We start from the raw sequence: 56,753 nt of genomic DNA on the forward strand, positions 1-56,753 counted from the left end.
CAAGAAATCCGTCGCGCTGTCGGGCGTGACCGCCGGCAACACCGCGCTGTGCACCGTCGGCCGCACCGGCAACGACCTGCACTACCGCGGCTACGACATCCTCGANATCGCCGAGACCTGCGAATTCGAGGAAATCGCCCACCTGCTGGTGCACGGCAAGCTGCCGACCAAATCCGAGCTGGCCGCCTACAAGGCCAAGCTCAAGAGCCTGCGCGGCCTGCCCGCCAACGTCAAGGCGGCGCTCGAATGGGTGCCCGCCAGCGCGCACCCGATGGACGTGATGCGCACCGGCGTGTCGGTGCTGGGCACGGTGCTGCCGGAGAAGGAAGACCACAACACCCCGGGCGCGCGCGATATCGCCGACCGCCTGATGGCCAGCCTGGGCTCGATGCTGCTGTACTGGTACCACTACAGCCACAACGGCCGCCGCATCGAGGTGGAAACCGACGACGACTCGATCGGCGGCCACTTCCTGCACCTGCTGCACGGCGAGAAGCCGTCGGCGCTGTGGGAGCGCGCCATGAACACCTCGCTCAACCTGTACGCCGAGCACGAGTTCAACGCCTCGACCTTCACCGCGCGCGTGATCGCCGGCACCGGTTCCGACATGTACTCGTCGATCGCCGGCGCGATCGGCGCGCTGCGCGGCCCCAAGCACGGCGGCGCCAACGAGGTCGCGTTCGAGATCCAGAAGCGCTACGACAACCCGGACGAGGCCCAGGCCGACATCACCCGCCGCGTCGAGAACAAGGAAGTCGTGATCGGCTTCGGCCACCCGGTGTACACCACCGGCGACCCGCGCAACCAGGTGATCAAGGAAGTGGCGAAGAAGCTGTCGAAGGACGCCGGCTCGATGAAGATGTTCGACATTGCCGAGCGGCTGGAAACCGTGATGTGGGACATCAAGAAGATGTTCCCCAACCTGGACTGGTTCAGTGCGGTCAGCTACCACATGATGGGCGTGCCCACCGCGATGTTCACGCCGCTGTTCGTGATCTCGCGCACCTCGGGCTGGGCCGCGCACATCATCGAGCAGCGCATCGACAACAAGATCATCCGCCCCAGCGCCAACTACACCGGGCCGGAGAACCTGAAGTTCGTGCCGATCAAGGATCGCAAGTAAGACCGGCTGCCGGATTGCCCCGCGTCGGGTTGCATTGAATCCGAGCCTGTGGGCAAAGGGGTAGCTGGTCGCTGACACAGGGCCACTACCCCTTTTTCATACCTATATCGATTTCCCTACACCATGAATTCTGCAAACCGCAAACCGCTACCGGGCACCAAGCTGGATTACTTCGACGCGCGCGCCGCCGTCGAGGCGATCCAGCCGGGTGCCTACGACAAGCTGCCGTACACGTCGCGCGTGCTGGCAGAAAACCTGGTGCGCCGCTGCGATCCCGCCACGCTGACGGATTCGCTGAAGCAGCTGATCGAGCGCAAGCGCGACCTCGACTTCCCGTGGTTCCCGGCGCGCGTGGTGTGCCACGACATCCTCGGCCAGACCGCGCTGGTGGACCTGGCCGGCCTGCGCGACGCCATTGCCGACCAGGGCGGCGACCCCGCCAAGGTCAACCCGGTGGTGCCGGTGCAGCTGATCGTCGACCACTCGCTGGCAGTGGAATGCGGCGGCTTCGATCCCGATGCCTTCGCCAAGAACCGCGCCATCGAAGACCGCCGCAACGAAGACCGTTTCCATTTCATCGACTGGACCAAGAAGGCGTTCAAGAACGTCGACGTGATCCCGCCGGGCAACGGCATCATGCACCAGATCAACCTGGAGAAGATGTCGCCGGTGATCCACGCTGACAATGGCGTGGCCTACCCGGATACCTGCGTCGGCACCGACAGCCACACCCCGCACGTCGATGCGCTGGGCGTGATCGCCATCGGCGTGGGTGGCCTGGAGGCCGAGAACGTGATGCTCGGCCGCGCCTCGTGGATGCGGCTGCCGGATATCGTCGGCGTCGAGCTGACCGGCAAGCGCCAGCCCGGCATCACCGCCACCGACATCGTGCTGGCCCTGACCGAATTCCTGCGCAAGGAAAAAGTGGTCGGCGCGTACCTGGAATTCCGCGGCGAAGGCGCGTCGAGCCTGACGCTCGGCGACCGCGCCACCATCTCCAACATGGCGCCGGAATATGGTGCCACCGCGGCGATGTTCTTCATCGACGAGCAGACCATCGAATACCTGCGCCTGACCGGCCGCACGGACGAGCAGCTCAAGCTGGTCGAGACCTATGCGAAGACCGCCGGCCTGTGGGCGGATTCGCTGCAGAACGCCGAATACGAGCGTGTGCTGAAGTTCGACCTGTCGAGCGTGGTGCGCAACATGGCCGGCCCGTCGAACCCGCACAAGCGCCTGCCGACTTCAGCGCTGGCCGAGCGCGGCATCGCCGTGGACCTGGACAAGGCCCGCGCGCAGGAAGCCGAAGGCCTGATGCCCGATGGCGCGGTGATCATCGCCGCCATCACCAGCTGCACCAACACCAGCAACCCGCGCAACGTGATCGCCGCCGCGCTGCTGGCGCGCAACGCCAACGCGCGCGGCCTGACGCGCAAGCCGTGGGTCAAGTCATCGCTGGCGCCTGGCTCCAAGGCGGTCGAGCTGTACCTCGAAGAAGCCAAGCTGCTGCCCGAGCTGGAAAAGCTCGGCTTCGGCATCGTCGCCTTCGCCTGCACCACCTGCAACGGCATGTCGGGCGCGCTCGACCCGAAGATCCAGCAGGAGATCATCGACCGCGACCTGTACGCCACCGCGGTACTGTCCGGCAACCGCAACTTCGACGGCCGCATCCACCCGTACGCCAAGCAGGCCTTCCTGGCGTCGCCGCCGCTGGTGGTGGCCTACGCCATCGCCGGCACCATCCGCTTCGATATCGAAAAGGATGTGCTGGGCACCGACCAGGACGGCAAGCCGGTCTACCTGAAAGACATCTGGCCGAGCGACGAGGAGATCGACGCCATCGTCAAACAGAGCGTCAAGCCCGAGCAGTTCCGCAAGGTCTACGAGCCGATGTTCGCGCTGACCGCCGACACCGGCGAGAGCGCCGCGCCGCTGTACGACTGGCGTCCGCAGAGCACCTATATCCGCCGCCCGCCGTACTGGGAAGGCGCGCTGGCGGGCGAGCGCACGCTGCAGGGCCTGCGGCCGCTGGCGGTGCTGGGCGACAACATTACCACCGACCACCTGTCGCCGTCCAACGCGATCCTGCTGGACAGCGCGGCCGGCGAGTACCTGGCCAGGATGGGCCTGCCGGAAGAGGACTTCAACTCGTACGCGACGCACCGCGGCGACCACCTGACCGCGCAGCGCGCCACCTTCGCCAACCCGACGCTGATCAATGAAATGGCGGTGGTCGACGGCCAGGTCAGGAAGGGTTCGCTGGCGCGCATCGAGCCGGAAGGCAAGGTGGTGCGCATGTGGGAAGCGATCGAGACCTACATGGAGCGCAAGCAGCCGCTGATCATCATCGCCGGCGCGGACTATGGCCAGGGCTCGTCGCGCGACTGGGCCGCCAAGGGCGTGCGCCTGGCCGGCGTCGAAGCGATCGTCGCCGAAGGTTTCGAGCGCATCCACCGCACCAACCTGATCGGCATGGGCGTGCTGCCGCTGGAGTTCAAGCCGGGCGTGAACCGCCTGACGCTGGGGCTGGACGGCACCGAAACCTATGACGTGATCGGCGAGCGCCAGCCGCGCGCGACGCTGACGCTGGTGGTGCATCGCAAGAACGGCGAGCGCGTGGAAGTGCCGGTGACGTGTCGTCTCGACAGCGACGAGGAAGTGTCGATCTACGAGGCCGGCGGTGTGCTGCAGCGGTTTGCGCAGGACTTCCTGGAGTCGAGCAAGGCGGCGGCGTAAGCTCGGGCTGCTGCCGAAGCCGGTGGCGTACTTCCCTCTTCCGCTTGCGGGAGAGGGAAGCAAACAAGCGCCGGGCTCTGCTTCCCCGCAAATTGATTCCTAAGCGGTCACCAGGCCCACAGGCCTAACCACGACATTCATTCCCATGGCCCACGTACCCCAGATCAAGATCCCCGCCACCTACATCCGTGGCGGCACCAGCAAGGGCGTGTTCTTCCGCCTGCAAGACCTGCCCGAGCGCGCCCGGGTGCCCGGCCCCGCGCGCGACGCGCTGTTGCTGCGCGTGATCGGCAGCCCCGATCCCTATGGCAAGCAGATCGACGGCATGGGCGCGGCCACCTCCAGCACCAGCAAGACCGTGATCCTGTCGAAGAGCACGCGTCCGGACCACGATGTCGACTACCTGTTCGGCCAGGTCTCGATCGACCAGCCCTTTGTCGACTGGAGCGGCAACTGCGGCAACCTGTCGGCCGCGGTCGGCCCGTTCGCGATCAGCGCCGGCCTGGTCGACCCGGCCCGCATCCCGCACAACGGCGTGGCCGTGGTGCGCATCTGGCAGGCCAATATCGGCAAGACCATCATTGGCCACGTGCCCATCACCAATGGCGAAGTGCAGGAAACCGGCGACTTCGAGCTCGACGGCGTAACCTTTCCGGCCGCCGAAGTGCAGCTCGAGTTCATGGATCCCGCGGCCGAGGAAGAAGGCGCAGGCGGTGCGATGTTCCCGACCGGCAACGTGGTCGACGACCTGGAAGTGCCGGGCATCGGCACGCTCAAGGCCACCATGATCAACGCCGGCATCCCGACCATCTTCGTCAACGCGGAGAGCATCGGCTACACCGGCACCGAGCTGCAGGACGCGATCAACAGCGACACCAGGGCGCTGGCGATGTTCGAGACCATCCGCGCCCACGGCGCGCTGCGCATGGGGCTGATCAAGGACATCGACGAGGCGGCCCGGCGCCAGCACACGCCCAAGGTCGCGTTCGTGGCCAGGCCGGTGGACTACACCGCCTCCAGCGGCAAGCAGGTGGCCGCGGCCGACGTGGACCTGCTGGTGCGCGCGCTGTCGATGGGCAAGCTGCACCACGCCATGATGGGCACGGCCGCGGTGGCCATTGGCACCGCGGCGGCCATCCCCGGCACGCTGGTCAACCTGGCCGCCGGCGGCGGCGAGCGCAACGCGGTCCGGTTCGGGCATCCGTCCGGCACGCTGCGCGTCGGCGCCGAAGCGCAGCGGGTCGACGGTGAATGGGTGGTCAAAAAGGCCATCATGAGCCGCAGCGCGCGCGTGCTGATGGAAGGCTGGGTGCGCGTGCCGGGCGACGCGTTCTGAGCCGGGTGCAAGCGGAAAGGCCGGTGCCGGCGAGGTCCGGCCGGCCCGGCGAAGTATGCGCCTGACGTTATGGCGAAGGCAGTTTTATGCCGAATCGGCATAACCCTTGCACTGCTCTTCCACCGCGAATTTCTCCTCACGTATAGTCTCTGCCGCTGCCTGAGCCGGAGGCCTGCATCACAGGTCCCGGCACCGGCAGCCACCGACTGAACACGGACGGCACCATCCCACCCATAAGGTATGTCGTGCCGCTTCCAGTACGGGCCACACGTTCGTATAGATACCCGAGGAGAACCATGAAACATTCCGCCCGCGTCACCACGCTGGCCGCTGCCCTGCTGTCGGCGAGCCTGATCACCGGCGCTGCCCACGCCCAGCTCGCGCCCGCGGCGCAGCCTGCCGCCGCCGCTGCCACGGCCCCGGCCGAAGCGCGCAAGGCCAACATCGTCATCATCGGCACCGGCGGCACCATTGCCGGCGCCGGCGCGGCGGCGACCAACACCGCCGCCTACCAGTCCGCCGTGGTCCCGGTCGACAAGATCATCGCCTCGGTGCCGGAGATCTCCAAGGTCGCCAACGTCAAGGGCGAGCAGATCTTCCAGATCGGCTCGGAAAGCTTCAACAACGAACGCCTGCTCAAGCTGGCCAAGCGCGTGTCGGAACTGCTCAAGCAGCCTGACGTCGACGGCATCGTGATCACGCACGGCACCGACACCATCGAGGAAACGGCCTACTTCCTCAACCTGACGCTGAAGAGCGACAAGCCGGTGGTGGTGGTCGGCTCGATGCGCCCCGGCACCGCGCTGGGCGCCGATGGCGCGCTGAACCTCTACGACGCCGTGCTGGTCGCCTCCAACCCCGCTTCCAAGGGCAAGGGCACGCTCGCGGTGCTGAACGACGAGATCCACACCGGCCGCGACGTTTCCAAGACCAACACCTTCAAGACCGAGACCTTCCGCTCGCCGTTCGGCCCGCTCGGCTACGTGGTCGAAGGCCGCACCCTGTTCTACCGCCTGCCGGCGCGTCCGCACACGCTGCAGACGCAGTGGGACATCGACAAGATCGACAAGCTGCCCGAGGTGGCCGTGGTCTATGCCTACGGCAACGCCAACCCGGCCGCGGTCGACGCCGCGGTGAAGAGCGGCGCCAAGGCCATCATCTACGCCGCCACCGGCAACGGCAGCGTCGGCGACTACATGGTCGAGCCGCTCAAGGCCGCGCGCGCCAAGGGCGTGCACATCGTGCGCGCGTCGCGCACCGGCAGCGGCGTGGTGGTGCGCAACGCCGAGCAGCCGGACGACAAGTACGACTGGATCGTCACCGACGACCAGCTGCCGCAGAAGGCGCGCATCCTGATGGCGCTGGCGCTGACGCAGACCAACGACACCAAGGCGCTGCAGCAGGTGTTCTGGAAGTACTGACCCAGGGCAGCACCGATGCGCGCGCCGCGCAGGGTTCACCCGGCGGCGCGCGCCCCCGCCGTCATCGGCCGGGCCACTGCGCCCCATGCTTCATAGCCTCCGCTAGGCCGTGCACACCATGCTGTTGACCGGTCGCGCCAGTGCAACTGGCGCGCGTGGGGGTGAAAGCGAAAGCTTGGCGGTTAATTGCGTTAATAGAAGCGTACAGCGCGCGCCGGCGCTCCTTCAGAACATGGCGCTGCTCATCAGGGCCCTGGCGACCAGCACGCCCTCGTCCGGCGCTTGCGCGTACACCGAGACATCCGTCACCACCTGCCGGCGGCCCCGTCGGGCCACCGACGCCACCGCCCGCAGCGCGGCCCCTTGTGCCGGCGCCAGGTACTGGATCGACAGCGAACCGGTGGCGCCGCCTTTCACCTCGTCGGCATTGGCGCCCGACGCCGCCGCGGCCGCGCCGGCGATATCGATCAGCGTCGCAATGACACCGCCGTGGACGATGCTGCCGTGGGTCACGTTGGTCGGCAGGAATGGCATCTCCAGCTCGACATGGTCCGGTGCCAGGCTGGCCAGCCGCACGCCGAGGGCGCGCGCGACGGGAGAACCCAGCAGCACGTTGTCGACCATGGCGCGCATGCGCGGGTCGACGCCGGCGGGACGGCGGTCGTGGGAAAGAGGCACGGCGGCGATGATCTGGGGCATGGCTGCACTCCGGTGAAGGTTCGAGGCTTGAGGCAGCGTAACGGCGGCGGCCTCGCGGCTCAATGACCTCCGAGGTAATCCCGGCCCCGCGGCACGGCCTTGGCGGGCCGCGCCTGCGCACCCGATATAATGGGCGGCCGTTTCACGCTCCACCTTGCCGCCACCATGCCGTCACCTCTCGAATCCGCCCCGCTGCGCCCCCAACCGGACCACGGCACCACGGATTCCACGCTGTCCGAGCGCCCGGACAGCCCCTGCATCGGCATCTGCTCGACCCTGTTCGACGAGGTGTGCCAGGGCTGCGGCCGCACCGCGGCCGAGGTCAGCAACTGGGTCTTTTTCAGCGACGAGGAAAAACAGCAGGTGTGGGAACGCATCACGCGCGAAGGCACCGGCAAGCGTTTCCGCCAGGGCTGAGGCGCCCTCACCCGCAGCCGGTCATTCGCCGGACAGGCGCCGCTCCATCGCTTCGACTTCGCGCCGCTCCAGCCGCTGCCGCGCCAGCTTGCGCCAGTTCTCGGCCAGCGGTGCCAGCGCCGCCATTGCTTCCAGCGCGGCATAGTCGAGCCGGTCGACATACAGCAGTTGCAGCAGACGGTGCAGCGACCAGCCGGGACAGGGCCGCGCCACCAGTTCCAGCATATCGCCCACGGCCACGTCGCCGGTTTCCAGCACGCGGTAGTACCAGCCCGTGCGCAGGCTCTGCTGCACGGCGCGCGACATGCCCGCATAGCCGAAGCGGTGATTGAGCTTCCAGCACGGCTGGCGCGCCTGCGACACCTCGACCAGCGCCGTGCCCAGGCGGAACTGGTCGCCGATGCAGACGTCTGCCTCGGTCAGGCCCGTGGTGCTCAGGTTCTCGCCGAAGGCGCCAGGCGAGTCGAGGACGCCGTCGGCCGGCGCCCCCTGTTCCCGCAGAGCCAGGCGCCACGCCGGGTAGTGGTCGAAGGCATAGTGGTGCAGCGCCTTTTCCGGGCCTCCGTGGTGGCGCGGATCGCCCTGCCCGTCTCCCTCGAGCCCGGTCGCGGTCACGCGCAGGCGCGCGCGCGTTGTGGCCTTGGCAATGCCGCTGGGTACGCCCTTGGGTCCGAACGGGCGCACGGCGCCGGTCAGCACCGCAGCGACCGGCACGCGCAGCATGGATGACGGCTGGCTCATAGTCCGGCCTGCTCCAGCCAGCGCGCGAACATGCGTTCTCCCGCCGCCGCCACGGTAGCGCCGACTTGCGCGGTGCGCGCGCGGATAGTGCGCGGATCGATGCCGGCCTTGCCCAGTTCGACGGTATGGCCGATCAGCCAGGCCTCGATATCACGCGGCATGACCTCGGGGTGGAACTGCAGTGCCAGCACCTGGTCGCCGATGGCATAGGCCTGGTTCGGTACCGCCGAGGTCGAGGCCAGCAGCTGCGCGCCGGCGGGCAGGTCGAAGGTGTCGCCGTGCCAGTGCAGGACTTCCCATTGGGCCGCGGCCAGTTCGGCCAGCGCCGCATCGTGTCCGGCCGGCGTCGGCGCGATGGGCGCCCAGCCGATCTCGCGCGGGCCGGGGTAGACCCTGGCGCCGGCGGCGCGCGCGATCAGCTGCGCGCCCAGGCAAATACCGATGATCTTGCCGCCAGCCGCCAGGCGCTGGCGGATCAGCGCGATTTCCGCCTCCAGCCACGGATAGGCGTCGGTCTCGTAGACGCCGATGGGGCCACCGAGCACCAGCAGCAGGTCGGCCGGCTCGCTGGCGATGGGGCCAAGGTCGTCGACGCCGGCCTGGAACACCCGCAGCGTGTGCCCGCGCGCGCGCAGGGCGTTGCCGATCACGCCCGCGTGCTCGAAGGCGACGTGCTGGATCACATGGGTGGTACGCGTTGTCATCAGGGGCTCCTGCCGGGAGTGAGGGAGAGAAAGGCCCTCATGTTAGCGCCTGTCGCCAACTCCCGGCGGACGACCCAGGCATGACCTCGCCAGTTTGAGAACCTTCCCGGCGCGGCATGCCATGGGCCGCGCTATTTTGTCGCAGGCGCCAGCACCAGGGCGTCCGCCGCGCCGGGCGTGCCCTGGGCCGCCGCCGGCGGCATGGTGATGTATTCCACTGCCGCCCACTTGCCGGTCCAGTTGCGGTAGCGCGGCAGCAGCGCATTGCCGGACTGCCCGGTGGAGTCCATGAAGCGCGACGCCGCCAGGTCGGACAGGTCGTAGAGCGCACGCACGCTGGCCGCATGGGTGTTTTCGAACGGCGCCTTGTCGTCGCGCAGGTTGTGCCGGCCGACGTTGACGGTGTAGGTGTCGCCGCCGGTCGGCACGCGCAGGTTGAACAGCGGCGCCAGGTAGCCGACCTTGCCGAACGGCCGGTGCTCCAGCCGTGCCGCGTGCGCCTCGCCCCAGCGCCAGCGCGCGGGGTCGTCGCCATAGCGGCGCGACAGGTCCGCCACGGCCTGGGTCCAGGCGTCGGCCACGGCATCGTCGCAGCTCTCGGCCGGGCTGGTATGGGGGCGGTCGCACCAGAACGCGCCCAGCTGGCGCGGATCGCGCAGGATGTTCAGCATGGGCTGCTGCACGTTGCGCTGGTCCCACAGGCGCACGAAGATTGCCTCGCCGGTTTTCTCCTCGAACAGCCGGCGCGACAGCTCGCGCAGCCATGCGGTGACCACCAGCGGCTCGGCGCGCGCGGGATCCATGGTGCCGTCCCACTGGCGCAATGCCTGCAGCAAGGCGCGTTCGCGCGCCGGGCGCGCGGCGTCGTTGCTGACCGGCGCGGCCAGCAGCAGCGGCAGAACATCGCGCACCGCCAGCGAGACCACGTCCTTCTGGATCGCGGCAAAGCTGTCGAAGGTATGCTTGGGCGTGGCCGCCAGCAGCGTGCGGATGCGGTCGAAGCGATACGGCACCGTCCACTCGCTGGTGATGAAGTACGGATAGTCGGGCGCGACGATGCGCTGGTTGGCCGTCACGATCACGCCCCCGGCGGGGTTGTACTGGTGCGGCAGCGCCTCGAACGGGATAAAGCCGGTCCAGTCGTAGCGCGCGTCCCAGCCCGGCGCCGGGGCCAGTCCCTTGAGGTCGTTGTCGGCGCGGCGCAGCGGCACGCGGCCGGGCGCGTAGAAGCCGATGTTGCCGTCGACGTCGGCATAGACGATGTTCTGCTGCGGCGAGTGGAAATCGCGCAGCGCGGCGGTGAAGCTGTTCCAGTCGCGCGCCTGGTTCAGCCGCAGCCCGGCGAGGAAGGTACGATCATCCGGGCGCAGCGCGGTCCACTGGAACGCCACCACGTATTGCGCGCCGAGCGGCGCCGCGGCGCTGGCAAGCGACTCGGCCACGTCGGAAATCACCGGGCCGTGGCGCGTGCTGCGGACCTTCAGCGTCACGTCGGCGGCGCCCTTGACGCGGATGGTCTCGGTGCGGGTCTCGAACGCGGCCCAGCCCTGCGGCGTCTGGTACTGGGTGTCGTTGCCCGGACGCACGCGCTCGAGATACAGGTCCTGCACGTCCGGCGCGGTATTGGTCAGCCCCCAAGCGATGCGGTCGTTGTGGCCCAGCACCACCAGCGGCATGCCGGGCAGCGTGGCGCCGGCCACCTCCAGCCCGGGCGCGCTCAGGCGCGCGAAGTACCACAGCGCCGGCGCCTGCAGCCCCAGGTGCGGGTCGTTGGCCAGCATCGGCTTGCCCGATCGGGTGTGCGCGCCAGACACCACCCAGTTGTTCGAGCCCATGCCCTCGACATGGCCCGGCGGCGCCTGGTCGCCGACGCTGGCCATCGCGCTCGCCAGCGGCGCCAGCTTCCGGTACAGATGCCCGTAATCCATGGTGCGTACCGGCTGCTCGCCCGGATACGGCGCCAGCAGTTCGCTGATGCGGGCCACCGGCAGCACCTGCGCCAGCCGCATGCGCAGCGTCTCCTGGGTCCAGTTGCCGCCCAGGTCCCATGCCATCATGGTCTGCCAGCCCAGCGTGTCGGCCGGTTCCCAGCGTTCGGGCCGGGTCCGCAGCAGCAGGAACTCCGGCGGCAGCGGGCCCTGGCGCTGGTCGATCCATGCATTGACGCCGTCGGCATAGGCCTGCAATGCCGCGCGCGCCTCGGGCGACGCCTGCGCGAGGATGGCCTCGGCGTTGCGCCGCACGCCCAGCGTGCGCAGGAACTTGTCGTTATCGACGGCGGACGGGCCCAGGATTTCCGCGAGGCGTCCCGCGACGATGCGCTTGTTCATCTGCATCTGCCACAGCCGGTCCTGCGCGTGCACGTAGCCCAGCGCGAACCACGCATCGGCCTTGCTGGCGGCGCGGATATGCGGCACGCCATGGCCGTCGCGCACTACCGTGACCGGTGCGCGCAATCCCGCCAGCACCGCCTTGCCCGACACCGGCGGCTGTGCGGCGTGGCGATACCAGACCAACGCGCCCGCGGCGCCGGCCACCGCCAGCCCCAGCAGCACCGCCAGCCACCTGGCCAGCCGACCGAACCCGCGCATCGTTGCTCCCCCCTTTGTCGTTGTCATGTTGTTCCGCGCACTGTCGCGCATTATCCGCGCATTCGCCCCGTATTCCGCGCACGAAAAAATGCCCGGACCAGCCGGGCATTGCCACGCTCCTGTGCTGCCTCTGCGCGCGCCCGTCAGGCGGCGGACTTCTTTAGCTGCAGCGCCTTGTACTCGAGGAATTCCTCCAGCCCGTACTTGCCAGCTTCGCGGCCGTTGCCGGACTGCTTGTAGCCGCCGAACGGCGCCTGCATGTTGAACGGCCCGCCGTTGATATCGACCTGCCCGGTGCGGATGCGGCGCGCCACGCGGATCGCGCGCGCCTCGTCGCCGGACCAGACGCCGCCGCCCAGGCCATAGATGCTGTCGTTGGCGATGCGCACCGCGTCTTCCTCGGTGTCATAGCAGATGATCGACAGCACCGGCCCGAAGATCTCTTCCTGCGCCACGGTCGCGCGCGGCTCGACGTTGCCGAGCACGGTCGGCTTGACGTAAAAGCCCTGGTCCAGCCCTTCAGGGGTCTCGGGGCCGCCGGCCACCAGCTCGGCGCCCTCTTCCAGCCCGCGGCGGATATAGCCGGTCACGCGTTCCTTCTGCACCGCGGAAATCAGCGGGCCCAGCTTGCTGGTTTCCTGCAGCGGATCGCCCACGGTAAAGCCGGCGACCACCTGCTGCGCAATCGCCTTGACCTCGTCATAGCGGGCGCGCGGCACCAGCATGCGGGTGTGCGCCGAGCAGGTCTGGCCAGAGTTGAGGAAGCAGGCATTGATGGTGCCCTTGACCGCCGACGGCAGGTCGGCATCGTCCAGGATCACCGAGGCCGACTTGCCGCCCAGTTCCAGCGCCACGCGCTTGACGGTCTGCGCCGCCAGCTCGGACACGCGCTTGCCGGCGCGGGTGGAGCCGGTGAACGACACCATGTCGACTTCAGGATGGCTGGCCAGCACCTCGCCCACTACCGGGCCGTAGCCGGTCACCAGGTTGAACACGCCCGGCGGCAGCCCAGCGGCCTCGATCACCTCGGCCAGCACGAAGGCATTGAGCGGCGCCACCTCGGACGGCTTGAGCACCACGGTGCAGCCCGCCGCCAGCGCCGGCGCCACCTTCAGCGTGATCTGGTTGAGCGGATAGTTCCACGGCGTGATCGCGCCGACCACGCCCACCGGCTCGCGCACCACCAGCGAATTGCCGACTTCTTCCTCGAAGCGGAACCCCTCCAGCAGCCTGGCGGCCTGGCCCCAGTTGTAGACCGGGCCGCCGACCTGGATCGCGCGCGCCAGCTTGATCGGCATGCCGACTTCGCCGGCGATCAGCTGCGCCAGTTCTTCGCTGCGCGCCTTCAGCCCTTCGGCGATCTTGGCGATATAGCCGGCCCGCACGGCCGGCGGTGTGGCCGACCAGCCGTCGAAGGCCGCGCGCGCGGCCTGGATGGCGTCTTCGGCGTCGCGCGCCGAGCCTTCGGGAATGGTCCCCATCACCGCTTCGGTGGCGGAATGGATGACGTCGATCTTGCCGGTGCCGTGGGGCGCGACCCACTTGCCGTTAATGAAGAGTTTGTCTCGTTGTTGCATGGCCACAGTTCTCGGTTTGGTGAATTGGCGATTGCAATTTTTTGTTACTTTTATGGTGCACGCACATTGTAGAGCGGATTCCGGCCCATGTTATGGCGCGGGGGGAAATGGCGGCGGCTGCGCCTGCCGCTGCGCACAAGAACCTGGCGATAACCGGCCGCGGGTTGCAGACGGGAGACTCGCGACGCCTGGACGGGACAGACCCGCCGCGGCGCGCGCACATAACAAGACGAAAGGGGGCAAGGCATGGTCGATCCGATCTACCGCAAGACCGAGGCCGGGCAGGACGAAATCCGCAGCCGCGCGCGCAAGCTGGACCACAAGCTGCGCGCGCTGCTGCTGATGGTCAACGGCGAGCGCCGCGAGCAGGCATTGCTGGCGCAGGTCGCGGGCATGGGGATCGGCGCGGAGGCCATGGCAACGCTGCTGGCGCAGGGACTGGTCGAAGCCGTTGCCGAGCCGGCACAGCCGCGCGCCGCCGCGCCACAAGAACCGGCGCGTGCCGCGCCGCCAGCTGCCGACACCAACCTGTTCTCGGTCTACGCGATGCGCCATGTGCCGGTGGCCGAGGTAGCGGCACCGCCACACACCAGTGCAACCGCGGCCCACGCGCCCGCCGAGATCCAGGCATACCAGCGCCTCTACCATTTCTATACCGACGTGATCGGGCAGCATCTCGGCCTGCGCGGCTACATGCTGCAGGTGAAGGTGGAAAGGGCCGCCGACCTGCCCGCGCTGATGGCGCTGCGCGAACCGCTGCACGCGGCGCTGCGCAAGGCCCGGGGCGACCTCACCGCGCGCGCCATCATGGCGCAGCTGGACCAGGTCCGCGACGGCAGCGCCGCCTGACACGCCGTTGCGGACAACAAAAAGGCCGCCCGGAGGCGGCCTTCAGCATGCACCCGGCTGCGGCGCTCAGCCGTCGATCCCCTGCGACTGCAGGTACTCGTCGTACGTGCCCAGGTAGTCGGTCAGCGTGCCGTCGGTGCGCACTTCGATGATGCGCGTGGCCAGGCCGCTGACGAACTCGCGGTCGTGCGAGACGAAGATCAGCGTGCCCTGGAACTTGTCGAGCGCGATCTGCATCGACTCGATCGATTCCATGTCCATGTGGTTGGTCGGCTCGTCCAGCGCCAGCACGTTGTGGCGGCCCAGCATCAGCTTGCCCCAGATCATGCGGCCCTTCTCGCCGCCGGACAGCACCTTGACGTTCTTCTTGATGTCGTCGGCCGAGAACAGCAGGCGGCCCAGCGTGCCGCGCAGCGAGGTCTCGTCGTCGCCGGCCTGCGTCCACTGGCTCATCCAGTCCATCACGTCGCGGTCTTCCGGGAACTCCTCGTAGGTGTCCTGCGGCATGTAGCCGACGTTGGCATTCTCGGCCCACTTGACCGTGCCGCGGTCGACCTCGACGCCGCGCTGCACGCCGGTCTGCACCGCGCCGTTCAGCAGGCTGCGCAGCAGCGTGGTCTTGCCCGCGCCGTTCTCGCCGATGATCGCCACGCGCTCGCCGGCCTGGATCGCCAGCGACAGGTTATTGATGATCTTGCGGTCGTAGCTCTTGGTGATGCCTTCGACCTCGACCGCCAGGTTGTGCAGCTTCTTCTCGAACTCGAAGCGGATGAACGGGTTCTGGCGCGACGACGGCTTGATGTCCTCGACCTTGATCTTCTCGATCTGCTTGGCGCGCGAGGTCGCCTGGCGGGCCTTGGACTTGTTGGCCGAGAAGCGGCGCACGAAGTCCTGCAGTTCGCTGATGCGCTCCTTGGCGCGCGCGTTGGCGGCCATCTGGCGCTCGCGGGCCTGCATCGACGCTTCCATGTATTCGTCGTAGTTGCCCGGGTAGACCTTGAGCGTGCCGTAGTCCATGTCGGCCATGTGGGTGCAGACCGAGTTCAGGAAGTGGCGATCGTGCGAGATGATGATCATGGTGGAGTTGCGCTCGTTGAGCACGGTCTCCAGCCAGCGGATCGTGTTGATGTCCAGGTTGTTGGTGGGCTCGTCCAGCAGCAGCACGTCCGGGTTCGAGAACAGTGCCTGCGCCAGCAGCACGCGCAGCTTCCAGCCCGGCGCGACGTCGCTCATCGGGCCCTGGTGCTGCGCGGTGGGGATGCCCACGCCCAGCAGCAGTTCGCCGGCGCGCGCCTCGGCGGTGTAGCCGTCGTATTCGGCGTACTTGGCCTCCAGCTCGGCGGCCTTCATGTAGTCTTCGTCGGTCGCTTCCGGATTGGCGTAGATGGCGTCGCGCTCCTGCGCGGCGGCCCACATCTCGGTGTGGCCCATCATCACCACATCCAGCACGCGCATGTCTTCATAGGCGAACTGGTCCTGGCGCAGCTTGCCCAGGCGGATGCCCGGCTCCAGCATGACGTTGCCCGACGACGGCTCGAGGTCGCCGCCCAGGATCTTCATGAAGGTGGACTTGCCGCAGCCGTTCGCGCCGATCAGGCCGTAGCGGTTGCCCTCGCCGAACTTGACCGAGATATTCTCGAACAACGGCTTGGGGCCGAACTGCATGGTGATGTTTGCGGTAGAAAGCACGTCTGGAACCTTGTCTGGAGATTGTGGCGCCGCCATCGCCGGCGCTGCGGCACGGGCCACGCCGGGTTCATGCGAGAACCCGGCAGGAAATCAGGAAATAACCGCGCATTCTATCATCCGGACGCATTCCTTGCGACCGGCGCAGCGCGGCGGCGAGCCGCGGGCTCAGGCCAGCGGCGGCAGCACCGGGTAGCCCGAAAACGCCATGCTGAAGCCGTCGGCGCGTGCCGACAGCCGCACCTGCGCGCCGACCGGCAGCGTCAGCTTGCGCGCGCAATGCCCGAACGGCAGGCCGGTCAGCACCGGCACCGGCAGCTGCTCGCGCAGGTAGGCCACCACGGCCTCCATGTCGTAGCCGTTGTCGTAGTCGGTGACGCGGTAATTGGAGAAATCGCCCAGCACGATGGCGCGCTGCGCACCCAGTACGCCGGCCTGCTGCAGCTGGAGCAGCATGCGCTCGACCCGGTAAGGGGGCTCGTTGATGTCTTCCAGGAACAGCACCCCGCCCTGCACTTGCGGCATGAACGGCGTGCCCAGCAGGCTGCACAGCATCGCCAGGTTGCCGCCCCACAGCGTGCCCGCGACGCTGCCGGAGAACGGCTGGCCGCCGGACTGCGGCGCGGCGATGTCGACGTGGTAGGCCGGGTTGCGCAGGATGCCCTCGAAGTGCTCCCACATATAGGCGTCGACGCCTTCGGCGCCGAAGTCTGCCAGCAGCATCGGCCCGGCAAAGGTGACGCCGCCGGTGGCCGCCAGGTAGGCCAGCTGGAACGCGGTGAAGTCGCTGTGGCCGACGATGGGCGTGCCGCTGGCGCGCGCCTGCCCGGCGATGCGGGCAAAGTCGACCTGCGCCAGCAGGCGCGCGATGCCGTAGCCGCCGCGCACCGCCAGCGTCAGCTCGTGCGGCACGCCGGTGCCGATCGCGTGCAGGTCGGCGAGCCGCTCCGCGTCGGTGCCGCCGAAGCGCAGGTAGCGCCGCGCCAGCACGTCCGGGTTGGTCATGTGGTAGCCATGGTGCTTGAGCCAGGCACAGCCGCGCGCGGCGGTGGCGACATCGTGCGGATACCCGGACGAGGCGATCAGTCGGACTTCGGTATGCGGCCTGCTGTTCGGCGTGCTCATGCTTCGGTGTCGTGGTTCTGGTCGGGTGCGGCGGCCGGCGCCGGCTGGCGCGCCGCTTGCTGCGCAGCCTTCTGCGCGCGGCGCCGGGCGCCGAAGAAATCCTTCAGCATCTGGCCGCAGTGGTCGGCCAGCACCCCGCCGGCAATGCTGGTCTGGTGGTTGAGCTGGGCCTGCTCGAACAGGTTGACCACGCTGCCGGCGGCGCCGGTCTTGGGATCGCTCGCGCCGAACACCACATGGCGCAGCCTGGCGTGCAGGATCGCGCCGCTGCACATGGCACACGGCTCCAGCGTCACGTAGAGCTCGCACTCGGGCATGCGGTAGTTGCCGATGACCTGGGCAGCGGCGCGCAGCGCCTGCATTTCGGCGTGCGCCGACGGGTCGACCGAGCGGATCGGCAGGTTGTGGCCGCGCGCGATGATGGTGTCGTTCCAGACCACCACCGCGCCCACCGGCACCTCGCCCGCGGCTTCGGCCAGGCGGGCCTCTTCGAGCGCGGCGCGCATGTAGCGCGCGTCGCGCTCGGCGGCCTGCGCCGGATCTTCCGGCAGAGCGCGCGGCGCGCGCAACGGCAGCGGTGGCGGGAACGGTGGCGACGGCCGGGTCATCGTCGCCCGCTCAGTCCTGCGCGGGCAGCTGCGCCGGCGCGCTGACCTCGGCCCAGCAGTTGGGCGTTTCGAACAGCACCAGCCTGGTCAGCTGCAACTGGTGGCCGAAGCAGTCCTTGAACACCGGCGCCAGGATGTCGAAGGCCACCTGGGCCAGGTTCTCGACCGTCGGGATCGCGTCGAGCACCACGGTCTTGTGCCCTTCCATCGATTGCAGGAAGTTCAGCAGCGCGGTGTCGCCGCGGTAGATCAGGAAGGCGTGGTCCCACTTGCTGACCAGGTGCTCGTTGGCGAGCGCCTTGATATCGCCGAAATCCAGGATCATGCCGTCATCCGACGCGCCCTCGCGGTGCAGGACTTCACCCGACAGCGTCAGGTCGAGCCGGTAGCGGTGGCCGTGGATATTGCGGCACTGCCCGCAATGGTTGGGGATGCGGTGGCCGGAGTCGAACTCCAGCCGGCGGGTGATGGAAACTTGTTTGCTCATGTGTACCGGCGCCGGTGCCGGCCGCCTGCGTTGAAGCGGACGCCGCGCGTGCGTCCGAAGCCTCTATTGTGGACTGAATTGCCTGCCTGATGCTGACCTCGTGGCTGGCCCCGGCCGACCTGGCGACTCGCGCGGGGCTGGCCGGCGGCACTGCCGCTCAGCGGATGCCCAGCAGCTTGTGGGTCTGCAGCGACAGCCGCCAGCGCGGGTGGCGCTGGCAGAAGGCCACCGCGGCGGCGGTATTCTCGCGCGCCAGCGGACCGTCCATGGCCTGCACCAGGAAATGGCGGAAATCAAGCTTCTCGTATGCGGCAAAGTCCTGGCCTTCCTGCGGGATCACCACCTTCAGCTCATCGCCGCGCGTGACCACCAGTTCCGAGCCCATCTTGGGACTGACGCAGACCCAGTCGATGCCCGGCGGCACGGCGATGGTGCCGTTGGTCTCGATCGCGATCTCGAAGCCCTGCGCATGCAGCGCGTCGATCAGCGGCACATCGAGCTGCAGCAGCGGCTCGCCGCCGGTGCAGACCACCAGCGGCTTGCCGCCGGCGCCCTGCGGCCACTCCGACACGACCACCGCGGCCAGTTCCTCGGCGCTGCGGTACTTGCCGCCGCGCGTGCCATCGGTGCCGACGAAATCCGTATCGCAGAACTGGCACACCGCGCTGGCGCGGTCCTGCTCGCGCCCGCTCCACAGGTTGCAGCCGGCAAAGCGGCAGAACACCGCGGCGCGGCCGGCGTTGGCGCCTTCGCCCTGCAGCGTATAGAAGATTTCCTTGACGGCGTAAGTCATGCGTGGGGTCTCTCTCGGACCGTAAACAGCGGTTCGCAGCGGTTCGGCAGCGCTTGCTGGCCGGGGTTCAGTAAAGGATGGGCAGGGCCGGGATGGGCAGGGCCGGAGCCGGAGCCGGACCTCGCGCCGCGTAGTCGCATTGGCGCTTGGTCGCGCCCTCGATATGGACCGGAACGTATCGATCGGGGCGGCTGTGCTGGCAGCGCGGGTGCTGCCGGGTGGGGCTGTCCTGGCCTGTCGCAGGCTGCGCCCGGCATCGGGCCGGACGTGCCGCAAGTATACCAGAGGCCCCAGGGTTTCCGCTTGGCCGCCGCTTGGCCGCCGCTTGGCCTCCGCTGGCCGGCGTGCCCCAGGCAAAGGTGAAGCCCGGTGCCCGCGCCGGGGGCCGTGCCGGCGCGGCCCGACCCGAAGTGTGCCTACTTCAGCCCGAGGTAGTCGCGCTTGCCGATCTGCACGCCCTTGTGGCGCAGGATGTCATAGGCCGTGGTGACGTGGAAATAGAAGTTGGGCAAGGCAAAGCCGAGCAGGTAGGACTTGCCGTCGAAGCGCAGCGGGCCCTGGGGCAGCTTCAGTTCGACCACGCGCTGTTCGCTGCCTTCCAGCTGTGCCGGCGTGATCTGCTCCAGGAACACGATGGTGCGGCCGATGCGGTCCTGCAGTTCGGCGAAGGTCGTTTCGGTATCGGCAAAGGACGGCACCTCGATACCGGCCAGCCGCGCAGCGCAGCCCTTGGCGGCATCGCTGGCGCGCTGCACCTGTGCCGGCAGCGCATCCATGTCGGCGATCAGGCGGGTCTGGATCAGGTCGGCCGGGTCCATGCCCTGCGCCTGGGCGTGCGCCGCGCCCTTGGCGAGGATCGCGTCGAGGTTGCCCAGCGCGCGGATAAACGGAGGGATCGAAACGTCGTACATCGAAAGTGCCATGGAAGGTCTCCTGTGCAGGGGGCGGTTTCTGGTCTTGCGGCCCCGGGCAAGCGGACCGCAGCCGCGAGCATAGACCGGATCGGCCTTTGCTGCCGCACCATGCGCCGCTGGCCGGCTTCCTGATTTAACATAGCCAGCCACTGCCCCCGCAATCCCGCAAGCCAGCCGCCCTGCCCAGCCCGCGCCCGCCATGAACGCGCCGTTCCCTCTCCGCACGGAATGCCCGCCCGGTGCCTGCATCTGCGGGCGCGAAGCGCTGCTGAGCGACCCCGATGCCGACCTGCGCGTGCTGCGCCTGACGCGCGCCGAGGAAAAGCGGCTGGTCGAACGGCTCGAGAACCTGACCAGCCTGGCCGAGCTGCAACGGATGGAGGGCCTGATGCAGGCCCAGCTCGGCATCGTGCTGAGCATCACGCCCAGCGCGCGCGGCGTGCGCACCGTGCGCGGCATCAGCATCCAGGTGCTGGAGCAGCCCGGCTTGTGCCGCAAGATCCGCCAGTCGATCCCGTCCGCGATCCGGCGCAGCATGGAGGCCCATCCCGAGATCGCCTACGCGATCGTCGACGCGCACGACCTGCTGGGCGGAGCCTGAACGCGCCGCTCATGCGCCGCTCATGCGCCGCTCATGCGCCGCTCATGCGCCGCTCACGCGCTGCTGTCCGCCAGCCGCAGCGCGTGTTCGCGCACATCCACCGGCCAGTCGGCGATCTGCCGGGCAAACCCCGCCAGGTCGTTGGCAAACAGCGCCCGGCTCGCCTCCTCGAAGCCGGCCAGGTCCCCGGCAATCGCCACCATGAAGTGATAGGCACGCTCGCTGGCGGCGCGGCTGCGGTCCTTGCCGGCGTGATCGCGGCGCGCCTGCTCGACCAGCTTGCGCAGCGCCACTGAAGCGCCGCCCGGCTGCGCCGCCAGCCATTCCCAGTGGCGCGGCAGCAGCGTCACCTCGCGCGACACCACGCCCAGCCTTGGCCGGCCGCGGCCGCGCGGTTCCGCCGTTTCGGGGGCATCGCCGCCCTTGCCGCCCGCGCCGGCCACCGGCTGCGGTGCCGCCAGTTGCGCCGCGCGCACCGCAGACCGCTCGAGCATCTCGTCTACGGTGCCGCTGGTATCCAGGTCGATCGAGCGGCCGGTGCTGTCATCGAATACCAGCACCGGCCCGGCCGCGCCATGGTCCAGCGCCCGCCTGAGCGCCAGCGCGTTGTCGGGCAGCGGTCCCGAGGCAATGCGGCGGTGGCCGTCGAAGGTGGTGAACCGGCGAGGCACGGGCGTGGGCGAGGTCATGGCAGGTCTGCGAAGGAGAAACAGGAACATCGCCAAATATTACCCGGATAAAATAAGAAGTCAATATTACCCGGGTAATTTATGGCGATCCCGGCCGTCCGGGTGTAGGACCGCGCCCGATACCTGCGCCGGCACCACTGACCTATCACTGAGACATGGGCCGAACAAGCGGAGGTCGGGCGGCATGACGATTTCATACTGGGCAGCCGGGACTACCCTTTCCAGCCCTCCCCTGGACGGCGACCCGGCCTGCGACGCCTGCGTGATCGGCGCGGGCATCGCCGGGCTGTCGGTCGCCTATGAACTGGCCGCGGCCGGACAGGCCGTGATCGTGATCGATGCAGAAGGCCCCGGCGCGGGCGAGACCGGCAGGACCACCGCGCACCTGATGACGGCCTTCGACGATTATTTTTTCTACATCGAACGCCACCTCGGGCATCAGGCGGCGCGGCGGGTAGCCCGGAGCCACGCGGCGGCAGTGGCGCGGATGGAGTCGATCTGCGCGACCGAGTCCATCGACTGCGACTTCCGGCGCGTCGACGGCTTCCTCTTTGCCGAATCGTCCGATGGCGAGGCGCTGCTGTCGAAGGAACTGGATGCCGCGCACCGGGCCGGCCTCGACGACGTCGAGCGTGCCCGCGACGTGCCGACCGGCAAGGTGTCGCTGCGCGCGGCGCTGCGGTTCCCGCGGCAAGGGCAGCTCCACCCGCTGAAGTACCTGGGCGGCCTGGTCGACGCGATCCAGCGCCGCGGCGGCAGGGTGTACGGCAAGACCCGCGCCATGGAGGTCGACGACGGCCGGCCCGCCACCGTGCGCACCGACCGCGGCGCGCGCATAGAAGCTGGCAGCGTCATCGTCGCCACCAATACGCCGTTCATCGATCGCTTTGCCATCCATACCAAGCAGGCCGCGTACCGGACCTTTGTAGTGGGCATGAAGGTGCCGCGCGACAGCATGCCGCTGTGCCAGTTCTGGGATACGCTCGATCCCTACCATTACGTGCGCATCGCCGGCGATCTCGACGCCGGCTACCAGTTGCTGATCAGCGGCGGCGAAGACCACAAGGTCGGCCAGGCCGACGATGCCGGGCAGCGCTTCGCCAGGCTGGTCGACTGGACCCGCCAGCGCTTCCCCGTGATCGACGAACCCGTGTTCGCGTGGTCGGGCCAGGTAATGGAGCCGGTCGACGGCGTCGCCTTTATCGGCCGCAACCCCGGCGATACCAATGTCTATGTCGTCACCGGCGATTCCGGCAACGGCATGACGCATGGCGCCATCGCCGGCATGCTGATCCGCGACCTGGTCACCGACCGCACCAATGACTGGGCCGATCTTTACGATCCGTCGCGCAAGTCGGTGACGACCGTGGTCGAGTATGCGCGCGAGAACGCCAATGTGGTGGCCCGGTACGCCGACTGGCTCGGCCAGGACGACGGCGTCGCGCTCGATGCCATCGCCCCGGGCGCAGGGCATGTGGTCAAGGCCGGCGGCCGCCACGTGGCCGCGTTCCGCGATGCGGATGGCGGCCTGCATACCTTCGACGCCACCTGCCCGCACCTGAAATGCCTGGTCCAGTGGAACAGCCTGGAGCAATCCTTCGATTGCCCCTGCCATGGCTCGCGCTTCGGCGTCGACGGCACGGTGCTGCATGGGCCGGCGAAAGGCGGGCTGGAACCCGTCGACCTGACACGGGACCAACAGCGCCATCATTGAACGGGGAGGCACGCCGCGCCGGCGCTGCCCTGGCATTGGGATGGCAGTGCGATGGCGCGGCGAACGCGAGGGCCCTGATGCGCCCTGAACGTCAAAGGAGTCGCCATGCTCACTCCCGCCAGCATTGCCAAGCACCCGATCCATCCGATGCTGATCACCATCCCGATCGGCTTGTGGATCTTTTCCTTTGCCTGTGACCTGATCCGCTATTTCGGCGGCGACAGCCCCAACTGGCCGGTGGTGGCCCTCTATGCCATGGTCGGCGGCATCATTGGCGCGTTGCTCGCGGCCCTGCCCGGCCTGATCGACCTGCTGTCGCTGCCCAGCGGCATCCGCCGTATTGCGCTGCTGCACATGGGCATCAACCTGACGGTGGTCGCGCTCTATGTGGTCAACGCCTGGTGGCGCATGCGCGGGGCCGGTGCCGGCGCCATCGTGCTGTCCGCGGTCGCGATCGGCCTGCTGGTGGTGTCCGGCTGGCTGGGCGGAAAGATGGTGCATGTCCACGGCGTGGGCGTGCAGACCCCGCCGGCGCCGCTGCGGTGACAAGGCTGGCGCTTACAGCAGGTCGCGCAGCTTGTAGTACCACATCCCCAGCACCAGCGCGGGGGTCCGGAACAGCGCGCCGCCGGGGAAGCGGTGATGCCGGATGCGGGTAAAGACATCGAATCTCGAGGCATCGCCGGTCATTGCCTCTGCAATCAGTTTGCCGGCCATGCCGGCAAACGACAGCCCGTGGCCGGAGAACCCCTGCGCATAGTAGAGATTGGTGCCGATGCGGCCCAGGTCGGGCGCCCGGTTCATGGTGATGTCGACAAAGCCGCCCCAGGAATAATCGATATCCAGGTCCGCCGTCTGCGGAAAGACCTGCAGCATGCGCGCGCGGATGCGCTGCACCAGGTTGCCGGGCGGACGCGCGCTGAAGGTCTCGCCGGCCCCGAACAGCAGGCGGTTGTCGGCACTGAGACGGAAATAGTCGACGATCAGGTTGTTGTCCGACACCGCGACCCGGCTCGGCATCAGCGCGCTGGCCCGCTGCGCGTCCATCGGCTCGGTCGCGATCATGTAGGTTCCCACCGGCATGATGCGCGCGGCGATTTCCGGCGCCAGATGGTCGCCGAACTCGCCCAGGTAGACATTGCCCGCCAGCACCACCTGCCGGCACCGCACTTCGCCTTCGGCGGTCTTCACCACCGGCGCCTTGTCGCGCTCGACGCGATAGGCGGCCGAGTTCTCGAACACCTCGACACCGTGCCGGCGCGCCGCGTCGCCCAGCCCCAGGCAGTACTTGAGCGGATGCAGGTGGCCCGAGTGCGGGTCATACGCCCCGGCGACAAAGCGGTCGCTGGCGACATGGCGGCCCAGGTGCGGGCGCTCGACCCATTCGAGCGGATAGTCATAGTGCTCGCGCATATGGCGCACCCAGCGGCGCAGGCCCTCGACCTTGTGCGCCCGGGGCGCCAGCGTCATGTAGCCGCGCACGTGGTCGCAGGCGATGCCGTAGGTAGCGATGCGCTGTTCCAGCAGGCGCATGCCCTCGACCGAGGCATTCCAGGCCGCCTGCGCGAGCTCGGCCGGGCACTGGCGCTCGATCGCGCCCTCGCCCTCGGCGCCGAAGCCGACGATGGCCTGCCCGCCATTGCGTCCGGAAGCGCCCCAGCCGATCCGCTGGGCCTCGAGCAGCGCAACGTGGAAGCCGCGCGCGGCCAGCTCCAGCGCGCACGACAGGCCGGCATAGCCGCCGCCCACCACGCACACCTCCGCGTCGGTGCGCCCCTGCAGCGGCCGGCTCGGCGCCGGCCGCTCGACGCTCGCCTCGTAGTACGAGTTCTCGATGACGCCCAGTTCCTTTTGCAGCAGCCCCGACATCGTCTTCGGCTCCGGTTGCGCCCGGCATGTGCCTATGGCACGCGCACGTTGACGAACTGCCACGGGTCTTCGTCGCCCGCTTCGGGATACAGCTGGGAGTGCTGTGCCAGCGGCGTCCATTCGCCATAGACGCCGACCAGTTCGCCCAGGTAGGGCCGCGCCACGCGCAGCACGGCTTCGTAATCCAGGTCGTCGGGCTCGACCACGCCCGCGCGCGGATGCTCCAGCGCCCATACCATGCCGCCCAGGATGCCGGCCACCACCTGCAGGCTGGTGGCGGTGTTGTGTTCCACCAGCTGCCGGGCCTGCTCCGTGGTCAGCCTGGAGCCGTACCAGTAGGCGCCGCGCGCATTGCCCATCAGCAAGACCCCGAGCTCGTCCATGCCGGCGACGATGTCGTCGCGCAGGATGCGCTGGTGGTCCTGCTTGCGCCCGCCGTTGCCCATCAGTTCGTCGATCGACAGCAGCGCGTCGTCGCAGGGGCGGTAGGCATAGTGCACGGTCGGCCGGTAGACGACTTCGCCGCTGTCGCGCAGCGTCAGGTGGTCGGCAATCGAAATCGATTCGCCGTGCGTGATCAGGAAGCCGTGGTACGGGCCGCCCAGCGGGGTCCAGCTGCGCACGCGCGTGCCGAATCCCGGACGCGTCAGGTACACCGCCGCATCCGAGCCGAACCCGTGCCGGCGCGCGTCCGCCGGCCAGTGCCGCTCGTGCGTGCCCCAGCCCAGTTCGGCCGGCTGCATCCCTTCCTCGATGAAGGCGTCGACCGACCATGTATTGATGAATTCGTTGGCAACCTTGCGCCGGTCGCCTACCTGGGTGTCCTGCTCGGCGATGTGGATGGCGCGGATATCGAGCTGCCGCGCCAGTGCCGCCCAGTCCTCGAAGCTTGCCGGCCGCTCATGGTCGACGTCGTTGTCAGCGGCGATATTGACCAGCGCCTGCTTGACCAGTGCCGACACCAGCCCGGGGTTGGCGCCCTGCGTCAGGATCGCGGTGGGCCCGTCGCGCTTGTCGAGGCGGAACGCCAGCACGCCCTCGCGCAAGGCATAGTTGCTGCGGCGGGACAGCGGCGCGGCGGGGTCCGTGGCCCCGCCCGTCCATGGCTCGATCGAGGTATCCAGGTACAGCGCGCCGTGTTCCCAGCAATAGCGCACCAGCGCCTCGCTCGAGACGTTGACCGACAGGTTCAGCAGGAAATCGCCCGCGCCGACCAGTTCCTGCAGCACCTGCTTGTGGTTTTCCTCGGTCAGCGCCTTGGTCACCACGCGGATGCCATAACCCTGCGCAACCGAGGTGTCGTTGCCTGCCGGACAGATCACGGTGATCTGCGCGGGCGTGATGTCGAGATGGCGCAGCAGCACCGGCAACACGGAACGCGCGATGCTGCCGAAACCGACGATCAGCATGCGGCCGCCCAGTCCGCCGAATTTCTTGAAAGTGGTTGCCGGCGCGCCCATGGTGTGCTCCCGAGATACCCCGCTGCTGCGGAGATGACTTCTATCTCTCATAAGCAATCCGCATGCCTGTCGCCCGGGGGTTGCGCCATGCGCAGCGATATGCCGCTGCTGCTGCCGCCCGCACTGCAAGATGTGGCCTCAGGTAACTCTTGCCGGCCCGCACCGGCAAAGCTTGCAACGGTGTGCGCGCCAGCATGCGCGCCGGGCTGGAACGCGCCTTGCGGCTGTCGTGCTTCCAATGCAAGGAGACGACGATGAAAGCTCGGACATGGATGATGGCGTGGCTCGCCTGCACGGCGCTGGCAAGCGGTGCGGCACTGGCGCAGGGCGCCGGCGGTGCTGGCGGTGGCTCGGGCGGCAGCTCGGGCGGCGGCAGCGCCGGCACGGGTCCATCGGGCACGACCGGCACGCCGGGCAGCCCCGGCACGCCCGGGACCGGCACCAGCATCACCGACGGCGGCGGCAAGGCTCCCAGCGGCGACACGCACGGCAGCTCGCGCTCGTCGGCCGGCAAGCGGCATGGCACCGATGCCGGCGCCGGGCGCGCGGCGGGCGCGTCAGGCGTGGCCGCGCCGTCCGGCGCGACCGGCTCGCCGTCGGTGACCGGTCCGGGAACCACGCGCGGCAGCGGCCCTGCTGCGCCCAGCACGGGCACCGGTGGTACCGGCACGACCGGGCCGTCGGGCGGCGCGCCCGGAACCGGCATGGGCCGCTGAGCGCCGCACCGACGCGGCGCCGGGGGCTAGAACGGCGCCGCGAACGTCAGGCGCACGCCCTGCTGCAGCCCGCCCATGCCGACCATCACGTTGTAGTCGAGGCCAAACGTCATCGAGCGCGTGCGCAGCTTGCCGCCCAGCCCCAGTTGCAGGCGATCGCGCCCGTATGGGGCGTTGACCACGGTGTAGGCGGGGCCGGTGCCGGCAAGGTCCGCGTACGCCAGCCCGGCCGCACTCTGGCCGCTGAAATCATGCTGGTACTCCAGCCGCGCGAACGGCAGGAACAGGCCCCATCGCGTCGCCGTGGCGTATTCCGTGCGCAGCCCGAGCGTGCCGGACACCGTGGTCACGGTCTGGCCGAAATACGTCAGCGCGCTGAACCCGGCGCCGGTCTCGGTGAACGGGTCGAGCGTGCTGTCGGAAACTGACAGGCGTCCGTACGGCGAGACCAGCCAGGCCGCGCTCCGATACTCGTAGCCCGCCGACAGCGAGGCAAAGATCTGGTGCCCGTCGCGCTTGCCGTAGGCGAACGCGCTTTCATCGCCGACCCAGCGGCGCGAATCGAAGCTGAGCGAGCCGTAGCCGGCGACGCCGTCGATAAACAACGACGGCTGCGGCCGGTAGCTGCCGTACAGCGCGGCGCTGAAACTGTCCGCCGTGCTTCGCGTGCCGGCCGAACCCACGTCGGTGCTGTCGCGGCCGTAGCCAAAGCCGATGCCGAGCGTGAGCTGGTCGGAGAAGCGATAGTCGACCCCGGCCGTCACCCCGCCCGTGGTGAAGCGAAAGCCCGAGCGCTGCGTCCCCGCATTGGCAAAGCCGAAATCGACCGTGCCCGCGGTCCAGAACGCCAGGCGCGCGTCGTCGGTGTCGTCCGCGCCGGCCGCGTCGGCACCGCTGCCGGGGTCGGCGCCGCCGGGCAAATCCGGGGCGTTGCCGGCGCCAGCGCTGGCCCCGCCCGGCGCGCGCGCGGCACGGGAGCCGGTCGCCGGGTCGGCTCCGCGTCCGCGCTCGCTTGTCGGGGCCGTGCCGCGCAGGCAGGCATCGCGCGCGGTGAAGCCTGCGACTGCCTGGCAGCGTTCCGGATCGGCCTGGGCGCGCGGCATCACCACCGAGATCTGGTTGCCTGACGGCGCCCTGCCCCGGCCGTGCAGCGCCTCGAGGCGCTGGTTGTAGTTGGCGATCTGCGCGGTCGCGAAGCGCCGTGCCGCCTGGATCTGGGCGTTGACCAGCCCGACCACGTCGGGATCGGTGGACGGGTCCCGGCGCGCCGCCACGGCCACCTGGATCAGCGCCGGCGACGAGGTCGCGACGGCATTGCTGAGCGTATAGGTCACCACCGCGGTGCCGGCGAAGGTGGCCGCCGGGACGAAGTTCACGGTGTAGGCGGTGGCCGCGGGCTGCCTGCCATCGGCGGCCGGCGTCTTCGGCGCGGCGCTGGCGACGGTGGCGGTGCCGGCTTGGGCTGGCACCACCGACACGATCGCCGCGCCGGTAAACGGCCCGCCGCTGGCGCCCTCGGTCACGTCGATATCGACGGGCCGGCCCGCCAGCGTCGACACCTGCTTCTGCGCCACCGGCACCGGCACCGCATTGACCGTGACGGTCACCGGCACCGGCGCCGAGGTGCCCGCGCTGTTGACCAGCGCATAGGTGAACGTGATCGGGCCCGAGGCGCTCGGCACCGGCGTATAGACGATGTCCAGCCCGTTCACCACGGCGCTGCCGCTGGCCGGTGGCGTGACGATGGTGACGCCGGAAAAGGGCCCGTTGGCGGCATTGGCGGCGGCATGGATGGTCACCGGCGCATTGGACAGCGTGGTCACGGCCACCGGCGGCGCCGAAGGCATGCCCTGCCCCGTCGCCAGCGTATAGACGCGGCTGATGCTGTAGGGCGCACCGGTGCCGGTGCTGCTGTCGGTCACGCGCACCGTGAAGGTATGGCTGCCGGCAGCCGACGGCGTACCGCTCAGCACACCGGTGGCGGTGTTCAGCGACAGCCCCGCGGGCAGTGTCCCGGCCGCGACGGCAAAGGTGTACGGCGCGGTGCCGCCGGACGCCGTAAACGCCTGGCTGTATGCCACCCCTGCCACCGGCGCCTGCAGCGAGGCGGGCGACAGGCTCAGCGCCGGCGCGCTGACGGTCAGGGTGTAGGCGCGGCTGCCGGCATAGGGGCCGGTGCCGGTGCTGCTGTCGGTCGCGCTCACGGTGAAGTTGTGCGTGCCGCCGGCGGTCGGCGTGCCCGACAGCACGCCGCCTGCCGACAGCGACATGCCGGCGGGCAAGGTGCCCGCCGTGAGCGCAAACGTGTACGGCGCCGTGCCGCTGGCGGCCGTGAGGGCCTGGCTGTAGGCCGCGGCGACGGTCGCCTGCGGCAGGGTGGCCGGATTGATGACGATGGTCGGCGCACCGATCGCGAGGGTGTACGCGCGGGTTCCCGTAAAGCCCTGGCTGTCGGTCGCCTGGAGCGTGAAGTTGTAGCTGCCGCCGGCCACCGTCGTGCCCGCCATGGCGCCGGTCATGCTGTTCAGCGTCAGGCCGGGCGGCAAGGCGCCCGCGACCAGGCTGTAGGTGTAGGGCGCGGTGCCGCCGCTCGCCGTCACGCTCTGGCTGTACGCGACGCCCAGCGCGGGATTGGCCAGCGTCGCGGGCGACAGCGTGATCGTCGGCGCGGCGATGGTCAGCGTATAGGCGCCGGCCACGCTGTACGGCCCGGTTCCCATGCTGCTGTCGTTGGCCTGGATGGTGAAGGACACGGTCCCCGCGGTGGTCGGCGTACCCGACAGCACGCCGGTGGCGGTATTGAACGCCAGCCCGGCTGGCATGATGCCGCTATTGACCGTGATCGCGTAGGCATAGGGCGCGGTGCCGCCACTCGCCGCGAAGGCCTGGCTGAACGGCGTTCCCGCCGCCGCGCTGAGCGGGCCCGGCGCCGGCGACAGGTTCATCGCCGCCCCGCCCAGCACCAGCGACAGCGTGCCGCTGGTGACGCTGAAGGGCCCCGTTCCCGTGCTGCTGTCGGTGGCCCGCACGGTGAAATTGAAGGTGCCGCCCGCGCTTGGCGTGCCCGCAAGCACACCGGCGCTCGACAGCGCCATGCCGGGCGGCAACGCGCCCGACGCCAGGGCATAGGTGTACGGCCCGGTGCCACCGGTGGCCCCCGCCAGCGACTGGCTGTAGACGCCGCCCACCGAGCCTGGAGGCGGCGATGACGGCGTGTAGAGAAGCGTCGGGCTCGCCACGGTGATGGTCACGGTGGCGGGGGCCGAGGTCCCGGCCGCGTTGGTGGCCGTATAGGTGAAGCTGTCCGGTCCTGCGTAGGACGAGGTGGGCGTATAGGTGATCGACGTACCGGTGGCGATCGCCGTGCCGTGGCCGGGCGGCGACGCCACGCTGACGCTGCCGGCCGCGCCGCCGGTGAGGTTCAGCGTGATCAGGTTGCCGGCACTGCCATACGCCACCGTGGCGCCGACATTGTTCGCCACCGGCGCGGTGGCGACATAGGTGAACTGATCGGCGGCGCTGGTGGCGCTGGTGCCGGTGGCGGTGGTCACGGTCACGTCGACCGTGCCGGCCGCGCCGGCCGGCGCCGTGGCGCTCAGCGAGGTGGCGCTGTTGACCACGAACGATGCGGGCGCGGCACCGAACCGGACCGCGGTCACGCTGACAAAGTTGGTGCCGGTAACGGTCACCGCGGTGCCGCCGCTGGCCGGGCCGGTCGAAGGCGTCACCCCGGTCACGGTCGGCGGGCCGGCCGCTACGTTGAAATGCACCGTGCCGGCGGGCGACCAGGTCGCGCCGTTGTCGCTGGTATAGAAGACTGCAGTGTCGGTGCCGACGAAACCGGCGGGCGGTGTGTAGACAAAGCCGTTTTCGTTCTGGCCGTTCGGCAGGTTGCCGTTGTAGACGTACAGCGTGCCGCCCTGCACAGTGGGGGTGGTTTGCGTCGGGCCGCCGAAGTTGCCATTGCCAATGGCGTCGTAGGCAATGCCGAACTGGTTCGGATCGCAGGCGGTATAGTCCGCCGCGGTAAAGGCATAGACCTTTTGCTGGTTGGAGGCCGCGGCGATGTTCAGCGTGCACGAGACCGCGAAGGCCGGCACGGGAGACCCCAGCAGCAAACCCAGCCACAGTGCCACCAGCACCGACCCGAGCCGGCAGCGCCGGCGCTGCCACCACCGATGGACACGTGCGACGGCCCCCACCGTCTGCCCGGCACGCTCGGCGCCGGCGCAACCCCTGGCTTGTCTTGACACCCGATTTCTCCCGACGCCCGCGGCTCGAGGCGGGCTGCCATTGCCGTCGTCGAGCGCGGCGCGCCGAGGCTTGGCGGGGCGCGGCTCGGGTCGGGCGTTGTTATTTTTGTTGACTTTCCGCTGGCATCGCCAACACTTCGGTCTGTCTGTGAATCGCGTGGGGACGGGGCTGCGGAATGGCCGCAGCAGTGAGGCGGCCCGGTGCAGAAAATACGTCAAATCGATCAATGCGTAATTGATCAAATTTGATATCAGATATCAAATTCAATTAAATCTGTATGGTTGCGGCGCGGCCGGGGGCAAGGCGGGTGCCGCGTCTTTTTGGGATGTTGTTCAACCGGGGAGGCAGATCGTGGACCAGTATCTGGGGGAAATCCGGCTGTGCGCGTTCGCGTTCGCGCCGAAGGGCTGGGCGCTGTGCAACGGCGCCTTGCTGTCGATCGCGCAAAACCAGGCGCTGTTCAGCCTGCTGGGCACGCAATACGGCGGCAACGGCACCATCAATTTCGCCCTGCCCGACCTGCGCGGCCGCACGCCGCTGCACCGCGATGCCGCCGGCATCGCGCAGGGCCAGATGGCCGGCGCGGAAACGGTCACGCTGACCACGGCGCAGGTGCCCGCCCATAGCCATCCGTTCAACGCCTCCTCGAGCCCGGCGACGGCGCTGAATGTCGGCGTGTCGCAAGACCGCGTGCTGGCGGCAAGCAACCTCTACAACCCCAACGATCCGTCGGTCTCCGGACCCGGCGAGCTGTTGTACGGCGCGCCTGACTCGCTCACGCCATGGCTGGACGAAGCCTGCGGCAGCACCGGAGGCGGCCAGCCGCACGACAACATGCAGCCGTCGCTGGTGCTGAACTACATCATCTCGCTGACCGGCATCTATCCGAGCCGGGGCTGAGGAGACATCATGGCACAACCGTTCGTGGGCGAGATCCGCATGTTTGCCGGCAACTTTGCGCCGGCGGGGTGGCAATTCTGCGCTGGCCAGACGCTCAGCATTGCCCAGTACGAGATGCTGTTCTCGCTGCTGGGCACTATCTACGGCGGCGACGGCACCACCACCTTCAGGCTGCCCGACCTGCGTGGCAACCTGCCGCTCGGCCAGGGCGCGGGGCCGGGACTGAGCGCACGCACCATCGGCCAGGCCTTCGGCAGCCCGAACATAACGCTGCTGCCGGGCCAGATCCCCGGGCACACCCATCCGATCCAGGCGACCAACACCATGGCCTCAACGGTCACGCCGGGACCGGACGTGCTGCCGGGCACCACGCCGTCGCCCAACGCCTTCTACGACGCCGGCACCGCCAACCCGCCCGGCAAGAACGCCTTTGCCGCCGGCACGCTCGGCATGAGCGGCGGCACCCAGCCGCACAGCAACCAGATGCCGACGCTGTCGCTGAACTACATCATCGCCACGGATGGACTCTATCCGTCGCAAGGCTGAACACGGAGGCCACATGTCAGACCAGTACCTGGGAGAAATCCGCATCTTCGGCTGCAACTACCCGCCGGCCGGCTGGGCCGCGTGCGATGGCCAGCTGCTGTCAATCCAGCAGAACTCGGCGCTGTTCTCGCTGCTCGGCACCCAGTACGGCGGCAACGGCACCACCAACTTCGCCCTGCCCGACCTGCGCGGCCGCGCGGTGACCGGGCCGGTCGACAACCAGCCGGGCAATCCGCAGGGCGCGGCCACGGTCACGCTCACCGCGGCGGAAATGCCCGCGCACAACCACGCGGTATACGGCGACACCGCACGCGCGGTGTCCACCGAGGCCAGCGCCAGGCTGCCCGCCCGCTTCATGGTGCCCAACAACCAGAGCTGCATTCCCGTCAACGCCTCGCCGGCACCGGTCATGACCACGTTGTCGCCGCAGGCCGTGGGCGCGTCCGGCGCCGGCCAGCCGCACGAGAACATGCAGCCCTACACGGCGCTGCTGTACTGCATCGCGCTGACCGGCGCTTATCCGCCGCGTCCGTAGGCCGCCGATGACCGCCATCGCCGTGCCCGGCATCGCGCTGCGGCCGGTCGCCGCGACCGACGAAGCCTTCCTGGCACGCCTGTACGCCACCACCCGGGATGCGGAAATGCTCCGCACCGGGTGGAGCGAGACGCAGCGCGCTTCCTTTCTCGCCATGCAGTTCAACGCCCAGCAGCGCGCCTACCTGGCCTACCCCGATGCCGAGTTCCTGCTGATGCTGCGTCACGGCGATGCCATCGGGCGCCTCTACCTGCAGCACAACGCGCGCGCGCTGCGCGTGATCGACCTGTCCTTGCTGCCCGAACACCAGAACCAGGGCATCGGCGGGCGCGTGCTGGCGGCGGTGCTGGCGCTGGCCGGCAGCACGGGCCAGACCGTCGACCTGCATGTGGAACGGCACAACCGCGCGCGGATGCTGTACCGGCGGCTCGGTTTCCGGACGGTGCAGGACAACGGCATCTATCGGCGCATGGTCTGGGACGGCCCATGCTCCCTTGCTGAAGGGCCTGCGCAGGCCTGAGTTAAACGCCGCTTACTGCCAGCGGCCGTCACCCCGCCCTGCCCCCCGCCCCTAATCCCGATGAGTAATGGCGACTGGCATGGCGCGATCCTATATTGCCCCAGCAGCATGCGTGTCCGGCGCGACGCGCCATACGACATCGCTGCACGGAGCGCGGGCCACAGCAATGACTCAGCCGCCAGCCGCGCTTGCGTCGCGCATCCCCATCCATAAGGCGGCACATTGTTGCAGGGGTGAACGCCGTTCCCGTTGCTTCATGACCGATTCCAGATCCGAGGGGTAACACCATGAACGCTCCAACCGTCAGTGCATTCGATTTCTCGTCGCCCGGCGCCGTGCAGTTCAATGCCGGCGCGCCAGCCATCATCCTGAACGCCAGTACCGTGCATGTGCTGGCCTGGATCTACGTGGACAGCGCCGGGCTGCCCGCCGACCAGAAAGTGTTTTCGCTCTGCGAATCGCTGATCCTGGGCGTCGGCACCGGCGATGGCGACGTGCCGATGCTCTATCCGGAAGTGTGGGACAACGCCGGCAACCGCTACACCTTCCAGGCCGGGCAGATCCCGACCGACCAGTGGAGCCTGGTGGAAATGATCTGGACCCAGGGCCAGAGCCTGGTGGGACTGATCAACGGGGTGCAGGTGCAATCGGTGCCGGTGTCCGGCAATGCGCTGCAGCCGCCGGTTGCCACCGGCACCAGCTATGTGGGCGCGTTCTGGGACGGCAGCTCGTATCCGTTCTGCGGCATGGTGCAGTCGGTACTGCTGACCAACGGCGCCGACCAGACCGCCACGCAGGGCTTTGTGCTGCAGCCGTCGGGCGCGATCAGCAACTGGGGGCCGAGCGCCCCCGTATTCATCGGCGGCGCCACCACCGTGACGCTCGACACGCCGCCGGCGACGCCCTACGTCGCCCCGGACCAGCCGCCCGCGCCTACCTACGTCGGCGAGCAGATGCCGGCCACGGTCGCTGCCAGCATCCCGTTCACCATGCTGGTGCCGGGCACGGACAGCAGCACCTACACCATCCTCAGCATCAGCCAGGTGTGGCAGCAGCTGGTGGAACTGACCGGACAGCCCGGCCTGGACACCGGCTACGAGGTCGACGTGACCACCGGCGTCAGCATCACCGACAGCGAAACGCAAACCCTGGGGGTCAGCCTGGGGCTGGAGTCGGGTTTCGACATCGGCGTGCTCAGCGCCAAGGTCAACCTGACGCTGTCGTATTCGGTGTCGTTCACCGAGGAATTGTCGATTACCGAGGCCACCACGATCGCGAAGAAGTTCGAGATCGACAAGCCGGACGTGACCACCACCGGGGTCTGGTGGCAAGGCCTGCCCACGATTACGACATTCCAGGTGATCGACAACATGAACACGGTCGGCGCCAGCGTGCAGGATCCGCTGCCGGAGATCGCCGCCACGGTCTATCCGCCGCAGAGCCAGCGCACGCTGAAGACCGAGACCCGCCCGCTGGCCGGCAAGGCGGGCGCGGCGCGGCCGTCGCTCAGGCTGTAGCGGTCCGGCCAGGCACGGCCGGCAGCGCGCTCAGGCGGCTGCCTTGGGCGCGGGAGCGGCCGCGGGCAAGGTCCACAGCGGCGGCCATTGCGAGAACGGCGGCACGGTATGGGCGATCGCCACCACGCCGTGCCGGCCGCCCGCGCCGACCTTGTCGTAGATCACGCGCGCATGCACCTTCACGGTGTCGACGCTGACGCCGAGGATGGCCGCAATGTCTTCGTTCGACTTGCCTTGCGCCAGCCATCCGCATACCTCGAGCTGGCGCGGCGTCAGCGTCGGGAATGCCAGCCGCAGGCGTTCGGCCGGCCCCAGCCTGGCCACGGTGCGCTGCTGCGCCTGGCGGTAGCAGCGCAGCAAGTGCGGGCGCAGCGCCTGCAGGCGATCGCGGTCGCCGTCGCTGAAGGGCGGACTGCCGCAGACGCGGGAGCTCACCACGGTGACCGCATAGCCCTCGTGCTCGAACACGATCGCCAGCAGCCGCCGCGCATTCGACGGCAGCAAGGCTTCGCGCGCGATCGGCAGCGCCATGAACTCGTCATCGCCAAAGAAATCCGATTCACGCAGGGCCCTTTCGCCATAGAAGGCGGACTCGTACTGCCAGAACGGATGGCTGTGCCGGTGCCTGGCAAAGGCCTGCATGCCGCGCGCCCGCGCGGCGGGGTCGTCGTCCACCGAGACCAGCGCGCGCAACTGCTGGCTGCGGTGGTGGAATTCGGCATAGCTGACGACGTCGCCGTCGGTGAGCCTGGCCACGGCGGGGAACAGCACGTCCGGCAGCGCCAGCAGGTCGGGCTCGTGCTCGTACAGGGAGATCACTTCATCCCGGAATGCCTGCAGCTTCTTGTCCTCGGACGTCAGGGCGGTCGGTGAGGGGCGCATACTGGCCTTTCGCCTGCGGGGCACAAAGTAACGACAAGAATGATGAAAATGCCAGACCGTCGGATTGTAGCGTGCGCAGGGGAAGACGACATGCGGTGGGCCACGCGATCGCGCCGCCGGGCCTCACACATGCATCGGCACCATGCATCAGCCCCATGCATCGGCCCCATGCATCGGCCCCATGCATCGGCCACACGCAGCAACGACCGCCAGTGCCGAAACTTTGCCCCCCGCCCCGCGTTCTAAATTTTCATATGCTGAGCAAATTGTCTGCCACATTGTCTGGCAAGCGGCACACCCTCCGGCATGCGCTCTGGTTCTGGCTGGCGGTCGGCACCGTGGCCGTGCTGGTAGTCGCACTCGCGATGTCGCCTGCCTTCAAGGACCTGGTCGAACAGGCGGTCGACTGGGCGCGCGAGATCATGGCGCAGCACCCCGTGGCGGGGGCACTGGTCTTCTTCGGGTTCTCGGCCCTTTCGGCGATGCTGGCCTTTGCCTCGAGCGTGGTGCTGGTGCCGGTGGCGAGCGAGGTCTGGGGCAAGCCGCTGACGGTGCTGCTGCTGTGGGGCGGCTGGCTGCTGGGCGCATGCGCGGCTTTCGGCATCGGCCGCCTGGCCGGTCCGCTGCTCGCCCGTACCGGCTACGCGGACAAGCTGGAGGAGTACCGCGGCTATGTGTCGAAGCGGATGAAGTTCTGGGCGGTGCTGCTGTTCTGCATCGCGGTGCCTTCGGAAATCCCCGGCTACCTGTTCGGCACCATGCATTACCCCTTCCTGAAATTCCTCGCCGCGATGGCGATCGCCGAGGCTGGCTATGCGCTCGGCATCGTCGTCGCGGGAGCAAGCCTGGCCATCGACCGGCCCCTGCACTTCGTGGTCGCCGCGGGCGTCCTCGCAGTGGTTGCGGTGGCGGCCGGCCTCGCGCTGCGGGCGCGAAAGCGCCGTTCGCACCGCTTGCCACAGCGCTGAGCGGACGGCCGTGCGGCTCACTGGCGCGACCGCTGCCGGGAGCCTGCCGCCAGCCATTTCACAGGTCATGCCCGGTATGCCATGGATACAGGTTATAGCCTGTTTTCATAAAAAACAGGCCTGAGCTTGTAAATCTGCGTAACAGGCAATATCCTGTATCCGTCCGGCCGCCGGCCGGGTCCGGGATCGCGCCATGCACTACGCCATCAAGACCGTCCACCAGTTGCGTCCGATTCTGCAGGGGTTCCGCAAGTCGCGTGGCATGACCCAGGCCGTGATGGCAGAGCACCTCGGGGTCACGCAGCAGACCTACGCCGAACTGGAAGCCAACCCCGCCGCCGCCAGCGTCGAACGCCTGCTGCGGGTGCTGCGCGTGCTCGGCGTCGAACTCGTGCTGTCGCAGGCGGAGGCTGGCGCCAGCGCGCAGCCCGCGCCAGCCCGGCCCGCGGCCAAGGCCAAGGCGCCGGCAGGCAAGACCGCGCCGGCCCGCTCCGGGCCTGGCCGGCGCCCGCGCGAGGACTGGTGACCATGGCGCGCGCGCGGCACGGCAACCGGCTCGACCTGTGGATGAACGGCATCCCGGTCGGCCATTGGGAAACCGGCGCCGGCGGTGACCGGCTGGTCTATCGCGACGACTGGATCGCCGACCCGCAGGGTCGCCCGCTGTCGCTGTCGCTGCCGTTCACACCGGGCAACCAGCCGCATCGCGGCCCGGCGGTGGCCAACTATTTCGACAACCTGCTGCCCGACAGCGATGTCATCCGCCGCCGCATCGCGGCGCGCTATCGGGCCGACGGCACCGATGCCTTCGCGCTGCTGGCCAGGGTGGGACGCGACTGCGTCGGCGCCATCCAGATGCTGCCGCCTGGCGAAGCGCCCGAGGCGCTGCAGACGGTCAGCGGCCGCGCGCTCGGCGAAGACGAGATCGCCACGCTGCTGCACGAAACCACGTCGGCGCCCGTGCTGGGCCATCGCGAGCCCATCGACGACCTGCGGCTGTCGATCGCCGGCGCGCAGGAGAAAACCGCGCTGCTGCGCTGGCGCGGACAATGGCAGTTGCCCCAGGGCAGCACGCCGACCACGCACATCTTCAAGCTGCCGCTCGGGCTGGTGGGCAATATGCGCGCCGACATGCGCACCTCGGTGGAGAACGAATGGCTGTGCGCGCAGATCGTCGCGGCCTATGGCCTGCCGGTGGCGCCGTGCGAGATCGCCCGCTTTGCCGACACCAAGGCGCTGGTGGTCGAACGCTTCGACCGCAGGCCGTCGAGCCGCGGCACCTGGCTGCTGCGCCTGCCGCAGGAAGATATGTGCCAGGCCACCGGCGTCTCGGCCCTGCAGAAATACGAGTCCGACGGCGGACCCGGCATCCGGCAGATTGCCGAGATCCTGTCCGGCTCGCGCGCGGCGGCGACCGACCGCCGGCATTTCTTCATGGCGCAGGTGGTGTTCTGGCTGCTGGCCGCAACCGATGGCCATGCCAAGAACTTCAGCATCAGCCACCTGCCAGGCAGCCAGTATGAGGCGACGCCGCTGTACGACGTGCTGTCGGCGCACCCGGTGATCGGCCGCGGCCGCAACCAGCTGGCGCCGCAGAAGGCGCGGCTGGCGATGGCGCTGCATGGCAGGAACAGCCATTACGCCATCCATGAGATCCGCCGGCGCCACTGGTTCGCACAGGGCCAGCGCATCGGCTTCTCTCCCGCCGAGGTGGAGGCGATCCTGGACCACGTGACCGGGCACACCGCGCAGGTCATCGACACGGTGGCGTCCGGATTGCCGGCGGACTTCCCGCTGGACGTGGCCGACGCGATCTTCGACGGCATGCGCCGGCACAACCGCAGGCTGGCGGCGCGGGCCGAGGCGGACCTGTGAGCGCGCGCGGACGCCGGCGCAGGCAACCGATCAGCCGAAGGGGAAATAAACCGGAAGGGAAATGGTGCCCATGGGCAGGATCGAACTGCCGACCTCTCCCTTACCAAGGGAGTGCTCTGCCACTGAGCCACATGGGCGGGTGTTCCGGCGTGGGACCACGCGGAATCATCTGGAGCGGGAGACGAGTCTCGAACTCGCGACCTCAACCTTGGCAAGGTTGCGCTCTACCAACTGAGCTACTCCCGCATACTCTGGCTCCCCGACCTGGGCTCGAACCAGGGACCTGCGGATTAACAGTCCGTCGCTCTACCGACTGAGCTATCAGGGAACATATCGCCGTTCAGCGAAGCGCGAATTCTACATCATCATCGCGCCGAAATGAAAGCCCCGTTTTGAAAGGCCCTTCCGCGTTCCATACGGAAGCCGCGCCGCCAGTCACGCCGCGCCGCGCGCGCCACGCCCCGGCGCATGCCGGTCGACGTCGACCACGGCCTGTGCAAACGCGGTGGGCGCTTCCTGCGGCGGATTGTGGCCCACCCCGCCGCTCAGGGTCCGGTGCTCGTACCAGCCGGTGAACTTGCTGGCATAGGCGCTCGGCTTCGGGTGCGGTGCGCCGTTGGCATCGCCCTCGATGGTGATGGTGGGCACGCCGATGGTGGGCGCCGTGGCCAGCCGCTGCTCGATCGCGTCGAACCTGGCCTCGCCGGCGGCGAGGCCCTGGCGCCAGCGGTAATTGTGGATGGTGATGGCGACGTGGTCGGGATTGTCGAGTGCGGCAGCGCTGCGCGCGAAGGTAGCGTCATCGAAGTCCCACTTCGGCGACGCCAGTTTCCAGATCAATCTGGCGAACTGGTGCGTGTATTGCTTGTAGCCAGCCTGGCCGCGGTCGGTGGCGAAATAGAACTGGTACCACCACTGCAACTCGGCCTCCGGCGCCAGCGGCTGCCGGCCCGCGGCCTGGCTGCCGATCAGGTAGCCGCTGACCGACACCAGCGCGCGCACGCGCTCGGGCCACAGCGCGGCCATGATGTCGGCGGTACGCGCGCCCCAGTCGAATCCCGCGACCACGGCATTCCGGATCTTGAGCGCATCCATCAACGCGATCATGTCGGCGGCGATCGCCGAAGGCTGGCCATTGCGCAGCGTGTCGGCCGACAGGAAGGTGGTCGAGCCATAGCCGCGCAGGTAAGGCACGATCACGCGATAGCCGCGCGCCGCCAGCAGCGGCGCTACGTCCGCAAAGCTGTGGATGTCATAGGGCCAGCCGTGCAGCAGCAAGGCGACGGGGCCGTCGGCCGGGCCCGCCTCCGCGTAGCCGACGTTGAGCACGCCGGCGTCGATCTGCCGGATCGAGGCAAAGCGGGTATGCGTGCCCGGCGCGATGGTCGGCAACGCGTCCGCCGGTGGCACACCGGCCTGCGCGCGCGCCGTGCGCGCCAGGCCCAGCGAGCCGGCCGCCAGCGTCACCGCGGCGGCACCGAGAAAGCCCCGACGGGGCAGGTTGATAGCGCTCGACATGTTGTTCTCCTGTATGCGTGGTGTGAATCCGAACGCAAGTCTAGGAGGCCGGTGCAAGCGGCATGTGTCGGGAACCGGGGCCTTGTGTATCGCCGTGTATCTGGACCGGGGTCGTCCGATACGGCGATACAAAAAAGAGCGATACAAAACGGCCCGTCGCTGCGGCGCGGCGCTACGCGTAGGTTTCGCAATTCCCCATGGCGGCTTCGCCCCAGGCCAGGCCCGGGCGCATGCGCGGCGCGATCTCGCGCTCGGCCACCGCCACCGGCGCCACGGCGTAACGCTCCGGCTGGGGCTGTGGCTGTGCCGCCGGCACGTGCGCAGCCAGGTCGAGGCAATGCCTGAAGTCGCTCGCCGCCAGGCGCGCGCCGATGAACTTTCCAAACGCGTCGAGCTGGACCTGCGAGGTCATGCCGGCGCTGCCGCCGATCGCCGGGCAGATGATCCACGTCGTATCGCCCCGGGTGAACAGGTGCAGGCGCCGGGCCTGGTCCGCCGGCCGCAGCGCGTGCTCTTCGCCGGCGACGCCGTCCAGCGAAAAGGCCTCGATATATTCGTCGGTGTGGCGGTGGCTCAGGCAGATGACTACCTTCGGTCGCCAGCGCTCGCACGTCCGGGCGATAAAGCGGAAGCGTTCGCCGTCGCGGCACAATGCCACATAGCGTTTCTGCGGAATCAGTTCCGGCTGGCCCCGGAACGCCTTCGACCAGGTGGTTCTGCCGTCGACATGCGCGGGCAGCGGAAACAGGCTCAGCCTGAATTCCGCGCCGACCGGCGAGTACAGATGGCCCCAGTAGTAATGTTCCCAGTCGTGGTCGCCGAGCCGCACCCCAAGCGCCTCGGCCCGCGCGGCCGCCATGATGCGCGCCACGCACTGGTGGCCGAACCACTTGGCCATGTCTTGTCGATGCTGCTGGCGGAACACGGCATCCCATGCCGGTGGTGCCAGGTGTGGATGAAGCGGTGCGACGATGGGCTCCGACCACGCCGGGCTGCGGTCGCAAATCCAGACCGCGGCCCTGGGATTGCCTCCCTCCATGCCGACATAGGAGGCAAAATAGCGGTCCAGTTCCTGGCGCGTGAACATCCGTGAATGCTGCATTTTATCCCTTGCTGCTTAGTGGGACCCCCAATATTTAATGCCGCAGCATGCCGCCGCCACAACGGGCGGACGTACTGCCGTGGTCATATGCAAATTCTTTTTTATGCAGGACAGGATATTGACGGCGCGGCAATGCCGCTCCCCCGAGCGGCATGCTGCCATCGATTTTTATAATGCCCTGAACTGCTGGTTTGAATGATGGGAACAGGCGCGCCGCGGCACGCGGCGCCTGCCAGGCGAAGCGGTCTTGGGATTATCGAAAGCCATGACCGGCTTCGATAAGACGCTGGACGCCCGGACTTAATTAAACGGCTCGGCGTTATTCATTATTTTACTTCCCCCCAGAAACACAAAGAATTACCGATATATCGGACCTGACAAGGCGGGTGGCACGATAATCAAGCACGCTGCCCACCAAATGCACCACGCCGGTGCCGGCCCGACTGATATAGAGCTCTATAGCCCTTTCTTGATTGAGTTGATTTTATCCAAAGCCTTCGGATATAGGAATTTCAATCTTCTAAGGTCTGAAATAAGCAATCTGCTGCGCCGCAATATATTTTGGGCGCGATTTTCCATCCCCTCGCCCGAGGGGATGGAAAACAGCTGACGGGATTACGGCAACCGGGCTGGTGCCGGGGGCTCAGAATCCGGAAAAGCGGATGCCGATCGAGCCGTAGCCGTAGTAGCGGTCGAGCTTGCCGGCGGTGGTCGCGTTGTAGAGGAACGGGATGGTGCCGACGAAGTTGTACAGCGAGGCCTGGCCGCGCAGGAACACCTCGACGTTCTTCGCCACTCCGTACGACAGCTCCAGTCCCAGCGTATGGTTGGACTTGATCGGCGCGTTGCCGTAGGTCTCGGCGCGGCTGTCGACATTGCTGCGCAGCAGGTACTGGAACTGGTAGCCCAGGCGCGCGGCGAAGCGCTCGTATTTCCAGCGCCACGACGCGCCCAGGTTCAGGTAGCCGGCGGTGTAGTTGAAATCGTCGTTGAAATCCAGCCCGAACTGGCTGGCGTTGACCGAAAACGAGGCCGACTGCAACGTGACATTGCCGACGTTGCACGGCGCCGCCAGCTGGCCGTTGGCGAGGTTGTCGGAGCCGATGCCCACATTGAACTGGCAGTTGCCGCGCTGCAGCCGGGTATTGAGGCTGCCGACCGTGACGCGGCTGATGCCGAGCCCGACAAAGCCGGTGAGCTGGTTGCGCTCGCTCAGCTCGCCGGAGAAGATCACGTCGGCCTGGGCCTGGACATCATTGGCGTTGTTCACGGTGAGGCTGTTGAACGTGGTATTGCGGACCATCACCGGCGACGAGCGCTGCAGGCTGCCGGCGTGGTCGCCCCACAGCGAGAAACGCAGCATGATGCGATCGCGCGCGCCGGCCTCGGCGAGCGGGTCGTAGTGCATCGCCAGCATCCAGGTATCGATGTGGTTGCGGTCCTGCCCGTAGTCGATGCCGCGGCGCCAGTAGGTGGCCGACCCCGACCAGTGCGGCGAGAACTTGTAGCCCAGCATCAGCTTGCCGCCGCGATAGTCGCCCGCGTTGTCCGACACCGCCCCCTGGCGCCCGCGCAGGTTAAATACATCGACGCTGCGGTTGACCATGTCGTAGCTGGCCTCCACCCGCACCGAGCTGAACTCGCCGGTGGCGGGCTCGGCTTGCATGAACACATCGTCCGGGGCGGCACTGGCGGTACCGACGGCACCCAGCCCCAGCATCAGGGCGCAGGCCTGGTCGAGCCGGCGCTTTCGAAGCAGCTGCATAGGAAACTCCGAGGCCACTGGGCGAGCCTCATGCGCGGCGCGCTTCCGCGGAAGCGGCCGGCGCAGACAACATGACCCGGTCATCGTCGGCGCGACGCATGCCACGCGCACCACGCGTTCGCATGACCGGGAGCCTGGCCTTCCCCGTGCGGGCGGAAGGCCTTTGCTTCGGCGCTACGCGCCGGTCACGGGTTGAGCGTGACCGTGGTCTTGAGGCCGTCGCCGACCACCATCTCGGCGTCGGTCTTGACCAGCGCCGTCTTGGCGAAGGCAACGTCGTTGCCGACCAGCATGCCCACGCGCACGTCCCGGCCGGGGCGGCCGGTGGTGGTGGCGAAGGTCACCGGGAAGGTGCTGGTCGCCTTCGGCGTGAGCGCGTCGACCTGCGCCTGGCTGAGCGCGCCGGAGGAGCGCAGCTTGCCGAGGAAGGTGGTGAACGGCAGGTTGAGCGAGCCGCCGTTGGCGCTGGAGAACAGGCTGTCGGCGGCGGCGTTGGTCAGGCTTGCAGCGACCGACAGGTTGCCGCTGACACGGAACGAATACGCGGTGTTGGCCGGCACCACCGCATTGACCAGCTGCGTGCCGTTGAAGGTCAGCGTGACGTTCTCGATGATGACATCGACCTGGTTGCCGTTATAGGTGTAGCTCAGCCCCGCGCGCACCTGCGTCGGCCCGCCGTTGAAGGCATCGCCATTCTGCGCGACGCCGACCTGGATCGCATCGAGCGCGCCGCCGGTGGCGGTGATGTTGTCGGTGATCGGCTGCGTCACACCGTTGATGGTCAGGTTGGACAGCACCAGCGAGTTTTTCAGCCGGACCGCATCGGCCACGCTGTTGATGGCGCCGGCGTCAACCACGCCGCCGAGGTTCGCGGCAACCTGCTGGATCTGGGCGGCACTGCCGCTCGATACCGCGTCGCCGAGTTGCGCCAGCCCCGCCGCGTTCGCCGCATTGGCCAGTGCGCCAGCCGTGACCGCCTGCACCAGCGCCGTGGTCGTGGTGGTTTGGGCGCTCTGCGTGACGATGTTGATCGACCCGCCTTCGATCAGGGCCGACAGCGTTTCGGCCGGGCTGCTGCTGACGTCGATGGCTTCCAGCGCGGTGCTGACGCTATCCACTTCGCTGGCGATCACCGGTGCGGCCAGTGCCGCCACGTTGGTGGCCACGGCGCCGATATTCGCCTGCAGGGTGGCGGGCAGCCCCGCTTGCGCGTTCTGCACGGCGCTGGAGACGACGCCCGCCACCAGCGCGCCGCTGGTCAGATCCGCCGTGCCCGGTGCGCTCGCCACCGCGGTGGCAACCGCCTTCGACGCCGCCGCGGCCGAATCCGCCGGCGTCAGCGTGCCGCCCGCGCCCAGGCCGGTCAGCGTCTTGGAGACGTGGTCGACCAGTTGCTGCACCACCACCGCCGCGCGCAGCGCGTCCGCATCCTGCATCGGGTCAAGCGTGGCCAGATCCTTGCCTGCCAGGCCCAGTCCCGTCGCCAGCGGCCCGATCTGGCCCGTGCCCAACTGCACCGCCAGCGTGGTCAGCGGCGAGACCACCTGGGTCACGCCCTCGCGGTAATCGATCGCCGGGGCCTGCAGCACGCCGGCGAACGGCAGGTTGGTGCCGACATCGGTGCCGCCGGTCAGCTTCAGCGCGCTCTTGGTGCAGCCTGCCGGGAACGTGAAATCGCCGGTGGCATTGGTGACGGCGGTCTTGTTCTCGCAGTCGAGGAAGGTGACGGTCGAGCCCGACAGGTAGAAGTCCACCGCCTTGCCGCTCACCGTGGCAGAGGGCTGGGACGGCTGGGAAGGCGCTGGCGAATCGTCACCGCCGCCGCAAGCCACGAGCGTTGCCGCCGCGCCTGCCATGATGCCAAGCATGAAAATGTTCCGGGTTTTAGTTTGCACGCTGCTCTCCTGAGATCAATACATCGCTACGACGAAACATGGTTGGGAAGTCTGCGACGGTGAACCTGCCTTTGCACGGTCTCCATCCCCCTGTGCTGCCTCTGCTGCCTCTGCTGCTTCTGCTGCTACGCGCGACGCCGCCGGCGGATGCCGCGGCAGCAACTGGCAGATCGCGGCAGCACGCAGATAAACGCATCCACCATTCCGTGTCATCCCTACATGGCGGGGGAAACTCGAAGCGTCGGCGCGGCGGATGCCGGCGCCCGGCCGAGGCCGTCCACGACGCAAGCTGGCGCGGGTTCATGGCTGGCTCACCGGCTCCCGCGCCACGTCCATGACGTGTCCGGAGAAATCGTCCGGGCGCAGCCAGCGCGACAGGTACTGCCCCATCGCGTCGAGCAGCACATCGGACATCATTCCGCCGGCCCCGGCCAGCGGCGGACAGATCAGCCACGTGGTGCCGTCACGCTCCAGCACGCGCAGGGTCTTGGGCTGGTCGGCGGGTTGCAGCACATGGTCGGTGGCGTGCGCCTGCGCCAGGCCGAAGGCCTGCGCGAAGTCGTCGGCATGCCGCTCGCCCAGGCATATCACCACCTTCGGCTTCCACAGCCGGCGAATCCCGTCGATGAAGGCAAAGCGGCGGCCTGCGCGGCACAGGTCGAGATAGCGCTGCCGCGGGAACAGCTCCGGCTGGCCGCGAAACGCCTTCGACCACGGGATCTCGTCGGTCAGGCGCGCCGGCAGCGGAAACAGGCTGAGCTTGAACTCGGCGCCCTGCGGGCCGTACAGGTGATGGTCGAAGTAATGCTTCCAGTCCTGCTCGCCCATGGTGGTCTTGAACACCCTTGCGCGTGCCGCCGCCATGATGCGCGCGATCCTCTGGTGCGATTGCCAGCGCTCCATGTGGTGCCGGTACTTGTGGCGGTAGTCCGCATCCCAGGCGGTGGGCCGCGCATGCGGCACCAGCGGGCCCGATAGCGGCGCCACGCCGGGATGCGGAGCGCTGTCGCAGAACCAGACCGCAGCGCCTGGATTGCCGCCTTCCATCCCTACGTACGACGCGAAATACGAATCCAGCTGTTCGCGCGTGAAGACCGTCAGTGGCTCTGTGTTCGTTCTCATTCCTCTACCGCGTGGAGTGAAGGATGCCCGGACGCTGCACCGCATCCGCCGTGCCGGTGCCCCGCACCGGGCCGGCGGTTCCGGACCTGCTCGTCATCGCTTTTTATTCTCACCCCCGCAGCGAGGGGTGCGCTGCCCTGTCGTTTCCCTCCTTGCGCGGGGTAACGCGGAAGCGCGATTGGCGGCATTTTCGCGCGCGAAAAAACGCGCCAAAGTCGACCACGTCCCCAACCAATCGCGCTCCAGGCACCCGCGCAAGACCGCTCCACACGCGTCCGGAGTTTCCCTTCCGATGCAGGGTACCGACGCTTTTGGCCGCATCGCACTATTCGCTCCTGAAAACACGAAGCACGCCGGCGCCTTCAGCGCACCGGCAGAAAGAGAGCGTTGCAGTTCCATGGACGGCCCTCACCGATGCGGCCCGTGGCAGGTCATGCGCTGACCGCCGCCACACCATGGAACCGCTGCCGCAAGGCAGCCCCGCACGACTCTGCTTGATCACGCCATGAACATGCACGGGCAGATGCATGCCATGCGACGAGCCTGGCCGCCACTTCGCGCGGACCGGGAGTTCGGAGGAGACAACAAGGGCGTGGGCACTCGCTTGAGCGCCCATTACTCAACGCTTCTGGGAGAAGCAATTGGGTATCTATCGCGATATGTTTGCCAGGCACCACGATCAGCTCGCGCTGATGGCTCGCCTGTTCGACGCCGGCGCCATCTGGGTGGCGGCAATCCTCGCCAGTGAAGCGCGGTTCGACACCGCGCAGGCGCCAATCCACCAGTTCATCCAGTACTTTGCCTGTGCCATTGCCTTCATCGTTCTGCCAGGCTTCGACGTGTACACGTCGTGGCGCGGGCGCAGCCTGTTCTCGCTCGCCGCGCGGCTGCTGTCCGCGTGGAGCCTGGTCTGGCTGGTGAGCCTGCTGCTCACCTACCTGCTGCACCAGACCGACTCGCTGTCGCGCCTGTGGATGGTCTACTGGTACCTGTTCGCGCTGGCAGGGCTGGTGGCGCTGCGCGTGGTCAGCCGCGCCGTGCTCAACCTGCTGCGCGTCGCCGGCGCCAACAACAAGCGCGTCGTCATCGTCGGCTTTGGCCGCACCGGCCAGGAGATGTACCGCCGCGCCACCGCCAGCCAGACCACGGGCTACAAGATCAGCGGCATCTATGCCGCCGCAGGCGAGCCCACGCCGGAAGGACGCCGCCGCATCAACGACAGCGCCGACATCGCCGCGTTCGCCCGCGAGCACGGCATTGCCGAGATCTGGCTGACGCTGCCGATGAGCGAGCACCGCCTGATGCAGGAGATCGCCTTCTCGCTGCGCAATGACTTCATCGACATCAAGTGGATGCCGAGCGTGCTCGACTTCGACCTGCTCAACCACAACGTCGGCAACTTCCTCGGCATGCCGGCGGTGGAGATGAACAAGCCGCCGTCGCTGGGCGTGCGCGGCACCATCAAGGCGATCTTCGACCGCACCTTCGCCGCGCTCGTGCTGCTGGCGCTGTCGCCGCTGTTCCTGCTGATCGCGGTACTGATCAAGCGCGACTCGCCCGGTCCGGTGTTCTTCAAGCAGGAACGTCTCGGCCTGGACGGACGCGTCATCCACGTCTACAAGTTCCGCAGCATGAAGGTGCATGCCGAGCACGGCGTGGTCACGCAGGCTACCAAGGGCGACAGCCGCGTCACGCCGATCGGCGCCTTCCTGCGCCGCACCAGCCTCGACGAGCTGCCGCAGTTCATCAACGTGCTGAAGGGCGAGATGAGCGTGGTCGGCCCGCGCCCGCATGCCATGGCGCACAACAACATGTACAAGGAGCAGCTCGACTTCTACATGCTGCGCCATCGCGTCAAGCCGGGCATCACCGGGTGGGCGCAGATCAACGGCTACCGCGGCGAGACCGACACCCTGGACAAGATGGCCAAGCGGGTCGAGCACGACATCTTCTACATCCGCAACTGGTCGTTCTGGCTCGACCTGCGCATCATTTTCTGGACCGCCTTCCGTGGCTGGATGGGCAGCAACGCCTACTGAGCCACGCCAGCCCATCCGCTTCCCCGTGACGCCATCGAATCGCAAGCCAATGATCAAAGTCCTGCATGTCACCGAGTGCCTGGGCGGTGTCGAGACCTACCTGCACCTGCTGGCCTCCCATATCAACGACGAGCACATCAGCTTCCACTTCGCCCTGCCGAAGCAATGCTCGGTCTCGGCGGTTGCCGATGCGCGCAATTTCGGCGTCAGCTACCTGCCGATACCGCGCAAGCTCGATCCGCTCAACGACCTGAAGGCGGCGCTCAGCCTGCGCGCGCTGGTCAAGCGCGTGGCGCCGCAGATCGTCCACCTGCACAGCTCCAAGGCCGGCCTGGTGGGCCGGCTGGCCTGCATCGGCCTGGACGTGCGCGTGGTCTACACCCCGCATGCCTACTATTACCTGGGCCTGCGCGGCATCAAGCGGCGCGTGTTCCTGATGGCGGAGCGCTTCCTGCATCGGCTGACCGATGCGGTGCTGGCGACCTCGCCTTCGGAGCGCGACCGCGCCATCCATGAGGTGGGCCTGCCGCGCGAGCGCGCCCATGCCATCCTGAACGCCGTCGAGCCCCGCTCCGTGCCGGTGGAAAGGCAACTGGCCGCCGGCGTCAAGCGCGTGATCATGGTGGCGCGGATCAGCCCGCAGAAGAACATCCCCATGTTCCTGGACGTGGCCAGGCTGTTCCAGGGCCGTCCCGATGTCGAGTTCATGCTGGTGGGCTACGGCCACTACGAGAACGACCGCGCCACGCTCGATGCCATGCTGCAGGAGCGCGGTCTGGTCGAGGGCAAGGACATCACCGCGATCGCGTGGATGGGCCGCTCCGAGCTGCTGGAACTGCTGGCGCATGCCGCCGTGGTGGTGCTGACCTCGCACTACGAGAGCTTCGGCTATGTGCTGGCGGAAGCCAATGCGCTGGCGATCCCGGTGGTCGGCACCGATGTCGACGGCATCAAGGACATCATCGTCGATGGCAGCAACGGCTTTATCGTGCCGGTGGACGACGCCGCCTCCATGGCCAGTTCGATCGAAGCCATCGTCGGCGATGCCACGCTGTGGCAAACCATGTCAGAGCACGCCGCGACACGCGCCAAGTCCGAGTTCAATATCGTGACCCAGGCGAGGAAGTTCGAGTCCTTCTACTCGCGCGCCCTGCTCGCCTAGCACGGCCGTTGCCGCGCTGGTCAGGGCGGCGCATTGCCGCCGGGCCAGCTCGCCAGCAGCATCTGCGCGTCGGCAAGCGCGTTGGCGTCCTGCAGCAGCGCCGCGCAGGGGCGCGCGCCTGCGGGGGTGCCCAACGCGCGCACCTTGCAGCCCTCCGGCGCCGCCTGCGCCAGCGCCTCGCGCAACAGCGCCCGGCCCTGCGGCCCCCAATAGATGCGATGGACCGCGCCGTCCTTGCGCAGCGACAGCACGAAGCTGTCCTCGCGCTGGCGCCATTGCGCGTCCTGCGCCCCCGACAACAGGCCCAGCAGGTCGCGCAGCATGGCGATGACCGGCTTCTCCGAGCCATCGTTACGCAGCAGGCCGAAGTTCGCCTCGCGGTCCCATCTCGCCTGGCCGCGGTCGCGCCACGCGTAGATGCCGAGCATGGGTGCTTGCGCCATGACGCCGGCGAGCACCTGCCGCGCGACCAGCGTCGCCTGCGTGGCTTCGCTGCGCACCGGCAGGTACGAGGCGTAGCCCCATTCGCTGACGATCAGTTGCGCGCCGGGGCGCGGCGAATTGCGGATGCGGGCGCCCAGTTGCCGATAGTCGCGCAGCAGCGTCTCGGGCGTGGCGCGGTACGGATGGATGCTGAGCCCCTTGATGCAGCCCAGGCGCGGATCGGTCAGCAGGCGCGACAAGGACTGTTCCGCCACGGGATTTGCCGGCCCGGGCAAGCGCGCCAGGCCGAACAGGTAAACCGACGGCGGCGGCGCCGTGCCGGCCTGTGCCAGCGCGTCGCAGATCTTGCCGGCGGTCGAGAGCAGCCGCGAAATGGGTACCGACGGATGCAGGAAGGTCTTGTTGTCGGGCTCGTTCCAGATCTCGTACGACAGGTCCGGCCCCGCATTGCGCTGCATGAACTGGCTGGCGAACGCGGCGAAACTGGCCTCGCTGGCATCGCTGCCACCGTCCCCGCCCTCGTCGCCCCAGATATACCGACCGCCATACAGCGTGACCAGCATCTGCAGGCCGGCCTGGCGGGCCTGCGCAATGACCTGCGCGTAGCGCTGCGGCGCCAGGTGTCCGCGCACCACCTCGGGCCGCACGCCGAAACGCACGTGCGAGAAACCGAGGCGCCGGATCTCGGCGAAGTCGCGGGCCGACACCGTGGCCGGATCGATCTGCACGGCAAAGGCCGGCATCGACGCAATCCGGCCCGAGGCCTGTCCGTTCTCGGCATGCGCCTGCCGGACGGGCCACCAGCCGGAGACCGCGATCAGCGCCGCCAGCGCCAGCGCACGCGTCTGCGCCCCGCGGCGCGGCGCTGCGGCGCTACGCGGCGACATGCCTGCGCAGTACGCCCATGGCGAGCGCACCGGTCTGGAACAGCGCGATGACAAGGAACGACACCAGCATAATCTGCGCCGCCACGAGGTAGTCGAGCTGCGGATAACGCCATGTCCCCAGCGCGATGCCCGCCAGCAGGCCGATGCCCGCGGCCAGGAAGATCGCGCGCGCCATGCCGAACGACTTCAGCAAGGTGCGCAGGCACATCACCACCGCGAACACGATCGGAAACAGCGAAAAGAAGCGCACGTCGAGATCTCCGTAGGCCGCGCCGAACAGCATGACGACGAGCTGGTCGCCAAACCACAGCAGCAGCACGCTCAGCACGCCGGACAGCACCACGCCGCCCAGCACGAAGCCGGCTGCGTTCCTGGCCAGCGTCAGGGTGTCGTCCTGCCGGAACGACGCCGCGAACCTTGGCATCAGGTGGTAGCCCAGCGCCATCAGGACATACTGGGCCGGCAGCAGCACCGTCAGCAGGATGCGGAACTTGGCCGAGTCGGCGAAGTGCCCGAGCGAGCCGAGCAGCACCACCAGTCCCGGCCCGACCAGCCAGCTCATCAGCTGCGCGCTGGCCGAGCTGGCCCCGAACCCCAGCCACTGGCGCGGCGACTCGGGCCGGCCCGGGATGAGTTCGAGGCGCCCGCGGCGGCGCAGCGTGACCGCGGCGACCAGGGTCGGCAGCAGGATCACGGCCGCGAGCAGCAGCATCGCCGCAGGCGCGGGCTGCGTGCCGGAGGCCAGGCCGATCACGGCCACGCCGCCGCCGATCAGCGTGTGGCAGACCAGCAGCCCGGCATAGCCCCGCGTCTTCGCGCCCACGGTCCGGAGCACCCAGTAGGCGGTGTAGCTGGCAAACAGCACCGCGGCGGCGGCACAGGCCGAGGTGCTCAGCCCATGCCCGTACAGGTAGAGGATGGACCCGGCCGCGACCGGAAACACCGTCAGCACCGCGACCTCGGCCGAGAAGCGCACGCGCAGCTTGATCCCCTCGATCAGCGCCGGCTCGTGCAGGAACGCGACATAGAAGATGTTGATGAACACCACCAGCGACAGCACCACCGCCACCAGCCCATAGCCCGCCACATCCATGGAGCGGGCCAGCGCCACGTTGATGCCGAACTGCACCGCCGTATACGCGGCCTGCTCGCACACCGCGCCCAGCGCCGGCAACATGCGGCGCATCATGGCGTCCCCTCGAGCGAAGGCGCCGCCCGCAGCGGCGCCTTCGCGGCCGGAACGGCCAGCCTCTGGTCGAACAGCAGCGCCAGCCCCTGCCTGATATCGCGGCCCAGCCGCGCCGAGCGCTTGAACTGCGCCGCGCCCAGCGAGCGCGCGTAGGCCAGCCTTTCGATCACGTCGTCGGCGCCGGCGCTCTGCCGCACCGCGAAATCGCCGCGCCCGCTCAGCTTGAAGAACGACGCGACCTTGGTGTCCCAGACGATGCCGACGGAAGGCACGCCGAAGCTGAAGGCGATGATGTTGGCGTGCATGCGGTGCCCGACCATGCTGTGGCAGCCCGCGATGATCGATGCCAGCTCCGCCGGCGACTTCGGCAGCATGTAGTCCACGCCGTCCGCAACCGCCGCGCCCAGCCGGCTCCTGACCGTGGCCGCGGCGACATTGTCTTCCTCGGCGCCGTTGGTGAACAGCACCACGCGCTGCCCGTCCTGCCGCAGCCTGTGCACCAGCTCGACGAACATGCCCAGCCCCGCGCCCTGCTCCGATACGGCGACCAGGTCCGCGTTGTAGTGCAGCGATTCGACGTCCGAGACGCAGATCCCGACATCCCAGCGCTTCTCCAGCCCGTGCTCCGCATACAGCGCCGAACTCAGGATGGCCGGATCGGGAATGATGGCGACGTCGCAAGCCTCGCCCGCGCCAAGGCCGACGATATTGCGCCGCGACCCTTCATCCCGGACCGAGACGAACTGCGGCGCCGCCAGCGAGAAGAAGCGCGACACCAGGTAGCGCCCCAGGCGCGACCAGCCGGCCGCCACGCCCACCGACACCAGCGCGACCTTGGCGTCGTTGCCAAGGCAGCGGGCCAGCAGGTAGAGCTTGAGCGGGAAGTTCAGGTCCACGTCGCACAGCAGCTGGCCGCCGCCGACCACCACCAGGTCCGCATCGGCCAGTTGCTGCTGCCAGCGGGTGCGCCACTGGCGCCGGTATTTCAGCCAGATGGCGGTGGTCAGCACCGGCACCCGGGCCCAGCCGGGCAGCCGCGAGAACAGCCGCATCAGGCGGCCTTTCTTCAGCGAGTGTTCTCCCAGCCGGGTGCGCCCGGCGATGTCCAGGAAGCTGACACGGCAATCCGGCACGGCCTGGCGGATCAGGTGGCCCAGCGTTTCGGCGATCACCGCATCGCCGAGGTTGTCACTGTATGGCACCGCGCATATGACGACGTGCTTCATCTTGTTTGGCCGGCAAGGCTGTTAGCAAAGGGATGAGGAACAGGCTGACCGAGGTGAGATGGCGAACATAGCTGCCCAGGTCAGGCTCGAAGATAAACTGCACCAGGATATGCGCCACCACCAGCGTGGCGAACCAGCGCCGCTTGCGCTCGTCCTCGCTCGCCGCCGGCGCCCCGGACAGGCCGCGCAGCGCCACGCGCAGGATCGCCGCATGCATCAGCATCATGGCCAGGTCGACCGGCGCGCGGAAGCTGATCACCGGCAGCACGAACATGACCGCCGCGTACAGGTAGTTGACAATGAAATTCACACCGGACGTGGGCGGATACAGGTTCCAGATCATGGTGCGGTTGTCGCTGCCGATGCTCAGTGCATAGTTGTTCGAGATATCCCGCGGCGACTGCAGGATGTACAGGATCTCGGACGGCGCCACCAGGATCGCGCCCAGCACGCAGGCCAGCACGATCGCCTTCCATGCCGGCCGCAGCCGCGCCGACGCGCGGATGCCCAGCGCCAGCACCAGGATCATGGCGTAGTAGTTGCGGATGAAGAGCGCATAGCAGCCGTACAGCACCATGGTCATGACCACCAGCCCGCGCAACGACACGCCGCGCGACATCCCGCCCATGACCAGCGCGATCGACATCGCGATCACCACGGTCTCCTTGCCGGGCGACAGCAGGTTCAGCAGCATGCAGGGCAGCACGAACAGCCAGCGCGTGGCCAGGTCGCGCAGGCCCGCCAACCGGCTCGACGCCAGCGCAAGATAGGCGACGCCGACCGTGGCGGTGACCACATTCACATACTCCGCCCCGAACACCGAGAACACTTTGGCGGTGGCGGCGAACGAATCGTCAAGGTCGGTCGAGCCGCTGACCAGGAATTCCAGCATCTTGTTGGAATCGGTGACCCATTTTTCCGGCAGCGCGTCGCGGCCGAAAAAGTAGATCACCAGGTAGAGCAGGCTCAGCACCAGGCTCGCCACCGTGGCCAGCCCACGCTCGGCCAGCACCCAGTCGCGGTCCAGTCGCGCGGCTTGCATGGCTTACGCCTTCTCGCTCTGCGAGTAGCCGTAATAGGCATAGCGATAGCGCCCGTACTTGGAGCCATAGCCGTAGCGGAAGGCATTGGGGTCGAGGCCGTTGAAGATCACGCCCTTCACGCTCACGCTGACCTGCGCCAGCTGCTTGGCGCATTCCGAGATCTCGCCGATCGAACTCTTGCCGAAGCGCGTCACCAGGAACACCGTGCCGCAACGCTCGGCCAGGATCGCGGCATCGGCGACGGCCAGCACCGGCGGCGTGTCGACCATCAGCATGTCGTAGCGCGCGCTGAGCTCCTCCAGCAGCCTGACCATGCGTTCGTTCAGCATCAGCTCGGCGGGATTCGGCGGAATCGTCCCGGTGCCGATAAAGTCCAGTCCCGGCACCACGTCGCGGTGGATCACCTCGTCCAGCGCCAGCTTGCCGGCCAGCACGTCGGACAATCCCGGCTCGCGGTCCTTGCCGAAGTACTGGTTCAGGTAGCCCTTGCGCATATCGGCGTCGACCAGCAGCACGCGCTTGCCGCCCGAGGCCAGCAACGCGGCCAGGTTGACCGAGACGAAGGACTTGCCCACGCCGGCGGTGGCACCGGTCAGCAGCACGCGGTTGTTGGGCGCATCCAGCATGGCGAACTGCAGCGACGTGCGCAGGCTGCGCAGGCTTTCCACCGAGGGCTCGTTGGGGAAGCGGTCGGCCAGCAGGTAGTGGCCGCGCTTGCGCGCCTGGATGTCCTTGCTGATGGTGAGCTGGTGTTCGGACTGGGGCACCGTCGCATACACGTTGAGCCCGGTGTGTTCCTCGATGTCCTTGGGGTCGGTGATCCCGCCATACAGGGCATTGCGCACAAAAGCCACCACCGCCCCGGCCAGCACGCCGAGCACTGCCGCCAGCACGATCACCAGCGCCTTCTTCGGCTTGACCGGCTCCTCGGGCACCGGCGAGCTGTCGACCAGGCGCACGCTGCCGACCTTGCCGGCCTTGACCAGCTTGAGCTGCTGCATATTGTTCAGCATGCCGACATAGAGGTCGTTGTTGACCTGCACGTCGCGCATCAGCCGCACGGTGTCCTGCTCCAGGTTGGGCAGGGTCTTGACCCGGCCGGCGACCGCGCCCGCCTTGGCGGCCAGCGCGGCAATCTGCTTGTCGATCGCCTGCATCGACGGATGGCCGGGCGCAAAGCGCGTCACCAGCTCGGCGCGCTTCTGCTTGAGTTCCAGCAACGAAGTTTCGGCGGTCACGCTTTCCTGCAGGAAGGCCTTGCCTTCTTCGCTGAGGTTGAAGGTGCCGCGCTCGTTGCGCATGGCGTTGTACTTCACTTCCGCGCGCTCGAGCTCGCCCTTCAGCTGCGGCAGCAGGTTGTTGAGGAACAGCAGCGACTTTTCCGCTTCCGCGGCCTTGCGGTTGATGTTCTGGGCCACATACTCGTCGCCGATCTCGTTCAGGATCGCCGCCGTCAGCCCGGCGTCGTTGCCTTCCAGCGAGGCCCCGATCACGCCGCTCTGCTTGCCCTTCTCCGCGATGTTTAGCTGCTGCTGCAGCTGCTCCAGCGTCTTCAGCCGCGACTGGCGCACCAGGTTGAAGGCAATGCCGGGCTTGGCCTTCAGCGCCGTCACCAGCAGCCGGATCGCGCCGACCGCATGGCTGGTCTCGACCAGTTCGCCGACGCGGCCGACGATGGGCTGGTCCAGGCTGCTCTGCTCGAGCCGGTAGCGGCCATCGCCCAGGCTCACCAGCAGGAAGTTCTCGCCCTGCAGCATCTCGGGCACGTCGAAGGTCGGCACCTCGATCGATTCCGCGCCCCAGGCATAGCCGCCCATGCCGAACAGGCCGGGCTCGGACAGGCCCTTCGACTGGCTGGCGAGCCACGGGCCGACCAGCGGGAAATACCTGGGCTTGGCATCGATATAGAGCCGCAGGTTGTCGACCGCCTTGCCGACCACCATGCGCGAGCGCAGGATCTCGATTTCCGCGGTCGCCTGCGTCTTGACGTCGAACAGCGACGAGACATCGCCCAGCAGGCCATTGGGACTGTTCTGGCTGTCTTCGACCTGCACCAGGATGTTGGCCTCGTACACCGGACGCGCCAGGAACGCGTAGGCAACGCCGAGCGACAGGACGGCAAAGGCGATGGCCGCGATCAGCCAGCGGTTTGCCACCAGCACGTCCAGATAGCGGACGACGGCAATCTCGTCGGACTGGGCCGGCGCCGCGACGGGAACATAAGTGGACTGGTTCATGGCAGGACAGTATCGGTTTAACCCAAGGCCCGGATGCGCGGCACCCAGGACTCCACGCCGCGCTGGATCAGCTGCAGCGCGCTCTCGAATGCCGCACGGGGCTGGCGGTAGGGATCGGGCACATCGAACTTCTCCAGCTCGCCCAGCCGGAACACCCGTCCGGTGGTGGCGGGATGCAGGCGCTGGATCTCCTGCCGCTGCGCCCCGTCCATCACCAGGATCAGGTCCGCGCGCCGGATCAGCACGTGATTGAGCTGCTGCGCCCGGTGTC

General features: G+C 68.3%; 47 protein-coding genes and 3 tRNA genes (1 of these 50 running past the window's edge). 20 read left to right on the forward strand and 30 right to left on the reverse strand.

Features of this window, described 5'->3' with window-relative positions; translation table 11 throughout:
- From prpC to A3AG_RS0111925, 4 genes are all read left to right on the forward strand, one after another.
- Positions 1–1,123 (forward strand): bifunctional 2-methylcitrate synthase/citrate synthase (gene prpC / locus A3AG_RS0111910; RefSeq protein ID WP_018005618.1); only part of this gene is annotated, 1,123 nt, incomplete at its 5' end.
- Positions 1,124–1,246: 123 nt separating this feature from the next.
- Positions 1,247–3,859, forward strand: a complete 2,613-nt coding sequence (gene acnD, locus A3AG_RS0111915; protein ID WP_018005619.1) for a Fe/S-dependent 2-methylisocitrate dehydratase AcnD — start codon at positions 1,247–1,249, stop codon at positions 3,857–3,859.
- 145 nt (positions 3,860–4,004) lie between these two features.
- Positions 4,005–5,195, forward strand: a complete 1,191-nt coding sequence (prpF, locus tag A3AG_RS0111920) for a 2-methylaconitate cis-trans isomerase PrpF (protein WP_018005620.1) — start codon at positions 4,005–4,007, stop codon at positions 5,193–5,195.
- 296 nt (positions 5,196–5,491) lie between these two features.
- Positions 5,492–6,616, forward strand: a complete 1,125-nt coding sequence (locus A3AG_RS0111925) for an asparaginase (RefSeq protein ID WP_018005621.1) — start codon at positions 5,492–5,494, stop codon at positions 6,614–6,616.
- A 225-nt stretch (positions 6,617–6,841) separates the two neighbouring features.
- On the opposite strand, the gene A3AG_RS0111930 is transcribed toward A3AG_RS0111925, so the two are convergent.
- Positions 6,842–7,315 carry a PaaI family thioesterase gene (locus A3AG_RS0111930; RefSeq protein ID WP_018005622.1) on the reverse strand — a complete coding sequence of 158 codons (474 nt, stop codon included), beginning with the start codon at positions 7,313–7,315 and terminating at the stop codon, positions 6,842–6,844.
- Between the two features lie 165 nt (positions 7,316–7,480).
- Between A3AG_RS0111930 and A3AG_RS0111935 the strand changes: the two genes are divergently transcribed.
- A complete protein-coding gene (locus A3AG_RS0111935; RefSeq protein ID WP_026164130.1) occupies positions 7,481–7,732 on the forward strand; it encodes a DUF1289 domain-containing protein in 252 nt (83 codons plus the stop codon).
- A 21-nt stretch (positions 7,733–7,753) separates the two neighbouring features.
- Here the strand turns inward: A3AG_RS0111935 and A3AG_RS0111940 are convergent, their stop codons facing one another.
- The 4 genes from A3AG_RS0111940 to A3AG_RS0111955 form a co-directional block, all read right to left on the reverse strand.
- Positions 7,754–8,473 carry an MOSC domain-containing protein gene (locus tag A3AG_RS0111940; RefSeq protein ID WP_018005624.1) on the reverse strand — a complete coding sequence of 240 codons (720 nt, stop codon included), beginning with the start codon at positions 8,471–8,473 and terminating at the stop codon, positions 7,754–7,756.
- The gene (locus A3AG_RS0111945) at positions 8,470–9,177 is read right to left on the reverse strand and encodes a glutamine amidotransferase (RefSeq protein WP_018005625.1); all 708 of its coding nucleotides are present in this window, start codon (positions 9,175–9,177) and stop codon (positions 8,470–8,472) included. The genes A3AG_RS0111940 and A3AG_RS0111945 overlap by 4 nt, the downstream gene beginning before the upstream one ends.
- A 131-nt stretch (positions 9,178–9,308) precedes the next feature.
- Entirely contained in the window at positions 9,309–11,768 is a 2,460-nt protein-coding gene (locus A3AG_RS0111950) for a penicillin acylase family protein (RefSeq protein ID WP_018005626.1), read from the reverse strand.
- Positions 11,769–11,911: 143 nt separating this feature from the next.
- Positions 11,912–13,345, reverse strand: coding sequence for an aldehyde dehydrogenase family protein (locus tag A3AG_RS0111955; RefSeq protein ID WP_018005627.1), 1,434 nt, complete (start codon positions 13,343–13,345; stop codon positions 11,912–11,914).
- Positions 13,346–13,591: 246 nt separating this feature from the next.
- Here A3AG_RS0111955 and A3AG_RS0111960 point away from each other — a divergent pair, with 246 nt between their 5' ends.
- Positions 13,592–14,194, forward strand: coding sequence for a hypothetical protein (locus tag A3AG_RS0111960; RefSeq protein ID WP_018005628.1), 603 nt, complete (start codon positions 13,592–13,594; stop codon positions 14,192–14,194).
- 66 nt (positions 14,195–14,260) lie between these two features.
- On the opposite strand, the gene A3AG_RS0111965 is transcribed toward A3AG_RS0111960, so the two are convergent.
- From A3AG_RS0111965 to A3AG_RS0111990, 6 genes are all read right to left on the reverse strand, one after another.
- Positions 14,261–15,883, reverse strand: a complete 1,623-nt coding sequence (locus A3AG_RS0111965) for an ABC-F family ATPase (protein WP_018005629.1) — start codon at positions 15,881–15,883, stop codon at positions 14,261–14,263.
- A gap of 165 nt (positions 15,884–16,048) precedes the next feature.
- Positions 16,049–17,005: a muramoyltetrapeptide carboxypeptidase gene (gene ldcA / locus A3AG_RS0111970; protein WP_018005630.1), complete on the reverse strand. Its 957-nt coding sequence runs from the start codon at positions 17,003–17,005 to the stop codon at positions 16,049–16,051.
- Entirely contained in the window at positions 17,002–17,613 is a 612-nt protein-coding gene (gene tadA, locus A3AG_RS0111975) for a tRNA adenosine(34) deaminase TadA (RefSeq protein ID WP_018005631.1), read from the reverse strand. The genes ldcA and tadA overlap by 4 nt, the downstream gene beginning before the upstream one ends.
- Positions 17,614–17,623: 10 nt before the next feature.
- The gene (locus tag A3AG_RS0111980; protein ID WP_018005632.1) at positions 17,624–18,100 is read right to left on the reverse strand and encodes a 6-pyruvoyl trahydropterin synthase family protein; all 477 of its coding nucleotides are present in this window, start codon (positions 18,098–18,100) and stop codon (positions 17,624–17,626) included.
- 157 nt (positions 18,101–18,257) lie between these two features.
- Complete coding sequence (gene queE, locus A3AG_RS0111985; RefSeq protein WP_018005633.1) at positions 18,258–18,893, reverse strand: 7-carboxy-7-deazaguanine synthase; 636 nt, start codon at positions 18,891–18,893, stop codon at positions 18,258–18,260.
- Between the two features lie 416 nt (positions 18,894–19,309).
- Positions 19,310–19,816 carry a DUF1993 domain-containing protein gene (locus A3AG_RS0111990; protein ID WP_018005634.1) on the reverse strand — a complete coding sequence of 169 codons (507 nt, stop codon included), beginning with the start codon at positions 19,814–19,816 and terminating at the stop codon, positions 19,310–19,312.
- Positions 19,817–20,006: 190 nt separating this feature from the next.
- Between A3AG_RS0111990 and A3AG_RS0111995 the strand changes: the two genes are divergently transcribed.
- Positions 20,007–20,408: a hypothetical protein gene (locus tag A3AG_RS0111995; RefSeq protein ID WP_018005635.1), complete on the forward strand. Its 402-nt coding sequence runs from the start codon at positions 20,007–20,009 to the stop codon at positions 20,406–20,408.
- Between the two features lie 53 nt (positions 20,409–20,461).
- Here A3AG_RS0111995 and A3AG_RS0112000 read toward each other — a convergent pair whose 3' ends face one another.
- Positions 20,462–21,097, reverse strand: coding sequence for a DUF2239 family protein (locus A3AG_RS0112000; RefSeq protein WP_018005636.1), 636 nt, complete (start codon positions 21,095–21,097; stop codon positions 20,462–20,464).
- A 184-nt stretch (positions 21,098–21,281) separates the two neighbouring features.
- Between A3AG_RS0112000 and A3AG_RS0112005 the strand changes: the two genes are divergently transcribed.
- Complete coding sequence (locus A3AG_RS0112005; RefSeq protein WP_026164132.1) at positions 21,282–22,811, forward strand: FAD-dependent oxidoreductase; 1,530 nt, start codon at positions 21,282–21,284, stop codon at positions 22,809–22,811.
- 105 nt (positions 22,812–22,916) lie between these two features.
- A complete protein-coding gene (locus A3AG_RS0112010) occupies positions 22,917–23,357 on the forward strand; it encodes a DUF2231 domain-containing protein (protein WP_018005638.1) in 441 nt (146 codons plus the stop codon).
- Between the two features lie 12 nt (positions 23,358–23,369).
- On the opposite strand, the gene A3AG_RS0112015 is transcribed toward A3AG_RS0112010, so the two are convergent.
- Both A3AG_RS0112015 and A3AG_RS0112020 read right to left on the reverse strand, forming a co-directional pair.
- Positions 23,370–24,680: an NAD(P)/FAD-dependent oxidoreductase gene (locus tag A3AG_RS0112015; protein WP_018005639.1), complete on the reverse strand. Its 1,311-nt coding sequence runs from the start codon at positions 24,678–24,680 to the stop codon at positions 23,370–23,372.
- Positions 24,681–24,712: 32 nt separating this feature from the next.
- Entirely contained in the window at positions 24,713–26,140 is a 1,428-nt protein-coding gene (locus A3AG_RS0112020) for a homospermidine synthase (protein ID WP_018005640.1), read from the reverse strand.
- A gap of 254 nt (positions 26,141–26,394) precedes the next feature.
- Here A3AG_RS0112020 and A3AG_RS0112025 point away from each other — a divergent pair, with 254 nt between their 5' ends.
- Complete coding sequence (locus A3AG_RS0112025; RefSeq protein WP_240619828.1) at positions 26,395–26,856, forward strand: hypothetical protein; 462 nt, start codon at positions 26,395–26,397, stop codon at positions 26,854–26,856.
- Between the two features lie 26 nt (positions 26,857–26,882).
- On the opposite strand, the gene A3AG_RS0112030 is transcribed toward A3AG_RS0112025, so the two are convergent.
- The gene (locus A3AG_RS0112030) at positions 26,883–30,998 is read right to left on the reverse strand and encodes a putative Ig domain-containing protein (RefSeq protein WP_018005642.1); all 4,116 of its coding nucleotides are present in this window, start codon (positions 30,996–30,998) and stop codon (positions 26,883–26,885) included.
- 463 nt (positions 30,999–31,461) lie between these two features.
- On the opposite strand from A3AG_RS0112030, the gene A3AG_RS0112035 reads away from it, so the two are divergent.
- The 5 genes from A3AG_RS0112035 to A3AG_RS0112055 all read left to right on the forward strand — a co-directional run bounded on the left by A3AG_RS0112035 (position 31,462) and on the right by A3AG_RS0112055 (position 35,128).
- Complete coding sequence (locus tag A3AG_RS0112035; RefSeq protein WP_018005643.1) at positions 31,462–32,010, forward strand: phage tail protein; 549 nt, start codon at positions 31,462–31,464, stop codon at positions 32,008–32,010.
- A 9-nt stretch (positions 32,011–32,019) separates the two neighbouring features.
- Positions 32,020–32,556: a phage tail protein gene (locus tag A3AG_RS0112040; protein ID WP_018005644.1), complete on the forward strand. Its 537-nt coding sequence runs from the start codon at positions 32,020–32,022 to the stop codon at positions 32,554–32,556.
- Between the two features lie 13 nt (positions 32,557–32,569).
- On the forward strand, positions 32,570–33,091 hold the full coding sequence (locus A3AG_RS0112045; RefSeq protein WP_018005645.1) for a phage tail protein: 522 nt from the start codon (positions 32,570–32,572) through the stop codon (positions 33,089–33,091).
- 7 nt (positions 33,092–33,098) lie between these two features.
- Positions 33,099–33,611, forward strand: a complete 513-nt coding sequence (locus A3AG_RS31610; RefSeq protein ID WP_018005646.1) for a GNAT family N-acetyltransferase — start codon at positions 33,099–33,101, stop codon at positions 33,609–33,611.
- Between the two features lie 287 nt (positions 33,612–33,898).
- The gene (locus A3AG_RS0112055; protein ID WP_018005647.1) at positions 33,899–35,128 is read left to right on the forward strand and encodes a hypothetical protein; all 1,230 of its coding nucleotides are present in this window, start codon (positions 33,899–33,901) and stop codon (positions 35,126–35,128) included.
- Positions 35,129–35,158: 30 nt separating this feature from the next.
- On the opposite strand, the gene A3AG_RS0112060 is transcribed toward A3AG_RS0112055, so the two are convergent.
- Positions 35,159–36,010: a helix-turn-helix transcriptional regulator gene (locus A3AG_RS0112060; protein ID WP_018005648.1), complete on the reverse strand. Its 852-nt coding sequence runs from the start codon at positions 36,008–36,010 to the stop codon at positions 35,159–35,161.
- A gap of 266 nt (positions 36,011–36,276) precedes the next feature.
- On the opposite strand from A3AG_RS0112060, the gene A3AG_RS0112065 reads away from it, so the two are divergent.
- From A3AG_RS0112065 to A3AG_RS0112075, 3 genes are all read left to right on the forward strand, one after another.
- Entirely contained in the window at positions 36,277–36,978 is a 702-nt protein-coding gene (locus A3AG_RS0112065; protein WP_240619830.1) for a VTT domain-containing protein, read from the forward strand.
- Between the two features lie 193 nt (positions 36,979–37,171).
- Positions 37,172–37,504 carry a helix-turn-helix transcriptional regulator gene (locus A3AG_RS0112070; RefSeq protein WP_018005650.1) on the forward strand — a complete coding sequence of 111 codons (333 nt, stop codon included), beginning with the start codon at positions 37,172–37,174 and terminating at the stop codon, positions 37,502–37,504.
- A 2-nt stretch (positions 37,505–37,506) separates the two neighbouring features.
- Complete coding sequence (locus A3AG_RS0112075; RefSeq protein ID WP_018005651.1) at positions 37,507–38,853, forward strand: type II toxin-antitoxin system HipA family toxin; 1,347 nt, start codon at positions 37,507–37,509, stop codon at positions 38,851–38,853.
- A 62-nt stretch (positions 38,854–38,915) separates the two neighbouring features.
- Here the strand turns inward: A3AG_RS0112075 and A3AG_RS0112080 are convergent.
- The 8 genes from A3AG_RS0112080 to A3AG_RS0112115 all read right to left on the reverse strand — a co-directional run bounded on the left by A3AG_RS0112080 (position 38,916) and on the right by A3AG_RS0112115 (position 46,255).
- Positions 38,916–38,990, reverse strand: a tRNA-Thr gene (locus tag A3AG_RS0112080).
- Between the two features lie 33 nt (positions 38,991–39,023).
- Positions 39,024–39,099, reverse strand: a tRNA-Gly gene (locus A3AG_RS0112085).
- 6 nt (positions 39,100–39,105) lie between these two features.
- Positions 39,106–39,181, reverse strand: a tRNA-Asn gene (locus A3AG_RS0112090).
- 107 nt (positions 39,182–39,288) lie between these two features.
- A complete protein-coding gene (locus A3AG_RS0112095) occupies positions 39,289–40,371 on the reverse strand; it encodes an alpha/beta fold hydrolase (protein ID WP_018005652.1) in 1,083 nt (360 codons plus the stop codon).
- Positions 40,372–40,543: 172 nt separating this feature from the next.
- Complete coding sequence (locus A3AG_RS0112100; protein ID WP_018005653.1) at positions 40,544–41,458, reverse strand: hypothetical protein; 915 nt, start codon at positions 41,456–41,458, stop codon at positions 40,544–40,546.
- Between the two features lie 658 nt (positions 41,459–42,116).
- Positions 42,117–43,238: a hypothetical protein gene (locus A3AG_RS0112105; RefSeq protein ID WP_018005654.1), complete on the reverse strand. Its 1,122-nt coding sequence runs from the start codon at positions 43,236–43,238 to the stop codon at positions 42,117–42,119.
- 185 nt (positions 43,239–43,423) lie between these two features.
- Positions 43,424–45,133 carry a hypothetical protein gene (locus A3AG_RS0112110; protein ID WP_026164137.1) on the reverse strand — a complete coding sequence of 570 codons (1,710 nt, stop codon included), beginning with the start codon at positions 45,131–45,133 and terminating at the stop codon, positions 43,424–43,426.
- A 300-nt stretch (positions 45,134–45,433) separates the two neighbouring features.
- Positions 45,434–46,255: a hypothetical protein gene (locus A3AG_RS0112115; RefSeq protein WP_018005656.1), complete on the reverse strand. Its 822-nt coding sequence runs from the start codon at positions 46,253–46,255 to the stop codon at positions 45,434–45,436.
- A 659-nt stretch (positions 46,256–46,914) separates the two neighbouring features.
- On the opposite strand from A3AG_RS0112115, the gene A3AG_RS0112120 reads away from it, so the two are divergent.
- Entirely contained in the window at positions 46,915–48,294 is a 1,380-nt protein-coding gene (locus A3AG_RS0112120; RefSeq protein WP_018005657.1) for an undecaprenyl-phosphate glucose phosphotransferase, read from the forward strand.
- A gap of 49 nt (positions 48,295–48,343) precedes the next feature.
- Entirely contained in the window at positions 48,344–49,456 is a 1,113-nt protein-coding gene (locus tag A3AG_RS0112125) for a glycosyltransferase (RefSeq protein ID WP_018005658.1), read from the forward strand.
- A gap of 20 nt (positions 49,457–49,476) precedes the next feature.
- Here the strand turns inward: A3AG_RS0112125 and A3AG_RS0112130 are convergent, their stop codons facing one another.
- The 6 genes in view from A3AG_RS0112130 to A3AG_RS0112155 are tightly spaced (at most 17 nt apart) and all read right to left on the reverse strand, a layout consistent with a single transcriptional unit that may run on beyond the window.
- Complete coding sequence (locus tag A3AG_RS0112130) at positions 49,477–50,787, reverse strand: glycoside hydrolase family protein (protein WP_018005659.1); 1,311 nt, start codon at positions 50,785–50,787, stop codon at positions 49,477–49,479.
- On the reverse strand, positions 50,774–51,976 hold the full coding sequence (locus A3AG_RS0112135) for a polysaccharide biosynthesis protein (RefSeq protein ID WP_018005660.1): 1,203 nt from the start codon (positions 51,974–51,976) through the stop codon (positions 50,774–50,776). Before A3AG_RS0112135 ends, A3AG_RS0112130 begins: the two co-directional genes overlap by 14 nt.
- Positions 51,973–53,202, reverse strand: coding sequence for a polysaccharide pyruvyl transferase family protein (locus A3AG_RS0112140; RefSeq protein ID WP_026164138.1), 1,230 nt, complete (start codon positions 53,200–53,202; stop codon positions 51,973–51,975). Before A3AG_RS0112140 ends, A3AG_RS0112135 begins: the two co-directional genes overlap by 4 nt.
- Complete coding sequence (locus tag A3AG_RS0112145; RefSeq protein ID WP_018005662.1) at positions 53,165–54,244, reverse strand: hypothetical protein; 1,080 nt, start codon at positions 54,242–54,244, stop codon at positions 53,165–53,167. Before A3AG_RS0112145 ends, A3AG_RS0112140 begins: the two co-directional genes overlap by 38 nt.
- 3 nt (positions 54,245–54,247) lie before the next feature.
- Positions 54,248–56,482 carry a polysaccharide biosynthesis tyrosine autokinase gene (locus A3AG_RS0112150; RefSeq protein WP_018005663.1) on the reverse strand — a complete coding sequence of 745 codons (2,235 nt, stop codon included), beginning with the start codon at positions 56,480–56,482 and terminating at the stop codon, positions 54,248–54,250.
- Between the two features lie 17 nt (positions 56,483–56,499).
- Positions 56,500–56,753 carry the 3' portion of a low molecular weight protein-tyrosine-phosphatase gene (locus A3AG_RS0112155; protein ID WP_018005664.1) on the reverse strand. 184 nt of this gene lie beyond the right edge of the window, so the window shows 254 of its 438 coding nt (coding positions 185–438); its start codon lies off the right edge, out of view — the gene reads right to left on this strand; it ends in the stop codon at positions 56,500–56,502.

The organism is Cupriavidus neocaledonicus (genome assembly GCF_000372525.1).
Lineage (GTDB): Bacteria > Pseudomonadota > Gammaproteobacteria > Burkholderiales > Burkholderiaceae > Cupriavidus > Cupriavidus neocaledonicus.

What these genes read in the sequence shown, in the direction of transcription:
- acnD (WP_018005619.1), top strand. Translation starts at nt 1,247, where the DNA reads ATGAATTCTGCAAACCGCAAACCGCTACCGGGCACCAAGCTGGATTAC.
- prpF (WP_018005620.1), top strand. Translation starts at nt 4,005, where the DNA reads ATGGCCCACGTACCCCAGATCAAGATCCCCGCCACCTACATCCGTGGC.
- A3AG_RS0111925 (WP_018005621.1), top strand. Translation starts at nt 5,492, where the DNA reads ATGAAACATTCCGCCCGCGTCACCACGCTGGCCGCTGCCCTGCTGTCG.
- A3AG_RS0111930 (WP_018005622.1), bottom strand. Translation starts at nt 7,315, where the DNA reads ATGCCCCAGATCATCGCCGCCGTGCCTCTTTCCCACGACCGCCGTCCC.
- A3AG_RS0111935 (WP_026164130.1), top strand. Translation starts at nt 7,481, where the DNA reads ATGCCGTCACCTCTCGAATCCGCCCCGCTGCGCCCCCAACCGGACCAC.
- A3AG_RS0111940 (WP_018005624.1), bottom strand. Translation starts at nt 8,473, where the DNA reads ATGAGCCAGCCGTCATCCATGCTGCGCGTGCCGGTCGCTGCGGTGCTG.
- A3AG_RS0111945 (WP_018005625.1), bottom strand. Translation starts at nt 9,177, where the DNA reads ATGACAACGCGTACCACCCATGTGATCCAGCACGTCGCCTTCGAGCAC.
- A3AG_RS0111950 (WP_018005626.1), bottom strand. Translation starts at nt 11,768, where the DNA reads ATGCGCGGGTTCGGTCGGCTGGCCAGGTGGCTGGCGGTGCTGCTGGGG.
- A3AG_RS0111955 (WP_018005627.1), bottom strand. Translation starts at nt 13,345, where the DNA reads ATGCAACAACGAGACAAACTCTTCATTAACGGCAAGTGGGTCGCGCCC.
- A3AG_RS0111960 (WP_018005628.1), top strand. Translation starts at nt 13,592, where the DNA reads ATGGTCGATCCGATCTACCGCAAGACCGAGGCCGGGCAGGACGAAATC.
- ldcA (WP_018005630.1), bottom strand. Translation starts at nt 17,005, where the DNA reads ATGAGCACGCCGAACAGCAGGCCGCATACCGAAGTCCGACTGATCGCC.
- tadA (WP_018005631.1), bottom strand. Translation starts at nt 17,613, where the DNA reads ATGACCCGGCCGTCGCCACCGTTCCCGCCACCGCTGCCGTTGCGCGCG.
- A3AG_RS0111980 (WP_018005632.1), bottom strand. Translation starts at nt 18,100, where the DNA reads ATGAGCAAACAAGTTTCCATCACCCGCCGGCTGGAGTTCGACTCCGGC.
- queE (WP_018005633.1), bottom strand. Translation starts at nt 18,893, where the DNA reads ATGACTTACGCCGTCAAGGAAATCTTCTATACGCTGCAGGGCGAAGGC.
- A3AG_RS0111990 (WP_018005634.1), bottom strand. Translation starts at nt 19,816, where the DNA reads ATGGCACTTTCGATGTACGACGTTTCGATCCCTCCGTTTATCCGCGCG.
- A3AG_RS0111995 (WP_018005635.1), top strand. Translation starts at nt 20,007, where the DNA reads ATGAACGCGCCGTTCCCTCTCCGCACGGAATGCCCGCCCGGTGCCTGC.
- A3AG_RS0112000 (WP_018005636.1), bottom strand. Translation starts at nt 21,097, where the DNA reads ATGACCTCGCCCACGCCCGTGCCTCGCCGGTTCACCACCTTCGACGGC.
- A3AG_RS0112005 (WP_026164132.1), top strand. Translation starts at nt 21,282, where the DNA reads ATGACGATTTCATACTGGGCAGCCGGGACTACCCTTTCCAGCCCTCCC.
- A3AG_RS0112010 (WP_018005638.1), top strand. Translation starts at nt 22,917, where the DNA reads ATGCTCACTCCCGCCAGCATTGCCAAGCACCCGATCCATCCGATGCTG.
- A3AG_RS0112015 (WP_018005639.1), bottom strand. Translation starts at nt 24,680, where the DNA reads ATGTCGGGGCTGCTGCAAAAGGAACTGGGCGTCATCGAGAACTCGTAC.
- A3AG_RS0112020 (WP_018005640.1), bottom strand. Translation starts at nt 26,140, where the DNA reads ATGGGCGCGCCGGCAACCACTTTCAAGAAATTCGGCGGACTGGGCGGC.
- A3AG_RS0112025 (WP_240619828.1), top strand. Translation starts at nt 26,395, where the DNA reads ATGAAAGCTCGGACATGGATGATGGCGTGGCTCGCCTGCACGGCGCTG.
- A3AG_RS0112040 (WP_018005644.1), top strand. Translation starts at nt 32,020, where the DNA reads ATGGCACAACCGTTCGTGGGCGAGATCCGCATGTTTGCCGGCAACTTT.
- A3AG_RS0112045 (WP_018005645.1), top strand. Translation starts at nt 32,570, where the DNA reads ATGTCAGACCAGTACCTGGGAGAAATCCGCATCTTCGGCTGCAACTAC.
- A3AG_RS31610 (WP_018005646.1), top strand. Translation starts at nt 33,099, where the DNA reads ATGACCGCCATCGCCGTGCCCGGCATCGCGCTGCGGCCGGTCGCCGCG.
- A3AG_RS0112055 (WP_018005647.1), top strand. Translation starts at nt 33,899, where the DNA reads ATGAACGCTCCAACCGTCAGTGCATTCGATTTCTCGTCGCCCGGCGCC.
- A3AG_RS0112060 (WP_018005648.1), bottom strand. Translation starts at nt 36,010, where the DNA reads ATGCGCCCCTCACCGACCGCCCTGACGTCCGAGGACAAGAAGCTGCAG.
- A3AG_RS0112070 (WP_018005650.1), top strand. Translation starts at nt 37,172, where the DNA reads ATGCACTACGCCATCAAGACCGTCCACCAGTTGCGTCCGATTCTGCAG.
- A3AG_RS0112075 (WP_018005651.1), top strand. Translation starts at nt 37,507, where the DNA reads ATGGCGCGCGCGCGGCACGGCAACCGGCTCGACCTGTGGATGAACGGC.
- A3AG_RS0112095 (WP_018005652.1), bottom strand. Translation starts at nt 40,371, where the DNA reads ATGTCGAGCGCTATCAACCTGCCCCGTCGGGGCTTTCTCGGTGCCGCC.
- A3AG_RS0112100 (WP_018005653.1), bottom strand. Translation starts at nt 41,458, where the DNA reads ATGTTCACGCGCCAGGAACTGGACCGCTATTTTGCCTCCTATGTCGGC.
- A3AG_RS0112105 (WP_018005654.1), bottom strand. Translation starts at nt 43,238, where the DNA reads ATGCAGCTGCTTCGAAAGCGCCGGCTCGACCAGGCCTGCGCCCTGATG.
- A3AG_RS0112115 (WP_018005656.1), bottom strand. Translation starts at nt 46,255, where the DNA reads ATGAGAACGAACACAGAGCCACTGACGGTCTTCACGCGCGAACAGCTG.
- A3AG_RS0112120 (WP_018005657.1), top strand. Translation starts at nt 46,915, where the DNA reads ATGTTTGCCAGGCACCACGATCAGCTCGCGCTGATGGCTCGCCTGTTC.
- A3AG_RS0112125 (WP_018005658.1), top strand. Translation starts at nt 48,344, where the DNA reads ATGATCAAAGTCCTGCATGTCACCGAGTGCCTGGGCGGTGTCGAGACC.
- A3AG_RS0112130 (WP_018005659.1), bottom strand. Translation starts at nt 50,787, where the DNA reads ATGTCGCCGCGTAGCGCCGCAGCGCCGCGCCGCGGGGCGCAGACGCGT.
- A3AG_RS0112135 (WP_018005660.1), bottom strand. Translation starts at nt 51,976, where the DNA reads ATGATGCGCCGCATGTTGCCGGCGCTGGGCGCGGTGTGCGAGCAGGCC.
- A3AG_RS0112140 (WP_026164138.1), bottom strand. Translation starts at nt 53,202, where the DNA reads ATGAAGCACGTCGTCATATGCGCGGTGCCATACAGTGACAACCTCGGC.
- A3AG_RS0112145 (WP_018005662.1), bottom strand. Translation starts at nt 54,244, where the DNA reads ATGCAAGCCGCGCGACTGGACCGCGACTGGGTGCTGGCCGAGCGTGGG.
- A3AG_RS0112150 (WP_018005663.1), bottom strand. Translation starts at nt 56,482, where the DNA reads ATGAACCAGTCCACTTATGTTCCCGTCGCGGCGCCGGCCCAGTCCGAC.